The 55,716-nt window shown below is 60.9% G+C and carries 59 protein-coding genes (2 of these 59 running past the window's edge); 25 read left to right on the top strand and 34 right to left on the bottom strand.

What is annotated here, in order from left to right; genetic code table 11:
• The 6 genes from FH08_RS0105005 to FH08_RS0104980 form a co-directional block, all read left to right on the top strand.
• Window positions 1-380, top strand: the final stretch of a protein-coding gene (locus FH08_RS0105005) for a MetQ/NlpA family ABC transporter substrate-binding protein (protein ID WP_081889362.1). It extends 469 nt beyond the left edge of the window; 380 of the gene's 849 nt are visible here — the last part of the coding sequence; its start codon lies beyond the left edge, outside the window; its stop codon occupies window positions 378-380.
• Between the two features lie 105 nt (window positions 381-485).
• The gene (locus tag FH08_RS0105000; protein WP_031357272.1) at window positions 486-1,340 is read left to right on the top strand and encodes a CmcJ/NvfI family oxidoreductase; all 855 of its coding nucleotides are present in this window, start codon (window positions 486-488) and stop codon (window positions 1,338-1,340) included.
• 153 nt (window positions 1,341-1,493) lie between these two features.
• Window positions 1,494-2,297, top strand: a complete 804-nt coding sequence (locus tag FH08_RS0104995) for a MetQ/NlpA family ABC transporter substrate-binding protein (RefSeq protein WP_031357271.1) — start codon at window positions 1,494-1,496, stop codon at window positions 2,295-2,297.
• Between the two features lie 194 nt (window positions 2,298-2,491).
• Complete coding sequence (locus tag FH08_RS0104990; protein WP_235210291.1) at window positions 2,492-3,448, top strand: aliphatic sulfonate ABC transporter substrate-binding protein; 957 nt, start codon at window positions 2,492-2,494, stop codon at window positions 3,446-3,448.
• 26 nt (window positions 3,449-3,474) lie between these two features.
• Window positions 3,475-4,308, top strand: coding sequence for an ABC transporter permease (locus tag FH08_RS0104985; protein WP_031357269.1), 834 nt, complete (start codon window positions 3,475-3,477; stop codon window positions 4,306-4,308).
• Window positions 4,305-5,051, top strand: coding sequence for an ABC transporter ATP-binding protein (locus FH08_RS0104980; protein WP_031357268.1), 747 nt, complete (start codon window positions 4,305-4,307; stop codon window positions 5,049-5,051). The genes FH08_RS0104985 and FH08_RS0104980 overlap by 4 nt, the downstream gene beginning before the upstream one ends.
• Window positions 5,052-5,071: 20 nt before the next feature.
• On the opposite strand, the gene FH08_RS0104975 is transcribed toward FH08_RS0104980, so the two are convergent.
• The 8 genes from FH08_RS0104975 to FH08_RS0104940 form a co-directional block, all read right to left on the bottom strand.
• Entirely contained in the window at window positions 5,072-5,287 is a 216-nt protein-coding gene (locus FH08_RS0104975) for a TOBE domain-containing protein (RefSeq protein ID WP_031357267.1), read from the bottom strand.
• A 77-nt stretch (window positions 5,288-5,364) separates the two neighbouring features.
• Window positions 5,365-6,204, bottom strand: coding sequence for an ATP-binding cassette domain-containing protein (locus FH08_RS0104970; RefSeq protein WP_235210286.1), 840 nt, complete (start codon window positions 6,202-6,204; stop codon window positions 5,365-5,367).
• The gene (ssuC, locus tag FH08_RS0104965) at window positions 6,201-6,995 is read right to left on the bottom strand and encodes an aliphatic sulfonate ABC transporter permease SsuC (protein ID WP_031357265.1); all 795 of its coding nucleotides are present in this window, start codon (window positions 6,993-6,995) and stop codon (window positions 6,201-6,203) included. The genes FH08_RS0104970 and ssuC overlap by 4 nt, the downstream gene beginning before the upstream one ends.
• 13 nt (window positions 6,996-7,008) lie before the next feature.
• Window positions 7,009-8,157: an FMNH2-dependent alkanesulfonate monooxygenase gene (gene ssuD / locus FH08_RS0104960; RefSeq protein WP_031357264.1), complete on the bottom strand. Its 1,149-nt coding sequence runs from the start codon at window positions 8,155-8,157 to the stop codon at window positions 7,009-7,011.
• Between the two features lie 224 nt (window positions 8,158-8,381).
• Window positions 8,382-9,419, bottom strand: coding sequence for a sulfonate ABC transporter substrate-binding protein (locus FH08_RS0104955; RefSeq protein ID WP_081889359.1), 1,038 nt, complete (start codon window positions 9,417-9,419; stop codon window positions 8,382-8,384).
• A 19-nt stretch (window positions 9,420-9,438) separates the two neighbouring features.
• Window positions 9,439-9,954, bottom strand: a complete 516-nt coding sequence (locus FH08_RS0104950) for a c-type cytochrome (protein WP_031357262.1) — start codon at window positions 9,952-9,954, stop codon at window positions 9,439-9,441.
• Entirely contained in the window at window positions 9,947-11,194 is a 1,248-nt protein-coding gene (gene soxC, locus FH08_RS0104945; protein ID WP_031357261.1) for a sulfite dehydrogenase, read from the bottom strand. Before soxC ends, FH08_RS0104950 begins: the two co-directional genes overlap by 8 nt.
• A 13-nt stretch (window positions 11,195-11,207) precedes the next feature.
• Window positions 11,208-12,221 carry an aliphatic sulfonate ABC transporter substrate-binding protein gene (locus FH08_RS0104940; protein WP_031357260.1) on the bottom strand — a complete coding sequence of 338 codons (1,014 nt, stop codon included), beginning with the start codon at window positions 12,219-12,221 and terminating at the stop codon, window positions 11,208-11,210.
• Between the two features lie 213 nt (window positions 12,222-12,434).
• On the opposite strand from FH08_RS0104940, the gene FH08_RS0104930 reads away from it, so the two are divergent.
• Window positions 12,435-13,463: a S1C family serine protease gene (locus FH08_RS0104930; RefSeq protein WP_031357259.1), complete on the top strand. Its 1,029-nt coding sequence runs from the start codon at window positions 12,435-12,437 to the stop codon at window positions 13,461-13,463.
• Window positions 13,464-13,494: 31 nt separating this feature from the next.
• Here FH08_RS0104930 and FH08_RS0104925 read toward each other — a convergent pair whose 3' ends face one another.
• From FH08_RS0104925 to FH08_RS0104905, 5 genes are all read right to left on the bottom strand, one after another.
• Window positions 13,495-14,034, bottom strand: coding sequence for a cytochrome b (locus tag FH08_RS0104925; protein WP_031357258.1), 540 nt, complete (start codon window positions 14,032-14,034; stop codon window positions 13,495-13,497).
• Complete coding sequence (locus FH08_RS0104920; protein WP_051887775.1) at window positions 14,031-15,125, bottom strand: catalase family peroxidase; 1,095 nt, start codon at window positions 15,123-15,125, stop codon at window positions 14,031-14,033. The genes FH08_RS0104925 and FH08_RS0104920 overlap by 4 nt, the downstream gene beginning before the upstream one ends.
• Window positions 15,126-15,361: 236 nt before the next feature.
• The gene (locus FH08_RS0104915) at window positions 15,362-16,225 is read right to left on the bottom strand and encodes an anti-sigma factor family protein (RefSeq protein WP_031357256.1); all 864 of its coding nucleotides are present in this window, start codon (window positions 16,223-16,225) and stop codon (window positions 15,362-15,364) included.
• Window positions 16,222-16,740 carry an RNA polymerase sigma factor gene (locus FH08_RS0104910; RefSeq protein ID WP_031357255.1) on the bottom strand — a complete coding sequence of 173 codons (519 nt, stop codon included), beginning with the start codon at window positions 16,738-16,740 and terminating at the stop codon, window positions 16,222-16,224. Before FH08_RS0104910 ends, FH08_RS0104915 begins: the two co-directional genes overlap by 4 nt.
• 167 nt (window positions 16,741-16,907) lie before the next feature.
• On the bottom strand, window positions 16,908-17,588 hold the full coding sequence (locus FH08_RS0104905; RefSeq protein WP_051887773.1) for an anti-sigma factor family protein: 681 nt from the start codon (window positions 17,586-17,588) through the stop codon (window positions 16,908-16,910).
• A 302-nt stretch (window positions 17,589-17,890) separates the two neighbouring features.
• Between FH08_RS0104905 and FH08_RS0104900 the strand changes: the two genes are divergently transcribed.
• From FH08_RS0104900 to FH08_RS48155, 5 genes are all read left to right on the top strand, one after another.
• Complete coding sequence (locus tag FH08_RS0104900) at window positions 17,891-18,181, top strand: DUF4148 domain-containing protein (protein WP_031357253.1); 291 nt, start codon at window positions 17,891-17,893, stop codon at window positions 18,179-18,181.
• 72 nt (window positions 18,182-18,253) lie between these two features.
• On the top strand, window positions 18,254-18,574 hold the full coding sequence (locus FH08_RS0104895; protein ID WP_031357252.1) for a DUF4148 domain-containing protein: 321 nt from the start codon (window positions 18,254-18,256) through the stop codon (window positions 18,572-18,574).
• 157 nt (window positions 18,575-18,731) lie between these two features.
• The gene (locus FH08_RS0104890) at window positions 18,732-19,151 is read left to right on the top strand and encodes a secondary thiamine-phosphate synthase enzyme YjbQ (protein ID WP_031357251.1); all 420 of its coding nucleotides are present in this window, start codon (window positions 18,732-18,734) and stop codon (window positions 19,149-19,151) included.
• 45 nt (window positions 19,152-19,196) lie between these two features.
• A complete protein-coding gene (locus FH08_RS0104885; protein ID WP_031357250.1) occupies window positions 19,197-20,477 on the top strand; it encodes an aspartate carbamoyltransferase in 1,281 nt (426 codons plus the stop codon).
• A 93-nt stretch (window positions 20,478-20,570) separates the two neighbouring features.
• A complete protein-coding gene (locus tag FH08_RS48155; RefSeq protein WP_035565341.1) occupies window positions 20,571-20,909 on the top strand; it encodes a hypothetical protein in 339 nt (112 codons plus the stop codon).
• A 29-nt stretch (window positions 20,910-20,938) separates the two neighbouring features.
• On the opposite strand, the gene FH08_RS0104875 is transcribed toward FH08_RS48155, so the two are convergent.
• The 4 genes from FH08_RS0104875 to FH08_RS51660 form a co-directional block, all read right to left on the bottom strand.
• A complete protein-coding gene (locus tag FH08_RS0104875; protein WP_326928922.1) occupies window positions 20,939-21,646 on the bottom strand; it encodes an aspartate/glutamate racemase family protein in 708 nt (235 codons plus the stop codon).
• Between the two features lie 96 nt (window positions 21,647-21,742).
• Entirely contained in the window at window positions 21,743-22,525 is a 783-nt protein-coding gene (locus FH08_RS0104870; RefSeq protein WP_235210285.1) for a CDP-diacylglycerol diphosphatase, read from the bottom strand.
• 52 nt (window positions 22,526-22,577) lie between these two features.
• Window positions 22,578-23,969 carry a PLP-dependent aminotransferase family protein gene (locus tag FH08_RS0104865; RefSeq protein WP_031357246.1) on the bottom strand — a complete coding sequence of 464 codons (1,392 nt, stop codon included), beginning with the start codon at window positions 23,967-23,969 and terminating at the stop codon, window positions 22,578-22,580.
• The gene (locus FH08_RS51660) at window positions 23,887-24,231 is read right to left on the bottom strand and encodes a hypothetical protein (RefSeq protein ID WP_152602732.1); all 345 of its coding nucleotides are present in this window, start codon (window positions 24,229-24,231) and stop codon (window positions 23,887-23,889) included. Before FH08_RS51660 ends, FH08_RS0104865 begins: the two co-directional genes overlap by 83 nt.
• 162 nt (window positions 24,232-24,393) lie before the next feature.
• Between FH08_RS51660 and FH08_RS0104860 the strand changes: the two genes are divergently transcribed.
• From FH08_RS0104860 to FH08_RS0104825, 8 genes are read left to right on the top strand one after another with little or no spacing between them, the layout of a single operon-like run.
• On the top strand, window positions 24,394-24,876 hold the full coding sequence (locus FH08_RS0104860; RefSeq protein WP_031357245.1) for an MSMEG_0572/Sll0783 family nitrogen starvation response protein: 483 nt from the start codon (window positions 24,394-24,396) through the stop codon (window positions 24,874-24,876).
• A gap of 37 nt (window positions 24,877-24,913) precedes the next feature.
• Window positions 24,914-25,927, top strand: a complete 1,014-nt coding sequence (locus tag FH08_RS0104855) for a Nit6803 family nitrilase (RefSeq protein WP_031357244.1) — start codon at window positions 24,914-24,916, stop codon at window positions 25,925-25,927.
• Window positions 25,920-27,002, top strand: coding sequence for an MSMEG_0568 family radical SAM protein (locus tag FH08_RS0104850; RefSeq protein WP_031357243.1), 1,083 nt, complete (start codon window positions 25,920-25,922; stop codon window positions 27,000-27,002). Before FH08_RS0104855 ends, FH08_RS0104850 begins: the two co-directional genes overlap by 8 nt.
• Before the next feature lie 2 nt (window positions 27,003-27,004).
• Entirely contained in the window at window positions 27,005-27,565 is a 561-nt protein-coding gene (locus tag FH08_RS0104845) for an MSMEG_0567/Sll0786 family nitrogen starvation N-acetyltransferase (protein ID WP_031357242.1), read from the top strand.
• Entirely contained in the window at window positions 27,562-28,533 is a 972-nt protein-coding gene (locus FH08_RS0104840; protein WP_031357241.1) for a sll0787 family AIR synthase-like protein, read from the top strand. Before FH08_RS0104845 ends, FH08_RS0104840 begins: the two co-directional genes overlap by 4 nt.
• A gap of 10 nt (window positions 28,534-28,543) precedes the next feature.
• A complete protein-coding gene (locus FH08_RS0104835) occupies window positions 28,544-29,707 on the top strand; it encodes an MSMEG_0565 family glycosyltransferase (protein ID WP_031357240.1) in 1,164 nt (387 codons plus the stop codon).
• A gap of 9 nt (window positions 29,708-29,716) precedes the next feature.
• On the top strand, window positions 29,717-30,001 hold the full coding sequence (locus tag FH08_RS0104830; RefSeq protein WP_031357239.1) for an MSMEG_0570 family nitrogen starvation response protein: 285 nt from the start codon (window positions 29,717-29,719) through the stop codon (window positions 29,999-30,001).
• 28 nt (window positions 30,002-30,029) lie between these two features.
• On the top strand, window positions 30,030-31,310 hold the full coding sequence (locus FH08_RS0104825) for an MSMEG_0569 family flavin-dependent oxidoreductase (RefSeq protein WP_031357238.1): 1,281 nt from the start codon (window positions 30,030-30,032) through the stop codon (window positions 31,308-31,310).
• 49 nt (window positions 31,311-31,359) lie between these two features.
• On the opposite strand, the gene hydA is transcribed toward FH08_RS0104825, so the two are convergent.
• The 5 genes from hydA to FH08_RS0104800 all read right to left on the bottom strand — a co-directional run bounded on the left by hydA (window position 31,360) and on the right by FH08_RS0104800 (window position 38,477).
• The gene (gene hydA / locus FH08_RS0104820; RefSeq protein ID WP_031357237.1) at window positions 31,360-32,838 is read right to left on the bottom strand and encodes a dihydropyrimidinase; all 1,479 of its coding nucleotides are present in this window, start codon (window positions 32,836-32,838) and stop codon (window positions 31,360-31,362) included.
• Window positions 32,839-32,857: 19 nt separating this feature from the next.
• Window positions 32,858-34,366, bottom strand: a complete 1,509-nt coding sequence (locus tag FH08_RS0104815) for an NCS1 family nucleobase:cation symporter-1 (RefSeq protein WP_031357236.1) — start codon at window positions 34,364-34,366, stop codon at window positions 32,858-32,860.
• 116 nt (window positions 34,367-34,482) lie between these two features.
• On the bottom strand, window positions 34,483-35,775 hold the full coding sequence (gene preA, locus FH08_RS0104810; protein WP_031357235.1) for an NAD-dependent dihydropyrimidine dehydrogenase subunit PreA: 1,293 nt from the start codon (window positions 35,773-35,775) through the stop codon (window positions 34,483-34,485).
• A 39-nt stretch (window positions 35,776-35,814) separates the two neighbouring features.
• Window positions 35,815-37,152, bottom strand: coding sequence for an NAD(P)-dependent oxidoreductase (locus tag FH08_RS0104805; protein WP_031357234.1), 1,338 nt, complete (start codon window positions 37,150-37,152; stop codon window positions 35,815-35,817).
• Between the two features lie 65 nt (window positions 37,153-37,217).
• Window positions 37,218-38,477 (bottom strand): Zn-dependent hydrolase, encoded by a 1,260-nt coding sequence (locus FH08_RS0104800; protein WP_031357233.1) that lies wholly within the window; start codon window positions 38,475-38,477, stop codon window positions 37,218-37,220.
• Window positions 38,478-38,859: 382 nt separating this feature from the next.
• Here FH08_RS0104800 and FH08_RS0104795 point away from each other — a divergent pair, with 382 nt between their 5' ends.
• Entirely contained in the window at window positions 38,860-39,543 is a 684-nt protein-coding gene (locus tag FH08_RS0104795) for a TetR/AcrR family transcriptional regulator (RefSeq protein ID WP_152602730.1), read from the top strand.
• Between the two features lie 109 nt (window positions 39,544-39,652).
• Here FH08_RS0104795 and FH08_RS0104790 read toward each other — a convergent pair whose 3' ends face one another.
• The 4 genes from FH08_RS0104790 to FH08_RS0104775 form a co-directional block, all read right to left on the bottom strand.
• Window positions 39,653-40,639, bottom strand: coding sequence for an ABC transporter permease (locus FH08_RS0104790; protein WP_031357231.1), 987 nt, complete (start codon window positions 40,637-40,639; stop codon window positions 39,653-39,655).
• Window positions 40,636-41,616 carry an ABC transporter permease gene (locus FH08_RS0104785; RefSeq protein WP_031357230.1) on the bottom strand — a complete coding sequence of 327 codons (981 nt, stop codon included), beginning with the start codon at window positions 41,614-41,616 and terminating at the stop codon, window positions 40,636-40,638. The genes FH08_RS0104790 and FH08_RS0104785 overlap by 4 nt, the downstream gene beginning before the upstream one ends.
• Window positions 41,613-43,175, bottom strand: coding sequence for a sugar ABC transporter ATP-binding protein (locus tag FH08_RS0104780; RefSeq protein ID WP_031357229.1), 1,563 nt, complete (start codon window positions 43,173-43,175; stop codon window positions 41,613-41,615). The genes FH08_RS0104785 and FH08_RS0104780 overlap by 4 nt, the downstream gene beginning before the upstream one ends.
• Before the next feature lie 120 nt (window positions 43,176-43,295).
• The gene (locus tag FH08_RS0104775; RefSeq protein WP_031357228.1) at window positions 43,296-44,423 is read right to left on the bottom strand and encodes a sugar ABC transporter substrate-binding protein; all 1,128 of its coding nucleotides are present in this window, start codon (window positions 44,421-44,423) and stop codon (window positions 43,296-43,298) included.
• A gap of 413 nt (window positions 44,424-44,836) precedes the next feature.
• On the opposite strand from FH08_RS0104775, the gene FH08_RS0104770 reads away from it, so the two are divergent.
• On the top strand, window positions 44,837-45,565 hold the full coding sequence (locus FH08_RS0104770) for a FadR/GntR family transcriptional regulator (protein ID WP_031357227.1): 729 nt from the start codon (window positions 44,837-44,839) through the stop codon (window positions 45,563-45,565).
• A 35-nt stretch (window positions 45,566-45,600) separates the two neighbouring features.
• Here the strand turns inward: FH08_RS0104770 and FH08_RS0104765 are convergent, their stop codons facing one another.
• The 7 genes from FH08_RS0104765 to FH08_RS0104730 form a co-directional block, all read right to left on the bottom strand.
• Complete coding sequence (locus FH08_RS0104765; RefSeq protein WP_035565336.1) at window positions 45,601-47,055, bottom strand: DUF2252 domain-containing protein; 1,455 nt, start codon at window positions 47,053-47,055, stop codon at window positions 45,601-45,603.
• Window positions 47,056-47,718: 663 nt separating this feature from the next.
• On the bottom strand, window positions 47,719-48,051 hold the full coding sequence (locus FH08_RS0104755; protein ID WP_031357224.1) for a DUF4148 domain-containing protein: 333 nt from the start codon (window positions 48,049-48,051) through the stop codon (window positions 47,719-47,721).
• Window positions 48,052-48,376: 325 nt separating this feature from the next.
• Window positions 48,377-49,072: a histidine utilization repressor gene (gene hutC / locus FH08_RS0104750; RefSeq protein ID WP_031357223.1), complete on the bottom strand. Its 696-nt coding sequence runs from the start codon at window positions 49,070-49,072 to the stop codon at window positions 48,377-48,379.
• A gap of 19 nt (window positions 49,073-49,091) precedes the next feature.
• On the bottom strand, window positions 49,092-50,627 hold the full coding sequence (hutH, locus tag FH08_RS0104745; RefSeq protein ID WP_031357222.1) for a histidine ammonia-lyase: 1,536 nt from the start codon (window positions 50,625-50,627) through the stop codon (window positions 49,092-49,094).
• Window positions 50,628-50,748: 121 nt separating this feature from the next.
• On the bottom strand, window positions 50,749-51,219 hold the full coding sequence (locus tag FH08_RS0104740) for a GNAT family N-acetyltransferase (protein ID WP_031357221.1): 471 nt from the start codon (window positions 51,217-51,219) through the stop codon (window positions 50,749-50,751).
• Entirely contained in the window at window positions 51,220-51,597 is a 378-nt protein-coding gene (gene crcB, locus FH08_RS0104735; RefSeq protein WP_031357220.1) for a fluoride efflux transporter CrcB, read from the bottom strand.
• Window positions 51,598-51,613: 16 nt separating this feature from the next.
• A complete protein-coding gene (locus FH08_RS0104730) occupies window positions 51,614-51,835 on the bottom strand; it encodes a hypothetical protein (RefSeq protein WP_051887764.1) in 222 nt (73 codons plus the stop codon).
• A 173-nt stretch (window positions 51,836-52,008) separates the two neighbouring features.
• On the opposite strand from FH08_RS0104730, the gene FH08_RS0104725 reads away from it, so the two are divergent.
• Both FH08_RS0104725 and FH08_RS0104720 read left to right on the top strand, forming a co-directional pair.
• Entirely contained in the window at window positions 52,009-53,349 is a 1,341-nt protein-coding gene (locus tag FH08_RS0104725; protein WP_031357218.1) for a mechanosensitive ion channel family protein, read from the top strand.
• Between the two features lie 147 nt (window positions 53,350-53,496).
• Window positions 53,497-54,555, top strand: a complete 1,059-nt coding sequence (locus FH08_RS0104720) for a LysR family transcriptional regulator (RefSeq protein ID WP_075583287.1) — start codon at window positions 53,497-53,499, stop codon at window positions 54,553-54,555.
• 42 nt (window positions 54,556-54,597) lie between these two features.
• On the opposite strand, the gene FH08_RS0104715 is transcribed toward FH08_RS0104720, so the two are convergent.
• Window positions 54,598-54,900, bottom strand: a complete 303-nt coding sequence (locus FH08_RS0104715; RefSeq protein ID WP_031357216.1) for a YciI-like protein — start codon at window positions 54,898-54,900, stop codon at window positions 54,598-54,600.
• A gap of 392 nt (window positions 54,901-55,292) precedes the next feature.
• Between FH08_RS0104715 and FH08_RS0104710 the strand changes: the two genes are divergently transcribed.
• A protein-coding gene (locus FH08_RS0104710; protein ID WP_031357215.1) for a lipid A biosynthesis lauroyl acyltransferase crosses the window boundary here: on the top strand, window positions 55,293-55,716 show its start. 452 nt of this gene lie beyond the right edge of the window; the window shows 424 of its 876 coding nt (coding positions 1-424); its start codon is at window positions 55,293-55,295; the stop codon falls past the right edge of the window.

The raw sequence follows: 55,716 nt of genomic DNA, 5'->3' as shown, positions 1-55,716 counted from the left end.
AGCGGATCGGCTGGATCAAGCTTCGTCCGAACAGCAATCCGGTCGATGTAACCGAGCGTGACGTGATCGCGAATCCGGCCGGCATCAAGATCGTTCCGCTTGAAAATGCGCAGGCGCCGCGTGCGCTCGATGACGTTGATTTCGCCGCTATCCAGGGCAACTTCGCCATCTTCAGCGGCTACAAACTCACCGACGCACTCGCCTTGGAACAGATGACACCGCCCTACATCAACCAGGTCGTGGTCAGGGCTGCGAACAAGACATCGCGCAGCACGCAGGACATTGTCGATGCCTATCAATCCCCCGCTTTTCAGCAGGCCATCCTGAACAATCACTTCTATGACGGCTTCCGTCTGCCCGAATACTCCGCCAGCAAGTAGGGTTATCGCTAGGCGATCCGAATAACCTTATGGAATTTTATTCGTTCAGCTTCGGGTGATGCGGGTATAGCTTTGAAGTCTTGATTCCCAGGCCGAGGAACGACCATGAGCACCGTATTCGAAGAACGTCCGCGTGCAGAAACGTTGCAGGCGGTAGAAGCTGAACTCAACTATCTGCGTGCTGGCGAGGGCCGGCCGGTAAGCTACACGTTTGAGCCGCCTCCCGGCGTGCCCTGGACTTCCGGCGTACTCGAAACCCGCAGCGTGACGATCCGCGACGCGCGTCCGCTCGCGGCAGCGGGAGAGTTATCGCTGGATAAAAGCGGCTTCGAGCGCGTCGCGCACGCGAGCGAGCTGACCGACTTTAGCGACGATGCCGCCATCCGCTCGATCTACTACAGCGAATCCGCACAGGTCCTGCTCAAGGCGACGGGCGCCGAGAAGGTCGTGGTATTCGACCACACCCTGCGCGACAGCTTGAACGGCTCGCGCGCAACCTCGTCGTTACGCGAACCCGTGAGGCGCGTGCACAACGACCAGACGTTCGTTTCCGGGCCGCGCCGCGTGCGCGACCATCTGAGCGCCGATGAAGCCGCGCAACGCCTCAAGCATCGCTTTGCGATCATCAACCTATGGCGCCCTCTCGACGTTGTGGAGCAACTACCCCTGGCACTCTGCGATGCACGCTCGATTGCAGCCGGCGACCTAGTGCCCAGCGACCTTGTGTATCAAGACAAGGTCGGTGAGACCTTCTCTTTCACCTATAACCCGACGCATCGCTGGTATTACTTCCCGAAGCTACGGCCCGATGAGCCGCTGCTGCTCAAGATCTACGACTCCCGCAACGACGGCACGGCTCGTCTGACCGCGCACACGGCGTTTGAAGATCCGACTACGCCGCAAGGTGCGGCCCCGCGAAGAAGCATCGAATTGCGGGCGCTCGTCTTCTGGAAGGAATGAAGCGCACGAAGCGGTCGCTGACCGGTGCATCACGCGCATGCACCGGATCTTAGCTAAGCTTTCATATTGGCATAAACACATGAAAACAGAATGGTTAGATTAGCGCGCAAGTCATGAGAGGATTCGCGCCTGCCAACCAGAAAGAGTTTCAACATGCATCGTAGAACCGCTCTAGCAAGTCTCGCCTTCGCCGCACTCGGCGCTGTCTTCAGCGTCGCCCATGCGGAAGACGCCCCGCTGAAAATCGGCACCATGAGTGGTCCGGATGCGCAGATCTGGACCGAAGTGGCCAAGGTCGCAGCAACCGAAGGTCTCAAGATCAAGGTGATCGAATTCAACGATTACATCCAGCCCAACGCAGCGCTCGACGCTGGTGACCTCGACGCAAACGGCTTCCAGCACCAGCCATTCCTCGATAGCCAGATCAAGCAGCGCGGCTACAAGATCGTCAACGTGGGCCTGACCTACGTTGCACCAATGGGCTTCTATTCGAAGAAGATCAAGTCGCTGAAAGACCTGCCGCAAGGGGCGAAGGTCGGTATCCAGAACGACCCGTCCAACGGCAATCGTGCGCTGTTGTTGCTGCAAAAAAACGGCATCATCAAGTTGAAGGATGGCGTGGGTAAGGACGGCGTGAACGCAACGCCGCTCGACATCGTAGAAAACCCGAAGGGCATCAAGCTGATCGAACTCGACTCGGCACAGTTGCCGCGTTCGCTGGACGACCTCGCTGCCGCATCGATCAATACGGACTACGCCGTGAAAGCGGGCCTGTCGCCTACGAAAGACGCGATTGCTATCGAAGACCTGAAGGGGCCTTATGCCAACCTGATCGCAGTACGTACTCAGGATCGCAATGCACCCTGGGTCAAGAAACTGGTCGCCGCCTATGAGTCGCCGGACGTGAAGAATTTCATCAACACGCAGTTCAAGGGTTCGATCATCCCGGCGTTCTAATCGGGACACGCACGCCGCGCGGCGAACCGGTCATAGCTTCTAACGTTCTTACGTTGTGAGCTTTTATTGGTTCGCCTCGGCGGCGGCTTTCATTACATTGACCGGTCACTAAAAATTGCATTAACGACCATCCGGATCAATCGATGAAACCCGCCCGACGCACCCTGCTTTCCCGTTTCATTGTCTCGCTCGCCATGTTGACAGCAGCATGGGTGCCGGCCGCAGCGCACGCCTCGCCGCCCGCGGAACTGAAGCTGGACTACGCGTACTACTCGCCTGAAAGCCTGGTCATCAAACGGCAGGGCTGGCTTGAAAAACAGTTGGCGCCGGATCATACACAGGTCAAATGGGTATTGAGCCTCGGCAGCAACCGTGCGCTCGAATACCTGAACAGCGGCGCGATCGATATTGGCTCCACAGCGGGCCTTGCCGCCCTGCTCGGGCGCGCTAACGGCAATCCTATCCGGGCAGTCTATATTTACTCGCAGCCCGAATGGACCGCGCTGGTCGTACGAAAGGATTCGCCACTCAAGACCCTGGCTGATCTGAAGGGCAAGAAAATTGCCGCGACCAAGGGCACGGATCCTTACCTCTTTACGTTGCGCGCGCTGCATACCGTCGGCCTGACGCGCGACGATGTAGAACTTGTCAACCTGCAACATCCCGATGGGCGCACTGCGCTCGCCAACGGCCAGGTCGATGCATGGGCCGGTCTTGATCCGCATATGGCCGCGGCGCAAATCGATGACGGCGCTCGGCTGCTTTATCGTAATGTTGCGTTCAACACGTATGGGTTCCTGAATGCGCGTGAAGACTTCATCAAGGAACATCCTGAGACCCTTGCGCACGTGCTGAAAGTGTATGAGCAGGCACGCGTGTGGATCGCAGCGCATCCCGACGAAACCGCGAAGATTATTTCGGAGGAGTCGAAGTTGTCGCTGCCGGTAGCAAAGCTGCAATTGAGCCGCAATGACTTCAGCCATCCGCAGCCGGGTGCCGAACAGATCGATGCGTTGAGGGCGGCCGCACCTATTCTCACGCAGGAGCAACTCGTCAAGCCGGGCACCGATTTGAATCAGGTGATCGACGCGCTGATCGATGTCAAGTTCGCGCAGCCGGTCATAGCATCTGCCACGGCCAATGCCAAATGAACCGGCCCGCGCTAAGAGCGAGTGCGATGTCCTCCGATGAATCCCTCGCACTGCCTGGACAATTGAAGTCCGGGGAGAAAACCGGGCGCTCCCCGCTGCAACCATGGCGCATTGCAGGGCTCTTGCTGCCCTTCGCATTTCTCGTACTCATGGAGGTCCTGGTACGAAGCCATGTTGTGCCCGAGCATCTCGTTCCCGCACCAAGCACGATTGCTGAAACGCTCTGGCAACTCGGTGGTGAGCGTCTTGCGCGGCATATTGGCGTGAGTAGCCTGCGCGTGTTTGCGGGCTTCGCCATTGGCGCGCTGATAGCAATCCTTTTCGGTGCGGCGATGGGCTTGAGCCGCAGGATTGACTCATTGCTCGATCCAAGTTTCCAGGCGCTTAGAGCGATTCCATCGCTGGCATGGGTCCCTGTTCTTCTGCTCTGGATGGGTATCGACGAAGCGCCCAAGATTACGTTGATTGCCATAGGCGCTTTCTTTCCGGTGCACATTAGCGTGGTCGCCGGCATTCGCGACGTGGACCGCAAACTGATCGAACTGGGCGAGGTGAATCGGCTGAGTCAGCGGGCGCTTTTTACGCGCATTCTGCTCCCGGCATCGCTGCCGCACATCTTCACCGGCCTTCGGACGGGCCTCAGCCTCGCATGGATGTTCATGGTCGCCGCCGAGCTGATCGCGGCCACGCGCGGTCTGGGCTATCTGCTAAGCGACGGCCGCGAAACGGGGCGGCCGGACGTTGTGTTCGGGGCCATCCTGTTACTCGCGTTGCTCGGAAAACTCAGCGACAGCGTGCTCAAGGCAATCGAAACCCGCGTGCTTTCCTGGCGCGACACCAGCACCGGAAACAAACGATGAGCGCCCCTCTTCTCGACCTGCGCGTCTCTGACAAACACTACGACACGCGCACCATAATCGAACGCCTGACGCTTTCGATTCGGCGCGGGGAGATAGTGAGTCTGGTCGGTCCGAGCGGTTGCGGCAAGAGCACGTTGTTGCGCATTCTCGCGGGCCTCGACCGGGACTTCAATGGCGAGATCCTGCTGGATGGAAGACCGCAACAAGGTCCGTCAAACAGGATCGGGGTGATCTTTCAGGAGCCGCGCTTATTGCCCTGGTTGAACGTTGCGGACAACGTTGCGTTCCCGGCAGGCCCGCGTCGCGGCAATGATCCGCGTGTAGGTAGTTTGCTGGCTGAAGTGGGTCTTGCCGAGGCGCGCGCTTATCTTCCCAAGCAGTTGTCCGGCGGCATGGCGCAGCGGGTAGCAATCGCAAGGGGTCTGTTTTCCGAGCCTGACTTGCTGCTGCTTGACGAGCCCTTCAGCGCAGTCGATGCAATGACGCGGATGCGCTTGCAGGACCTTTTGTTATCGCTCGTGCGCTCGCATGGGACGGCAGCCCTTCTGGTCACGCACGATCTGGACGAAGCGCTTTATCTTTCGGACCGTGTGCTGCTAATGACACCGTCGGGTAAAACCGGTGCAGGGCGAATCGTTCGTGAGATCGCAGTGGGAGTCGAGCGGCCGCGCGATCGTCGCGACCTCTTGCTCGCGAGCCTGCGCGGTGAATTGCTGGAAGGTCTGGGGGCGGTCACCGTCTGACTCCGCCCTTCAACGCAGGCTCAAAGCCGTGCAATAGAGACTTCTGTCGACTTAACGAACGCAATGACTTCGCTGCCGACCTTCAATTCCAGCTCATCAATCGAACGCGTGGTGATCACCGACGTGACAATGCCGTAAGGCGTTTCCACATCGACTTCCGAGACCACCGAACCGCGAATGATCTCCTTGATGTGCCCTTTGAACTGGTTGCGTACATTGATTGCCGTGATGCCCATTGTGATGCTCCGTATTGATTGAATAGTGCCGGGGCCGGTAGACAGCGGCAATGAGTGAATCGAATCGATAACCCGATCTAGGCCAACTGCGCACCGTTCCTGAGAACGCGCGACAACACCTGTTCTTCCAGATCGGCGAAACCCTCCGCCGTGCGCAAACGCGGGCGCTGCAGCGTGATAGCGGCATCGAAGGAAATCTTCCCTTCTTCGATCAACACAATCCGCTCGCCCAGCGCCACCGCTTCCTGTACATCGTGCGTGACAAGCAATGCGGTGAAGCGATGCTCACGCCACAAACGTTCGATCAACGCGTGCATTTCAATGCGCGTCAACGCATCGAGCGCGCCCAGCGGCTCATCCAGCAACAGCAGGTCCGGCCGATGCACCAGCGCGCGTGCAAGCGCCACCCGTTGCCGCTGACCACCTGATAATTGCGCGGGCCAATCGCCCTCCCGCGCGCTCAGGCCCACTTCAGCCAGCGTCGCGCGAGCGTCTTCACGCGACGAACGCGGCAAGCCGAGCATGACGTTTTGAAGCACGCTTTTCCATGGCAGCAGGCGTGCATCCTGGAACATGATGCGCGTCTCCAGCACGCTGGCTCCCGCGGCCGCGTTGCGCTGCACTACGCCGCCGGTCGCTTTTTCAAGGCCCGCGATCAGGCGCAGCAACGTGGACTTGCCGCAGCCGCTGCGCCCGACTATCGATACAAAGCTGCCGCGTTCAATGGCGAAATCGAAGTTCGACAACACCTTGCGTTCGCCGAAATGTTTATCGACGCCTTGCAGTGCGACGGCCATGTCTACTGACTGTGGCCGGGGCGCAATTGCAGCCGGTGCGCGCTCTCGTGCGGCAACTCCCGACGTGTTCCCTTCGAGCACGGCGTTGCCGGATGCGTACGGTGCGTAGCTTGATGTCACGTTTTTGCTCCCTTCTGATACGCAGGATGCCAGCGTAGCGTTGCCCGCTCGATCGACTTGGCCAGCATGTCGGCGAGCTTGCCGAGCAGCGCATAAAGCAGGATGCCGACCACCACTACATCGGTCTGCAGGAACTCACGCGCGTTCATGGTCATATAGCCGATCCCCGATTGCGCCGAGATGGTTTCCGCGACGATCAGCATGACCCACATCAACCCGAATGCGAACCGCACGCCCACCAGAATGGAAGGCAATGCCCCCGGCAGGATCACGTCGCGATACAACTCGAAGCCTGAGAGTCCGTAGCTGCGAGCCATCTCGATCAGGTCGGCATCGACGGAACGAATGCCGTGATACGTGTTCGTATAGACGGGAAAAAACACGCCGAGCGCGACCAGGAACAGCTTCGCTTCCTCGCCGATGCCGAACCACAGGATTACCAACGGGATCATCGCGAGCGCGGGGATATTGCGGATCATCTGCACGGTCGAGTCGAGGGCGATCTCAGCCGGCTTGAAGAGCCCTGTGCCCAACCCAAGCACGAATCCGATGCTGCCGCCGATCGCAAAGCCCGTGAGAGCACGCCATGCGCTGACCTTCACGTTCGCCCACATGTCGCCCGACTGGATCAGCTCCCACGCGGCCTTGACGACGGCAAGGGGTTCGGGCAATACGCGTGACGACAAACCGCCCGTGCGAGCGGCCAGTTCCCACGCGATCAGGATCACGATAGGCACGAGCCACGGCGCAGCCTGTACACCGGCGCGGCGAAAAAACGGAACCACGTTCATCGGACCCCCGGGTTCAACTTTGCGACGCACGCGGCAGATACGACGTGCCGACGATTTCACCGAACGGCCCCGACAACGGACCCGACGCGCGCTCTTTCTGTTCGCGCGGCAGCAGCGGGAACACAAGCTCGGCGAACCGGTACGACTCTTCAAGATGCGGATAGCCCGACAGGATGAAGGTGTCGATACCCAGCGCCGCGTACTCTTTCATCAAGCCCGCGACCTGCTCCGGATTACCCACCAGCGCCGTGCCCGCACCGCCGCGCACGAGTCCAACACCAGCCCACAAATGCGGGTACACCTCGAGCTTGTCGCGCTGGCCGCCGTGCAATGCCGCCATGCGCCGCTGGCCTTCCGAATCCATCTTTGCAAACGATGCCTGCGCGCGCTGGATGGTTTCATCGTCGAGCTTGCTGATGAGCCTGTCTGCGTCGGCCCACGCTTCCTGTTCGGTCTCGCGCACGATCACATGCAGGCGAATGCCGAACTTGATCTTGCGGCCTTTTTCGGCCGCGCGGCGACGGATATCGGCGAGCTTCTTTTCAACTTCCGCAGGCGGTTCACCCCAGGTCAGATAGGTATCGATATGATCAGCCGCGATCTCGTGCGCCGCCGGCGACGAGCCGCCGAACCACAGCGGTGGATGCGCATTCTGCACGGGCGGATAAAGTACCTTGCCGCCCTTTGAACTCAGATGCTTGCCTTCGAAATCGATGGTGCCGCCTTCATGCGACGCCTCAAGCAGGCCACGCCAGATGTGCAGGAATTCGTCCGTGACTTCATAGCGGGTGTTGTGGTCATTGAAAACGCCGTCTCCGGCCAGCTCGATCGGGTCGCCGCCCGTGACCACATTGATCAGCAAACGGCCGCCTGAGAGGCGGTCGAAGGTCGACGCCATGCGTGCGGACAATGCCGGTGAAGTCAGACCCGGGCGGATTGCGACGAGGAACTTGAGGCGTTTCGTGGCCGGAATCAGGCTGGATGCCACCACCCATGCGTCTTCGCAGGAACGGCCCGTCGGCAGCAGCACGCCTTCATAGCCGAGCGTATCGGCGGCCACCGCGATCTGGCGGAAGTAGTCGTAATCCGCGGCGCGCGCGCCTTGCGTCGTGCCGAGATAACGGCTGTCACCGTGGGTCGGAATGAACCAGAAAACATTCATCGGGGGCTCCTGCCTTGCGGGTCTAAGTTCAAGTGTCGGGTGAGGGATTGGCGTAGGACGAACGAACCAAAGTGACGCGCATGTTCGTACGAAACGAGTCGCCCGTCCCCGTTCAGATGATTCATCTTAGCGATGCCCACTTTGGGCATGAACGATTTATTTAAGCTAAGGTTCTCGCCAATTCTGCTTATGCGTCTCAAGCGATGCAGTAGCGCAGCATCGGACTAAACGACGCTCCAGCGCGCATCGACCACAGCAAGCTTTTTCGGAATCAGCTTGAGGTCGGTGAAGGTATCGGCAATCTGCTGCTGATAGGCGAGCGTCTCCGGCGTGATTGATTGCACCCCATAGCCCGTCCGCTTCAATGCGCGTTCGAGCGTCGGCTGGTCCAGCCCGACCAGCGGCGACAGGAGCTTCGCGGCATCCGCTACGTTGTCGCGGCCCCATTGATCGACGTGGTCCAGCTCCTCCAGCAACGCATGCACGAGCTGCGGCTGAGCGGTCGCGAACTTACGCGTTGCAAGGTAGTACTGCGTGTTGCGCACCAGTCCGGTGCCGTCCACGATCACACGTGCATTCGCCTGACGTTCGACGGCCGCGAGATACGGGTCCCAGATCACCCATGCGTCGACGCTGCCCTGCACGAACGCCGCGCGCGCATCAGCGGGAGCCAGATAGACCGGCTGGATATCTGTATACGAAAGGCCGGCTTTCTTCAGCGCCTCTACCAGCAGGTAGTGGACATTCGAGCCCTTGTTCAACGCCACTTTCTTGCCGCGCAGATCTTCTACCTTGCGGATGGGCGAATCGTGCGGCACGACGATCGCTTCGCCTTGCGGTGCAGGCGGTTCGTTGCCGACATAGACGAAGTCCACGCCCGCGGCCTGAGCAAATATCGGTGGCGTTTCACCGACCGTACCGGCATCGACTGCCCCTGCGTTGAGCCCTTCCAGGAGTTGCGGCCCGGCTGGGAATTCGAGCCATTGCACGGTGACGCCTTGCGCGGCGAGCCGTTTGTCGAGCGTGCCGCGCGCCTTCAGAACGACGAAGTTGCCGTATTTCTGATAACCAATGCGGAACATTTTTTCCGACTCGGCGGCGCGCGCGGTCTGGCTCGCAAGTAGCGCCCCGGCGCCGGTCAGGATGCTGGTGGCTCCGGCGCTTAACGCCGCCATTTTTAGCAGTGCACGACGGCGTGATGGAACGGCCAGTTGCGGTAACGTTTCGTCTTTTGTTGGGTAAGTTGGGTAATGGTCAGACATGCTTTGCTCCTTCAAATATTCAGAGTCGGCCAGGACGCGGATCGGGTACGAAACCGTCACGATTCGGCATCCTTACCTTTTGTAGAGACTGCGCGTCGAGCCGCGTATCGGGCGGTACGACGCCGTTCCGGTTCAACAGGAAAGCGCTGAGTGCATAGACCTCGTCGGCCGACAGGGACTCAGGCGCGTTATAAGGCATTGCGCGGCGGATGTAGTCGAACAACGTGGTGGCGTATGGCCAGTAACTGCCTACCGTGCGCTTGGGTTTTGCACTCGCCAGCGTGCCGCGACCACCCACCAACGCATCGCCGATCAAACCCTGACCGAGCGCACCGTGACACGCAGCACACTTCTCTGCGAATACATGCGCGCCCGTCGTTACGTCGCCGCTACCCGCGGGAAGACCGTGCCCATCCGGCGCAACGTCGATATTCCATGCAGCAATCTCTTCCTCCGTGAGCGGCGTGCCGATGTCGCGCGCCGCGAAGCACGCAGGCGCCACCACAATGAGCGCGAGCAATAATGCCTTACGCATTGCGCACCTCGCCTGCTGCATCAATACGCCATTGCTGGATCGCGTTGTAGTGATACTGCGAGTTGAGACCACGGGCCGCGACCAGTGCTTCGCGGGTGGGTTGAACGTAGCCGGTTGAATCGGTGGCGCGCGACAGTATGCTCGCGGGCTCGCCGGTCCAGTGCCAATCAGCCTGAAAACGCGTCAGCGCGCGGTCCCGCACGGGCGTTTCCAGTCGCGCCGTTCGCCAGCTTGCGCCACCATCCGTCGATACTTCCACCTGGCGAATCGTGCCGCGTCCCGACCATGCCAGTCCGGAGATTGGATAAAACCCGCGCGTGGTCAGCCGATGTCCCGGCGACGGCCGCGTGATCACCGACTTCGCGTCCATCTCGAACACGAACTGGCGGGCGGTGCCGTCGGCGAGGAGATTCGTGTACTTCGAGGTCTCCTCGCGCGTCTCCAAAGGAGCGTCGACCACCTTCAGGCGACGCAGCCACTTCACGTTCGTGTTGCCCTCGAAACCGGGCACGATCAACCGCAACGGATAACCGTTCTCGGGACGCAATCGTTCACCGTTTTGCGCGTAGACCACGAGCGCCCGATCCGCGATGCGCGACAACGGCAGGCTGCGAGTCATCGCGGCGGCATCGGCGCCTTCGGCCAGCACCCAGCCCGACCCGCCGGTAGTACCGCCGACCTCCTCCAGCAACGTGGACAATCGCACACCGGTCCATTCGCAACACGACAACAGACCGTGAGTGAGCTGCACCGGCATGCCGCTCGGACCGTTCCATTCGTTACCGGTATTTCCCGAACATTCGATGAAGTGAATCCGCGACTCCGACGGCAATCGCAGGATATCGTCCATCGTGAAAAGCTTTGGATTCCGTACCAACCCATGGATTGCCAGACGATGCAGCGATGGATCGATATCCGGAACGCCTGCATGATGACGCTCGTAGACGAGGCCGTTCGGGGTGATTGAACCGTGGAGATCGGCGAGCGGCGTCAAGGAGGATGCCGCTCCGGGCAAAGGCCATGCCTTGGCAGCGCGGCGCACTACGTCCGCTTCATATCGTGACGGCACGCCGTAAGGGTGTTCGAGGATCGGTGCGCCGGGCGTCTTCGACCAGGCGGCGACCTCAAGTGGTTTCAGCAACTCGGCAGCGCCGGCTTGCGACGCGGCAAAGCCGCCGGCGGCCAAACTACCGAGCAGACGCCTGCGACTGAGTGAAGGTGAGGACTTACGGGACGTCATCGGCTTACGGCCACTACGGCTGTGTTGCGGTCAGCGATGCCGTCGCCGTATTCGCCGCGACGGCCTTGCGCCCCGCGAAATCCCAAACGAGCGCGCTGGCGGTATCGACGGGTTTCGGCAGCAGCTTCGCCTGATAGAAAGTGTCGGCAATGGCTTGTTGCTCGCTGAAGTTCTTCGCCACAACCGCACGCACGGCATACGTGCGCCGCGTATTGGCACGCTCGACCGTCGCCTGATCGAGACCCCACACCGGTGCCAGGATCTTCGCCGCTTCCTGCGGATGCGCCTTGGTCCAGACACCCGCTTCAACCAGTTGCTTAAACACGATATCGACGATCTGCGGGTGCGTCTGCGCGAACGGCGTGGACGCGAGGTAATAGCGCTGATACGACGCAAGCCCATCTCCACGGGTCAGAATCCGAGCACCCGGGTCTTGTTCGACGGAAGCCACGTACGGGTCCCATGCAAACCACGCGTCGACGTCGTTGCGCTCGAACGCCGCGCGTGCGTCGGCGGGGGCGAGGTAGCTGATCTTGACATCGGCCGGCGAGAGTTTGGCGCGGGCGAGCGCGGCGAGCAGCAGGTAGTGGCTGCCGGCGGCCTTCGTCACCGCAATGCGCTTGCCCTTCAGGTCGGCAAGCGAGTGGATGGGTGCATCGCGATGCACGATCACGGCTTGCGCCGAGGGCGACGGCGTTTCCTGTGCGACGTAGACGAAGTTGGCGTTAGCCGCTTGCGCGAAGACGGGCACGGTATCCGCCACGTCGGCGCTAAAGTCCACCGCGCCCGCGTTCAGCGCTTCGGTAAGCGGCAGCCCGCTCGCGAACTCGCCCCATTCAATGCGGACATTAAGCGGCGCCACGGCGCGTTCCAGCGTGCCGCGCGCCTTCAGGATCGCGATCAGCGTGGAGGATTTCTGAAAACCGATACGCAGCTTGACGGGGTCGGCTGAGGGCGTTTGCGCAGTGGCGCTCACCGCAGTCACGGCCAGCACCAGACATGCGGCCAGACGGCTGAAGATTTTCATGGGGCTATCACAAGCATATTAGGCAGGCATATTAGGCAGGCGACCATGCTAACAACGCGCGCGTCCAGCACTAAACGATCAATCGTGATATCGATTGCAGCCAAAATGCTGAGCCGGCCGAAGGCCAAGGCAAGCGTTCCGGAAAGCGCGCCCCGGACTTGAAATCCCTTCAAGAATCCCGCATCTCATGATCCATTTATCCGGAGCACGATCATGGGAAGCCGTCCCCAATTCATCGATGATCTTTCACGCAGCCCCGGGGGCGCCGCCCTCGCCAGCCCGCTCGGCGACGAGGCCCTGCTGGACGCTTACTCCCAGACCGTGATCAGCGCGCTCGAACGCGTGCAGCAGGCGGTCGCCTTTATTTCAGTCGAACGACGTTTGCCCGGTGACAAGAGCGGCCGCGGTGCGCATGGCGGCTCGGGCTCGGGATTCATCTTCACGCCCGACGGTTATCTCCTGACGAATAGCCACGTCGTACACGGCGCAACGCAGATCCGCGTGACGCTCGCCGACGGCGCGAAGTTCGACGCCGATCTCGTCGGCGACGATCCTGACAGTGACCTCGCGGTGCTGCGCATTGGTTCAGCCGATGTGTTACCGCACGTGGAGTTGGGTGAGTCCGGCAAGCTGCGAGTCGGGCAAATCGCGATCGCGGTGGGGAACCCTCTCGGCCTCGTGCAGACGGTAACGACCGGGGTGGTCTCCGCGCTCGGACGGTCCCTCCGGTCGAATTCCGGACGCATGATCTACGACGTGATCCAGACCGACGCCGCGCTCAATCCCGGCAACTCGGGCGGCCCGCTGATCAACTCGGCAGGTCAGGTGATCGGTGTGAATACGGCGATCATTGCCGGTGCGCAGGCGATCTCGTTCGCGACTGCAATCGATACCGCCAAGTGGGTCATCATGCAGCTCTTCGCGCACGGGCGCGTGCGGCGTGCTTACATCGGCGTGGCTGGGACAACGATGCCCATCTCGCGCCGGGTGCAGCGTTATTTCGAACTGCCGGCCGCGAGCGGTGTTCATGTGATGGAAGTCGTGAAAGGTAGCCCGGCCGCGCTCGGCGGATTGCGTACCGACGACCGGATCGTCGCCATTGATACATTGGCGGTTGATAGCGTGGATAGCTTGCAGCGCTCGCTGGATGCATCGCGTATCGACCGGGCGGTGAAGGTGACCGTGTTGCGCGGCACGCAAAAGCTGGAGCTGGATGTGACGCCGGTCGAACAGGCTGGTTGAGACGACCGGCGTGGTGTGAAAGGCAGGCCGCCTAGTCGCGGCCCTTTGCCATGCTCGAAAACACGCCGTCGCGTCGAATCAGGCCATGAAACAATGCCGCGCTGAGATGCGCGAGGAAGGTCGCGAACAGCAGCATAGCAAGCACCGTATGCGTTGATCGAAGCAATGCATACAAGCGCACATCCTGCGGGACAATGGGCGGCAGGTTCACCGGCCCGAACAGATGGATCGGAAAACCGCCGGCCGAGAGCATCGACCAGCCCACCAGCGGCATGGCGAACAACAGCGCGTAGAAAACCCAGTGCGACAGATGTGCGATGTGCTGCTGCCAGCGCGGCATGTCATCAGGTAGCGACGGCACGCGTCGTGTCAGCCGCACGATGAAACGCACGCTCACCAGCACAAGAATTGCAATGCCTAGCGGCTTGTGAATCGCGAGCAGCGTCTGATGCCATGAAGATAAAGTGGCCACCATCCCCACGCCGATGAACAACATCGCTATGACAAGGGGCGCCATGAGCCAGTGCAAAAATCGCGCTGACGGACTGAAGTGCTTTCGATCGGCGCTCATTCGTGACCCCGTGCCGGTTGTTGGTTGGTGACCAGACGCTGCGCCTGCTCATGCGTGCGGCGGTTGTAGGACACCGCATAGGCGGAAGACCGCGCTGCCAGAAGCGGATCGGCGGATGGCTTGAGGCCATCGGGAAGAATGGTCGGATCGTAGTTGATGTCGCGGCAATCACCTTCGCTCTGCGCACTCTCGCGCTCTATCACCAGCGTGCCCGCATCAATATGAGGCCGGTCTTCGGGCCAGGCCTGGGTCGCATCGGCAGTCGGGTCGCCGGGCTTGGCCACCGTCAGGATCAGGTGCCAGCGCAGAGGACCGCTTGCCAGCCGGCCACGCAATTCGGTATCGAGAAAATCGTGCTGACTCTTCTGTTCCGCGGTGACGGGAGCGTACGGCGTCTCAGGCATCATCGACCAGCGGATGAAGTGAGTCTTGCCGTTCGCATCGATTGCACGAAATGCGTTGATGCCGTAGTACGCCGAATTGCCGAAACTGGAAGATGGTGGATTGTTCTTGACCCAACTCAGGAACGGCGCAGTCTCCGGGTGCGCTGCAAAGAACGCCTTGAGCTTCGCCGGATCGGGTTTGCCGGTTGCAGGATCCGGCTTCGACGCCACCAGTTGAGCGTAAAAACCCTCCGGCGTATTGACGATAAACACCGGCGTATTGTTCATGCCCGTGCGCCATTGCTGACCATCGGGCAACTTGAAATCCAGCGCCATGCTGCGCACCGGAACGCTGGCATCCGGGGCGGATGGATCACCGCCCGGAATGGCGAAGCGCCCGATGATCGGCGTCCGCACGGCCTTGAACACGTCAGCGCGAGAGATATCCGACGCCTGGCCGTTGCCTTCAAAATACCCTGACACGCATACACCCTTCGCATGGTTTCGACGAAAACCAGGATGAACGCCCGCATTCGCCTCGAAGGTATTGACGATACGTTGCGGCGTCAGGCGATGCGGCGCCACGAAGCCCGCGACATACACAAAAGCACCGCCAGTAGCCGCAACAACTGCGCCGATAGCGGCAAGCCTGAATAGCGGAATGGTTTTCCGCCCGCGAGGACGAGATGAGAATGGGTCAGTCTTCATGTGGGAGTGATCCGGTTTTGTCGGACGCATTATTAATTCGATATCCTTATCAATTCGAATTCTCAAAGGGCGCGCACGATTTACTTCTATATAAGGGCGTTCTACAAAGGGGAGAACTACTTTAACTGGCCGATTATTCCGGGGCCGGCGCAATTAAACGGCCAGCGCTGCATTTCAGAACAGGATCACAATCAGACACAGCCACGATGTTGTTGAACATCGTGGCTGCCACCGGCCTATTGCGTAGACACCGAAGCCCCCGAGGGCGCCTTGGCGCCGCCCATCGCGGTCAACTGCGAGTAGACGTCGTGTGAAAGATCAAGCAGCACCTTGCGGTCGATCGCACCGGACACGGCGTAACCGAAATCGCCGTCGATCCAATAGAACACATTCACCGACCCGTCCTGATACAGCTTGAACGCGGTCGTGTCCGAACTGATCTTTCGATGCGAAATGCACAGCGTAATCCGCTCTCCCTTCGCGTCGTGGTACATGAACTGCGCAACGGGGCCATCGTCGCCGGGCAGCAGGCGGCCGCCCATCAACTCGAAGCCCGAGCGGGTCAATACAGGCGGACGCACGTCCGTACCCAGCCGGTTCGAGATCCACTGCACCAATTCCTGCTCACGATCCGCGCCCACTTCCACGGGCCGCATCACCTCCGGCGCGTACATCACATGGGCGATAGCCGATTGCCGCGCAAACGACTCGCCGACGGCATAACTTGCACGCTGCACCGATGCCCCACTGCTTCCGGGCATCGAGGAGTCACGACCCATGGTCCCTGTCATGCCTGCCACGCCAATGCCGACGCCCAGCACAAGCGCCGCCGCCATGCCCGCGAACTGCGGCCAGTTGGCCGCGGCACGCCAACGCTTGGGCTCCGGCGGCAGCAGACGCTGCGGCACGGGTTCGCTTAGCACGCGGTCATAGCGGTCATGGAACATGCTGTTCAACGAGAAATAATCGCTGATCTTTGTCGCCAGTGCTTCGTCGCGCTCCAGCAGGCGATCGATCTCCTCGCGGCGATGCTCCGCCAGCGATCCGTCGACATACGCGTGAATTTCGTCTTCAGTGATGGGTGTTTGTTGGTCGCTCATCGCACCACCTGTAATTTAGCGCCCGGTTGCGCGCCGGCCATCAGCGCGCGCAGTCTTTCACGTCCGCGCGACAGGCGCGACATGACGGTCCCAATGGGAATTTCAAGCGCCTGCGCCACATCCGCATAGCTCATTTCTTCCAGCCCCACCAGCAGCACGACCTGGCGCTGATCGAGCGGCAAACGCTGCAACGCGAAGTCCAAATCGCGCATTTCGAGCGACTGTGTTTGCGTGCCCGGCACGGCGAATTCTCGCTCGGAGATATTCTCGTCATCGACGGAAACATGCGCCGCCTTCACGCCCGCCCGGCGCGCCTGATTGGCGAATACGTTGTGCATGATCGTGAACAGCCACGCGCGCAGATCGGTACCGGTCTGGAACTTCTCGGTGTGCCGGAGCGCGCGTTCGAGCGTGTCCTGAACCAGATCGTCGGCGAGATCGCGATTATTGATCAGCGCTCGCGCGTAGCGGCGCAATCGCGGCACATGTTCCATTAACTCGTCACGGACGCCCATCGGCCTTCCTTCATTTTGTAAGCTTGCGCAAACGTTCGACAAACCGTTGCTCTGATGATGGGCTAACACCGGGTCGTGGCGATTATTCCCGCCTCTTCCCACTATCACGTGTTTTTTGCCGAGTGCGTGATTATGCCGTCGGTAGCTTGCTGGTCATTGCCCGATTTCTAACTACCCGTCATCAAGTCGGCGGCCAGCATCAAGCCGCGGGTCTTCGCGCGGCCCGCCAGCACGTAACGCTTGCCGCCCGCGGTCCATGCAAGCAAGCGGCTTTCGCCCACGCGATGAGCCTTCCATTGAGGTTGCGGCTGCGCAAGAAGACCCGGCGCCACGAGCAGCACGGCGGCCTCACCGCCGCGATTGCGATAGACGAATTCTGTGGCCGAAGCAAACGGCCCCACGGACATTTCCCGGCGCGCAACGGGATGGAAACCAACCTGGGACAAATCCGGGGCACCCGCCAACACCTTCATCGAACTTTCATACCCCACCGCACCCGATGCCATCTCCTGGGCGGCGACGGCTTGTTCAAGCGCCATCATCGAGGCATTGTCGAGCGCTGAATCTGAAATGTCGAACGCGAAGATTGCTGCGGCGGCCACTGCCAGCGCCGCGACCGTTGCGATGAACAATGCGCGCAGGCCGCGCCTCGACATGCGCCGCACTCGCACTGACGCTGGCGCGGGGGGCGCTTCTTCGTTGTCGGCTTCGTGAAAGGCGTTCTGCATCTGCCAGTTCAGGCGGCCGTAAAACGCGACTCGATCGGCCTCGTCAGGGCGACTCCTTAAATACATTTCTACGCTCGCCGCGCGCTTGGGATCCAGCATGCCGTCGGCGAATGCCTGCACGTCCGACTCGGAGAGCCGGGGTTCCGTTGGGGGTCTTGTTATGGACATGATCTGGCAATGTTTGGCTGTTCGTACTGGGGCGAACACGTTGCGCCGGGGTTTATTCCACACTAAACGTAAAAATCCCCTACGCGCGTGAACACCGCCTGCAGCGTGTTATTCCGCCTCTTCCAGAATAAATTTCGATTCTTCCGAACATAAAAATAATCGAATTCATCGGGAATATCCCGAGCTCATTCCGGGTTCTCTACATTGCAAGCCGCACACATTCGCGCACACATTCAACCCAGCAGGAGCGAACCATGAAAACCCTCAGCGTCGCAGTATTGTTTCTCGCCACCATCGCCTCGGCACACGCGTTCGCTCAAACGAAAACCCGTGCCCAGGTCTATCAGGAACTGATCCAGGCACAGCAGGACGGCCGCGATTTCGTCACCGACACGTCCTATCCCGACGTCAACCCGATCTTCGCGCACCAACTCGAACAACAACAAAAAGCACGCCTGGCTCACAACCAGACGGCCAACGCCAACGCGGTAGCTAGCGCAGTACCCAGCGCAGCGGCTTCCAACTCGTCCAGCGCAACGAATTGATCCATCGCGCTAATTTAATCTTCGCAAGTCGGTCCAATAAATCGGAATCCTAATTTTACCTCTGAGGTCATCATGAAAAAAATTCTCATCTCCGCGCTCGTTCTCTCGTCGGCACTGGCCGCCCCTGCCTTCGCTTTCGCGCAGGACAACGGCCCCGTTACCCGCGCCCAAGTCAGAGCCGAACTCGTTCAACTGGAAAAAGCCGGCTATAGCCCTGGTGGTGAAGACGTCAACTATCCGCAGGACATCCAGGCCGCCGAGCAACGCGTAGCAGAACAGCAAGGCATCGCGTCTTCGTCGTATGGACCGGCGGCCAACGGCACGTCCGCGTCCGGTATGCACATGCATACCGCGCCGGATGACGCGACTCAATCGACCTACTTCGGCCATTGAGGCGCATGCACGGCAAGGTGCCGACGCGCGACGACCAGAGGCGGCATTACCTTCGTCCGGTCCGCGCTCGCTGTCTGCCGAAACCCGCTCCAGCCGATAAACTTCACAGGCACGCGCGACCGTTCCCCGTCGCGCTTTCCCTTCCGGAGACACCGACATGAAGCAGGCGCTCCATCATCTGAGCGTGCCAACACGCACGCGCGGACTGCACGAAATTACCCCTGACATCCATCGCTGGATCGATCTCCAGGACATCCGGACCGGCCTGTTGACCGTGTTCCTGCGGCACACGTCGGCTTCCCTGTTGATCCAGGAAAACGCCGACCCCGACGTTCGCACCGACCTTGAACAGTTCTTCGAGACCATCGCCCCGGAAGCGCCCGGGCGCTACGTCCACGACGCGGAAGGCCCGGACGACATGCCCGCGCATTTGCGAACCGCGCTGACGCAAGTCCAGTTATCCATTCCTGTTGATGCCGGCCGGATGGTCCTCGGCACGTGGCAAGGCATTTATGTGTTCGAACACCGGCGCGCCCCGAGTAGGCGTGAAGTCGTATTGCACCTTTTCGGCGAGTGATTTAATATACGCATCGCGTACATAATCACCTACGGAGCGCCCATCGTGCAAGCTCAACAGCAAACCCTCCTGCGCGATGCCATGCGCCGCCTCAATATGACCCGTGATGCTTTCGCGAACCGGATTGGCGTGTCGCGCCGGGCGTTGGACACCTGGCTACTCCCGGACGAATCGGCGGAATCGCGGGCCATGCCCGAGATCGCGAGCCGTTACGTCATGGAGTTGGTGGAAAGAATTCCGTCCGACGATGAATATACACAACGCGTATATTCGCCATCCATTCTTCACGAAGGCCGGCCGCATCTGTTGTCCGTCGATCAGTTTTCCCGTGACTCCGTAGAGGCGCTGTTCCGGGTCGCCGACACAATGCAGCCCATCGCGCGGCGCCAGAAAATCACGCGCGTGCTCGAAGGCGCAGTGCTTGCCAATCTGTTTTTTGAAGCCAGCACTCGCACGCGCGTCAGCTTCGGTGCGGCGTTTTGCCGGCTGGGCGGCTCGGTGTGCGACACGACCGGCTTCACGTTTTCATCGATGGCAAAAGGCGAGTCGATCTACGACACCAGCCGCGTGATCAGCGGTTATGCCGACGCACTCGTCGTGCGTCATCCGGAGAAAGGTTCGGTAGCAGAGTTCGTGCGCGCGACCAACGTGCCGGTCATCAACGCCGGCGACGGTCCCGGCGAACATCCTAGTCAGGCATTGCTCGACCTCTACACCATTCAGCGTGAGTTCTCGCGCGTGGGGAAGATCGTCGACGGTTCGCATATAGCAATGGTGGGTGACCTGAAATACGGCCGCACGGTCCATTCGCTGGCGAAGCTGCTCGCGTTGTATCGGGGACTGAAGTTCACACTGATCTCGCCCACCTCGCTTGAGATGCCCGCGTCCATCCTTGATCAGATCACGCGCGGCGACCATGTGATCGAGCAGACCAACGACTTACATACGGGGTTGAAGGGAGCAGACGTGGTGTATGCAACGCGGATTCAGAAAGAGCGTTTTGCCGATGAATCCATTGAAGGTTACACGCCTGATTTTCAGATCAATCAAGCGCTGGTGGAGAGCGTCTGTGGACCCGATACGCTGATCATGCACCCGCTGCCGCGTGATGGACGGCCCGGGGCAAACGACCTGAGCACTGACCTCAATCACGATCCAAGACTGGCAATCTTCCGGCAAACCGACAATGGCATTCCGGTGCGTATGGCGATCTTTGCTGTGCTTCTGGGCGTGGAGCGCCAAGTCCAGCATTCCATGCGCGACGCCGCATGGAGGTCACCGGCTTACATCGGACCTGACGATGCGGTATTCCACGGCATCGATTAAGCGATCTATACAGCGCCGTCAGCAATATTAACGCGGCGTTTACACACAAAAAGATACGCTGCAAGTAATCCGAATACAGGAGCTTGCAGCGTAATGAACCTTGTACTTGAAAGAACTGCCGGGTCGGCCACATCGAAAAAAACCGCCGCGCAGGAAACGCTTTCAGCGCCCTGCGTGTCCCGCGTCCATCTCTCCGCCGTCCTGCACAGCAGACAGGACGAGGCCGCACGCGAACGCATCAGGCGGCTGTTTCACTCGCCGCTGGGCGTGTATGTCAGCCAGGCATCGCGCGACCACGACGACCTCCGGCTGGTCTTCGACGTGGCAATGGAAGACCTCGACTTCACGGTACGCACACTGCATCAGGTCCTGCCCGAAGCAGTGATCGAAGCTGTGCGTCCGCGGGTGTTTACGCATCGCCGCGAGCATTGATCTACGCCCTCAACGCTTTGCCTGGTTGCTCAAGCCTGCGCCAGCGAGAAATCGACGGCGGCGCGGGCGTGAAGCGTAGTGGTATCGAGTAACGGCACGGGGCTGTCGGCTTCGTTCACCAGCAGCATGATCTCGGTGCATCCCAGCACGATAGCTTCCGCGCCACGCGCCGCCAGTCCGTGAAGGACATCGCGATAGTGCTTGCGTGAATCGTCGTTGACGATCCCCAGACACAACTCGCGATAAATGATGTCGTGAATCACTGCTTGCTCGGCCGGCTCGGGCAAGAGTGTGGAGATGCCATGCCGTTCCTGGAGACGGTCGCGGAAAAAACTTTCGCGCATCGAAAATGCCGTGCCGATAAAACCGACCTTGCGAATGCCGCGCTTTTGCGCCTCGATGCCGGTCGGATCGACGATATGCAGGAACGGCACGGATACCGCTGCCGCGATTTGCGGTGCAACGAGATGCATGGTGTTCGTGCAAAGCACGATGCAATGCGCGCCGCCCGCTTCAAGATGACGGGCGGCGTCGGCTAGGCGGATGCCTGCGATGTTCCATTGTCCGTCGCGTTGAAGCTGTTCGATAGGCGCGAAGTTCACGCTATGCAGCAGGACTTGCGCGGAGTTCAGGCCGCCAAGGCGCGTGCGCACGTCCCGGTTGATCAACCGATAGTATTCAGTAGTCGATTCCCAGCTCATCCCGCCGATCATGCCAATGGTTCGCATGCTGTTCATGATGCCCGTCCTGCAATTCAGATTGGTCGAAGCGACATAGTGCAGCGAAGCGTGAGGGAGGGCTAGGGCAAAATTTCGAGATATGCGTCACCCGATCTACTTCGTATGTGCAACCGCGCACGTATGGTCCTGCAACTCCTCCGATGACGCGAAGTCGCCCCTATCGCGTTGTACGTGATCGTTGAGAAGAAAGAATGCCGGCTTGCCGTCGGGCGCCGTGGTCCCGGCGAGCAGCAAGGTCTGGTCAGCCATGAGTTGGCCTTCTCTTGCCACATCAGGGGCGAGGAGTTTGAACGGATCAATGGAAGCAAGGTCGGCATCATCTATACGTCGAATGCGGTAGGCATGCCCCCGCAACAGCGTGGGGAATGCAGTCCACTCAGTGCCGATCTTAGGGCCTTGCTCACGTAGTGCGCGAACGACATCCGGGGCAAGACAATCAATGTGGATGTGCAACTGGTTTTGCGTGCGCCCGCTCGTCGAGTTGATGGCGAGCGAGACCTCGTCGCGGGGAAGCTCCTGCCCTAACTTCGCTTCGACAAAACGCCGTGCTTCCCACGCTGCGCGCCAATAATTCGGCGAGCCCGGTACGAGCAGATCAGGGCTTTCAATGCCGCCAACGCGAGCGGTCGGAATCAACAAATATTGGGCAATGCCATTGATATCCTTGAGCACCGCGAAGCCACCAGACGGATCGACATCCACACACTTCTGTGGGACATCCGCACCGCGCGCCGCGGGCTCGCACGAGTTGTGAACGATCTGCCATAGCGCATCGGGGTTGCCCGCGTGAGCGGCGGAGAAGAAAAGCGCAGCAACGATGAATGAGGCTAGGCGAGCAAGGAGCCGGACATTGCGCATGGAGTGAGCGGTCGACACGAAAGCCTGCATCGTAACAAGACTTCATGACGACCGCGCACAGCTCAAGCCCCTACATCACCGGCAAATGCAGATGATGAGGATGTTCAACGGTGTCCGCAATCAGCCTGAGCGCGTCTTCACACTCATCAAGACTCTTGGGACCACCAAGGCATACGCGAATGGCTTCAGGCGGATTGCCATCGGTCGCGAAAGCCGCCGCCGACACCGCGCCAATCCCTTGCGAGCGCAACTGCAATGCAAGCTCGGACGCGTTCCATCCACATTCCACCGGGATGGGCATCCAGAGATGAAACCCCGCCGGGTCGGCGTCGAACTTCCAGTTGGACAACACCCGTGCTGCAAGCTCCTGACGCGCCGCGGACTCCGCACGAATCGCATCGAGCATAAGGTCTGCCGTACCATCGCCGACCCATTGCGTCGCCAGCAACACGGTAAACGGACTCGCCATGACCGTCGTCGCACGCAGCGCTCCAGCGAGATGCTGGGAGCGCCGGGCAGACGGCGCACGAATGTAAGCAACGCGCAGACCGGCGCCAAAACTCTTGGAGAACCCGGTAACGTAGTAAGTCAGATCGGGGGCCAACGTAGCCAGCGCATCGGGTGCTTTGGCCGGCAACATGCCGTATGCATCGTCTTCGATAATCGGCACGCTGTACCTTAGCGCGACATCGGCAAGCGCCTCGCGCCGCTTCGACGACAACGTCACCGTGCTCGGATTCTGGATCGTAGGATTGCAATAAAACGCGCTGGGCTTGTCGCTCTTGCATAACGCTTCGAACGCATGGGCCAGCGGGCCGTCGTCATCGCGTGCCAGCGCCTGCAAACGCACCCCCAGTTGCGCGGCAATCGCCTTGATGCCTGGGTAAGCCAGCGTATCGAGGCAAATGGTCCCTCCCGGCCGCGCAAGCTGCGACACCAACGCCACCAGCGCGCTATGAATGCCGGGACAGACCAGGACCTTGTCTTCATCGCAATCGTCGAAACGACGCTTCAGCCACTGCGTTCCGGCGGCACGATCGTCAGCAGTGCCACCGAAATCCTGATACCGCAACAGGCGATACGGGTCCGTAGCCGAAAACAGCCGCGCAGCTGAATCGCGCAAGCGTGCGGCCAGTTCCGCCGGCTCGGGCGGCATGTTCATGGTCATCTCGACACTGCTGCCGCCGGACAGCGGCAGCGTTGCGGTCCGGCCGCGTACGAACGTGCCGCTGCCGGCACGCGAGTCGAGCAGCCCGCGTTTGCGCGCCTCGGCGTAGGCCCGCGCCACGGTCGTGTAATTGAGCTGCAGTTCGTCCGCCAGGTCCCGCAGGCCCGGCAGCCGATCGCGCGGACGCAAACGTCCGCTCGCCAGATCTTCTTCAATTAATTCGGGAATCAGCAAATAAGCCGGCTTGCGGCTTTCTGTCAGTTTTCTGATCCAGTGATGAGTAAGACTGGCCATGAAACGCTCTCGAATAAATACGGTTAAAAAACGATAGCACGCCGGAGATCAAAAAAAATAAATTGATCGCATCAGGTGACATCAAGTGATCGTATGGAGAATCCGATAAATGAGGGGCCAATGCACATATCCGGTGTTTATTGCACCAGCCCGGCGCGACAGCACCAATGTGATCACGCCACAGTGGTGCAGACTCCCCTTCCCGCCAGGCCTGAAGCCCGGCTGTAAAAGGCTTTTCAGGATCAAATTCAAAATATTTCACTGCTCCGCGCGCACTGATCGTTTGAATGATCGCGTATTGATCGCATTATCGCATTCAATGAATGGCACGCCGGTTGCGTTATCAGTCTCGTAACCCACAGCTCGACGCCGAGTTAAAAACATCGGCGCCACTGATTAAATCGTTTATTTCCTGGAGATTAGAATGCCTGCCGTCAATATCCCGTTGCACAAGAAAGGCGATTACCTTGTCGATTATGAAGAGAAGGTGTTTGAAGACGTCAAGGCCGCGCCGGGCGAGAAGGCGCTGGTGACGTTCCACACGGTTGCGTTCGAAGGTTCCATCGGCTTCGTCAACTTGCTGCAAGCTACTCGGCTGTTGCGCAAGGGCTTCGAAACCTCCGTGTTGCTCTACGGCCCCGGCGTGACGCTCGGGCTGCAACGCGGCTTCCCTACGCTCGGCGACGAAGCGTTTCCCGGCCATCTGAACTTCAACAAGCAGATCCAGAAGTTCATGGAGGAAGGCGGCAAGGTCTACGCATGCCGCTTCGCTCTGCAAGCGCTGTATGGGCAGGGAGAAGCGTCACTGATCGAAGGCATCAAGCCGATCAGCCCGCTCGACGTGCTCGACATTCAGCTGCTGCATCGCAAGGACGGCGCGCTGATTATCAACACCTGGACCGTCTGACGCGGCGTCCGAAGCCTCTTATCAACACGGAACGACCATGCCTGAGAAGAGAATCGTCCGCGCCGCCGCGGTCCAGATAGCACCGGACCTCGAACGGCCTGGTGGCACGCTCGAGAAGGTCCTCGAATCGATTGATGACGCTGCACGCCAGGGCGTACAGCTTATCGTCTTCCCCGAGACCTTCCTGCCCTACTACCCGTACTTCTCGTTCGTGCGGGCGCCGGTGGCGTCGGGTGCGGAACACATGCGGCTCTACGACGAAGCGGTGGTCGTGCCGGGGCCGGTGACGCACGCGGTGGCGGAGCGGGCGCGCAGGCATGGCATGGTCGTTGTCCTCGGCGTGAACGAGCGCGATCACGGCAGCTTATACAACGCACAACTGATCTTCGATACCGACGGCGAGCTCCTGCTCAAGCGCCGCAAGATCACGCCGACGTTTCACGAACGCATGATCTGGGGCATGGGCGACGCAGCCGGCCTGAAGGTAGCGGAGACGAGCATCGGCCGCGTGGGAGCGCTCGCGTGCTGGGAGCACTACAACCCGCTGGCGCGTTATGCACTGATGACCCAGCACGAAGAGATCCATTGCAGCCAGTTTCCGGGCTCGCTGGTAGGTCCCATTTTCGGTGAACAGATCGAAGTGACGATCCGGCATCACGCGCTGGAATCCGGCTGCTTCGTGATCAATTCCACGGGTTGGCTGACCGAGCCGCAAATCGAATCGATCACGAAAGACCCGGGACTGCAGAAGGCGCTTCGCGGCGGCTGCAACACGGCGATCATCTCGCCCGAAGGCCAGCACCTCGCCCCGCCGCTGCGCGAGGGAGAAGGCATGGTGATCGCGGATCTGGACATGTCGCTGATCACCAAACGCAAACGCATGATGGATTCAGTCGGGCATTACGCGCGGCCCGAATTGCTGAGCCTTGCCATCAACGACCGGCCCGCTGTCACGTCGGCGCCCATGAACAGCTTCTCACCATCAACCGGGGGATTGCACCTTGAACGCGAACGAGACCTTGTCGGCCGTGAGCCGGCAATTGATGACTGAACTGCAATCGGCGGGCTTGCGTCTCGCCGATCCGGACGCGGGGCCAGGGCTTGGCGTGGCGAGCCGTCGCGGCGGCGCGGGTCCGTCCGATCACAAGGCGGTCACCATCGACGGCGTGACCATCATGGTCCCTGTGCATACGAACACCGCGTGGCACTCGCCGTTCGTGGCCTCCGCCCCCGACGCACGCGGCAGCAGCGCGCTGCTGCGGGGGTCGATCCCTATCGCGAGCATCAGCTTCCCGAAGTCGCCGCGTTTCTACGCAATGCAGACCTTCGACGGCGTGCCCTACTCGCACATCGCGACCCTGCATGGGTCGGACGTGCTGGCCACGACCGTGCTGCAAACCTGCATCCGGTATGAAAGCCGCAAGAAGACCTGCAAGTTCTGCGCAATCGGGCAATCGCTTGCAGCGGGCAGGACAATCGCTCGCAAGACACCCGAGCAACTGGCGGAAGTCGCCCGTGCCGCCGTGTTGCTCGATGGCGTCAAGCATATGGTGCTGACCACCGGCACGCCGCCGACCAAGGATCGCGGCGCGCAGATCCTGTGCGAAAGCGCGTTCGCGATCAAGGCAGCGGTCGACCTGCCGATCCAGGCGCAGTGCGAACCACCCGACGACGACAAATGGTTCGAGCGCATGCGTGCAAGCGGCATCGATACGCTCGGCATGCATCTCGAAGTGGTCACGCCTGCGTTGCGCGAACAGATCATGCCGGGCAAGGCGAGCGTGCCCATCTCGCGCTACATGGAAGCGTTCAAGGCGGCCGTGGCGGTGTTCGGCCGGGGTCAGGTGAGCACCTACATACTCGCGGGTCTCGGTGACACAGCAGAAGCCATTCTCTCGATCTCGCGCGAGCTGGTGGATCTCGGTGTGTATCCGTTCGTGGTCCCGTTCGTGCCGATCAGCGGCACGCCGCTCGAGGATCATCCCGCGCCCTCGCCCGAGTTCATGAAGTCGGTCTTGCAACCGCTCGGCGCGATGGTGTCGGCAGGCGGCATGCGCTCCGCCGATATCAAGGCCGGATGCGGAAAATGCGGCGCGTGTTCGTCGTTGTCATCCTACGAGGTCTGATCATGCTCGCCGATACCGAAGATCTTGCCATCCTCTACACGCCCGCCAGCTACACGATCAAGTGGACGACGCTGCCCTGGGAAGCGAGCGAAGCGTACAAGCTGCGGCGCGCGGTGTTCTGCATCGAGCAAGGGATTTTTATCGGCGATGACCGCGATGAAATCGATGAGCGCGCGCAGCTGCTCGTGGCGGTGAGTTGTATCGGCGGGATGCCTGAGCAGGTGGTCGGCACGGTGCGCATTCACGAAGATGAACCCGGTGTGTGGGCCGGTTCGCGGCTCGCCGTGCATGCCGCGTTCCGGCGGCACGGCAAGATTGGCGCGACATTGATCAAGCTGGCGGTCAGCAGCGCGCATGCGCTCGGTTGCACGACCTTCCTCGCCCATGTGCAAAGCCAGAACGCAGCTTTGTTTCATGCGCTGCACTGGACCACGCTCTCCGAAGAACTCATGCATGGCCGGCCGCATCATCTGATGCAGGCCGACCTTGCGTTCTACCCGCCTTGCGTAACACCACAAAGCGGTTATATGACCCAGTATTCGCCGGTGCGGATCACGTCATGATGCTGACTGACCTCGTTGCCGCGTTAAGGGAAACGCGCGGCTTTCGCCACAAGACCGATATCGCGGGCGTGATGTCGTCGCTTGCCCGGCACATGCCGCGTGGCGCATGCATCGACTCACATTCGATCGCCATAGGCGACGACTGCGCGGCCATTGCCGACGGGGACTCTCACCTGCTGTTCGCTATAGAAGGTCTGGTCAGCGACTTCGTGCGTGACATGCCCTGGTTTGCCGGCTACAGCAGCGTGATGGTCAACGTCAGCGATATCTATGCGATGGGCGGCCGCCCGATCGCTGTCGTCGATGCACTCTGGAGCGACGGCATGGGCGCCGCTGAAGACGTGCTCGCGGGCATGGCGGCGGCATCGTCAGCATACGGCGTGCCTATCGTCGGCGGCCATAGCAATACGCGCAGCGATCAGGCCCAACTTGCCGTGGCAATTCTTGGGCGCGCGAACAAACTGCTGTCCAGTTTCAATGCGCGTCCCGGTGACCGCCTGATGATGGCGGTCGATCTACGCGGTGCGTTTGAAGACCCGTATCCGTTCTGGAATGCTTCTGTCGGTGCACCTGCCGCACGCCTGCGCGCCGACCTCGAATTGCTGCCCATGCTTGCCGAAAACGGTCTCTGCGCCGCTGCCAAGGACATCAGCATGGCCGGCGCGCTCGGCACGGCGCTAATGCTGCTGGAATGCTCAGGCGTGGGCGCAAGCATCGATCTATCGAGCCTGCCGTCACCGCCTGGACATGGTCGCTTGCGCTGGTTAAGCGCGTTCCCCAGTTTCGGCTTTGTGATGTCCGTGCGCGAAGAACACACGGCACAGATAGAGCAGTTGTTCGTTGAACGTGAGTTGGCATGCGCGGTGATCGGTACGGTAAATGCCTCGCGCAAAGTGGTGCTGCACGACGGCAGCGATTCGGCCGAGCTATGGAACTTCAACGATGACGCGTTCATCGTCGGAAGATGAGGAGCGTGACATGACTGCGATGCGGATTGCCCTCACCACGCACTCGGTCAACCCGCGCGGCGGTGTGGTGCATGCACTTGAACTTGCGAGCGCGCTGGTTGACGAAGGCCACGACGTAACGCTCTTCGCGCCGGCCGCGGCCGGAGAAACGCTCTTCCGGGAGCCGCCATGCCGCGTGATTCTCGCCACTATCGAAGGATCGCAACACAACACGGTCGCGCTCGTCGATGCAAGGCTTCGCGCGCTCAAGGCCAGCGTGAAAGCCTGCGATCCGCGCAGCTTCGACGTGCTGCACGCGCAGGACAGCATCAGCGGAAACGCGCTTGCCGAGTTAGCGGCGGAAGGTGAAATAACGGGTTTTGTCCGGACTGTTCATCACCTGGATCACTTCGACAACCCGCGCCTCGCCGCCTGGCAAACGCGCGCATGGCGCGACGCGGATCGTGTGCTGTGCGTCAGTGAAGTATGGACGCGCGAGATGCGCGTTACATACGGCGTGGAAGCAGCGACAGTGCCTAACGGCGTCGATCTGAAACGCTATTCGACGCAGCGCACGCCTCACGATCAAAAATTGCGGCAGCGTCTTGGCATCGATGGTAGCGGACCGGTCGTGCTTGCAGTCGGCGGTATTGAAGCGCGCAAGAACACGCACACCGTGCTCGATGCATTCGCGGAACTGGTTAAACATCATCCGCATGCGCGTCTGGTGATTGCAGGCGGCGCAAGCCTGCTCGATCACGACGCTTACGCGCATGCCTTCATGGATCGCGTGGATGAGTACGGGCTGTCACAAGCGGTGAGCGTCACCGGCCCGCTCGATGACGCCGATATGCCCGCGCTTTTCCGTTGCGCCGATGTCCTCGCCATGGTGTCGCTGCGTGAAGGTTTCGGCCTCGTCGTGCTCGAAGCGCTTGCGTGCGGCACACCGGTCGTTGCGTCGAAGATTGCACCCTTCACCGAGTATCTCGACAACGCTCTCTGCTGCTGGGCCGCACCTACCGATCCCTCGTCCATAACCGACGCACTCGAACGCGTGATCGATGGGCGCCATCAAACCGACTTCGACCATGCCGTACCGGCTCTGCTCGATCGAATGAGCTGGCAGGCATCGGCACGAAAACATCTCGACATTTACAGCGCCTTGCTTGCAAGCCGCTCTCTTCCAATACTTTAGGAACCCGTCATGCCGGTCATGCATTTTCTAATCCAGTGGCCCGATAACAGCGAAGCAAACTGTTATTCGCCCTCGCAAGTAGTCAGCGATTTCTTTACGGCGGGAAAAGATTATCCCGTCGACGATTTCGTTTCGCGGGCACGTGAAGCGTTGAACATTGCCTCGGAACGCGTGCGAGAAAAGTACGGCTTTGCCTGCTCGGCGGCAATGGATCAGCTCGCTCAGATCGAAGGCAAGGCTGAACGGTTTATCGGCGAACCGGACGCGAAGGTCAAGGTCATCGCGCTCGTCTGAGCGCCACTCTTTTTCGAAAGGACGCATCATGTCGAAGACATCGGGCAATGCGACGCACACCGGCGTCATAGTGGTGGGCGGCGGTCAGGCGGGATTGTCAGTCAGCTACTACCTGAAGCAGGCCGGGATCGATCATCTCGTGCTGGAGAAAAATACCGTCACGCACACCTGGCGCACGCAACGCTGGGATGCGTTCTGCCTCGTCACGCCGAACTGGCAATGTGCGCTGCCGGGCTATCCCTACTCCGGTGATGATCCGCACGGCTTCATGAAGAAGGACGAGATCATCGAGTACCTCGATGGCTTCATCAAGACCGTCGATGCCCCCGTGCTCGAGCACGCCGAAGTGCAGCGGGTCGCGCGTAACAGCGAAGGCGGTTTTAGCGTGTCCACCAGTCAAGGGCAATTTACAGCGGACCAGGTCGTGGTCGCGTCGGGGGGCTATCACACCCCAATCGTGCCGCGCATGGCCGAGCGCTTGCCGCGTTCGATCAAACAGATTCAGTCGTCGGAATATCGCAACCCGCAGGCTTTGCCCGAAGGCGCGGTGCTCGTGGTCGGAACAGGGCAATCCGGTGCGCAGATCGCGGAAGACCTGCATCTGGCCGGGCGCAAAGTGATTCTCGCCGTCGGTGAAGCGCCGCGTTGTGCACGCTTCTACAGAGGCCGCGATGTGGTCGACTGGCTGGCAGACATGGCCTATTACGACATGCCCGTTGATCAGCATCCGCTGCGTGAAGGCGTCCGTGACAATACCAATCACTATGTGACCGGCCGTGATGGTGGCCGCGATATCGATCTGCGCAAGTTCGCGGCCGAGGGCATGGAACTGTATGGCCGGCTTCAGGATCTGGAGGACGGTGTGCTCCATTTCGCACCGAACTTAAAAGAGAATCTCGACAGCGCCGACAAGACTTTCAACGGCATCAATGCAGGTATCGATGCATACATAGAAAAGAACGGCATTGATGCGCCGCCCGGATCGCGTTATGAACCGCTATGGTCGCCGGCGGAAGAACGCGCCACGCTCGATCTGCAGGCGAGCGGAGTAGGTTCGATCGTGTGGTGTATCGGCTTCACGCCTGACTTCAGTTGGCTTGATGCGCCGATCTTCAACGGCCGCGGTTATCCTGCTCACACGCGTGGCCTGACACCGCTCGACGACCTCTATTTCGTCGGCTTGCCGTGGCTTCATACGTGGGGATCGGGCCGCTTTTCGGGCGTCGCGCGCGATGCCGCCCATGTTGTGGAGAAGATCAGCGCTTGCCTGGAAGCGAAAGCGCTGGCGCGCGACGAAACGACTGTCTGAAAAAAACCGGCGCATCAAGCGCCGGTTCGTTGTGACATTCCCGATAACTTCACGCCGCCTTCACGACCTTGTCACCGGCACGATGAATCGGATGTGGTTCCTTCAAGTGGTTCGCGATCCGGGTGGCATCGAAGTAAGCACCGTTCGGCGGGCGCTTCAGATACTGCCCCGCGCCTCGCACCGCGCGAAGATCACCATCCGCCCAAGCATGCGCGCCACGCGTGAGCGTGTGAGTCGCCACGCCCTGCACGGTCATGCCTTCGAACACGTTGAAATCCACCTTCTGGTGATGGGTCTTCACCGAGATCGTCCTGCTTGCGGCCGGGTCCCACACCACGATGTCGGCATCCGCCCCCACCTGGATCGCACCCTTGCGGGGGAACAGGTTAAAAATCTGCGCGGCGTTGGTGGAGGTCACACGCACGAACTCATTCGGGGTCAGCCGTCCTTTATTCACGCCGTGGTGCCAGAGGATCGACATGCGGTCCTCTACTCCACCGCAACCGTTGGGGATCCGCGTGAAGTCTTCGCGGCCCATCGCTTTCTGCGATGCGCAAAATACGCAGTGGTCCGTCGCCGTCGTGTGAAGTTGTCCCGATTGCAGGCCACGCCACAACGCCTCGCGATGCTCGCTGGTACGGAAAGGCGGACTCATCACGTGCGCAGCTGCCCGCGTCCAATCCGGGTCGCTATAGACCGATTCATCGATCACCAGATGCCCCGGCAGCACTTCAGCGAACACGCGCTGACCTTCGCTGCGTGCACGCGTGATGACATCGACGGCATCTTTGGACGACACATGCACGATATAGATGGGCACGCCCAGCACCTGCGCAATCCTGATCGCCCGATTCGCTGCCTCGCCTTCCACCTCCGGCGGCCGCGACAACGGATGCGCTTCAGGTCCGGTGAAGCCTTTCGCGAGCAACTGCTTCTGAAGCTGAAAGACCAGCTCGCCATTCTCGGCATGCACGGTGGGCAATGCGCCGAGTTCCAGCGAGCGCGCGAAGCTGTTCACCAGCACTTCATCGTCGGCCATGATGGCGTTTTTATACGCCATGAAGTGCTTGAAACTCGACACGCCATGATCATGCACCAGCGTGCCCATATCGCGATGCACCGACTCGTCCCACCACGTCACCGCCACGTGAAAACCATAGTCGGCCGACGCCTTCTCCGCCCAGCCGCGCCACTCGTTGAACGCCTGCATCAACGGTTGCTTAGGACTCGGAATCACGAAGTCGATGATGCTTGTCGTGCCGCCCGACAACCCCGCCGCCGTGCCGGTATAGAAGTCGTCGCTCGCCGTGGTGCCCATGAACGGCAACTCCATGTGCGTGTGCGGATCGATACCGCCAGGCATCACATATTGCCCCGACGCATCGATAGTTTCAGTCCCCGCCGGAACATCGAGATCGAGACCGATCTGCAGAATCGTGCCACCGTCCTTCGGGTCCGCGCACAACACGTCCGCTCGATAAGTACGGTCCGCGTCAATCACCGTGCCGCCGCGAATAAGGATCGTCATCTTGCTCTCCAAAGAGAAATTACGCGCTGGCAATCCGCGCCGTCGGGCGCTTGCCCATCTTCATCCATGCGCCATAAACAATCGATGCGAGCGCGAGGCCCACGAACCATGCATAGGTGTAAAGCGTATTGAAGAATGCAGGTACGTTAGGAAACGCTCCTGGAAACGCCGTGTGCAGGAAGCCGGGCAAATTCGGCAATACACCCACGAGCAACGCGACCACAGCCGCAATATTCCAGCCACCGGTATAGCTGTATTCGCCGTTCTCGTTGAAGAGTTCGCGCGTGTTCAGGCGCGTGCCGCGGATCAGGAAGTAGTCGACCATGAGAATGCCCGCCACCGGCCCAAGCAACGCGGAATACCCCACGAGCCACGTAAAAATGTAACCCTGCGTGGTCGCCAAAATCTTCCACGGCATCATCACAATAGCGATGAACGCCGTAATCATCCCGCCCACGCGATACGAAATGCCCTTTGGCCAGAGGCTCGAAAAGTCATAAGCCGGACCCACGAGGTTGGCGGCAAGATTGCAGCTCATGGTGTCGAGCGTCAGGATAATCAGCGCAACGCCCACGCCAATACCGGTCATGCGGCTGGTCAGGTCAATCGGGTCCCAGATCGCCTTGCCGTAGATCACCACCGTTGCCGACGTCACCACCACCGAGATCACCGACAGTAGCGCCATGGGAGCCGGTAGACCAATCGATTGCCCGATGATCTGATCCTTCTGCGAGCGAGCGAAACGCGTGAAGTCCGGAATGTTCAGCGCGAGCGTGGCCCAGAAGCCGACCATGGCCGTGAGACCCGGCCAGAAGGTCGCCCAGAACAACCCCTCCTTCTTGCCGCCCGCCACGAACTGCGAAGGCTGCGCGAGCATCGCACCCACACCGCCCGCCTTCGAGGTCGCCCACCACACGAGCGCGAGGCACATGATGATCTTGATCGGCGCGGACCAGCTTTCAAGGAAACGGATGGAGTCGGTACCGCGCAAGATGAAATAGACCTGGATCAGCCAGAAGAACAGGAAACACGCGAGCTGCCCGAGCGAGATATCGAGGAAGGGCAAGGGTGCACCGTGCGTGGTATTCCCGGCGAGAATATTGATCAACGTATAGATCGCACTGCCGCCAAGCCACGTCTGAATCCCATACCATCCGCACGCCACCACCGCGCGCAATAACGCCGGCAGCCTTGCACCTTTCGTACCGAACGACGAGCGCACCAGCACCGCATACGGAATGCCATGCTTCGCGCCGGCGTGACCGACCAGCAGCATGGGCACGAGCACGATCATGTTGCCGAGCAGCACGGTCAGCACCGCCTGCCACGGCGACATGCCCTCCTCCGTGAGCCCGGCCGCGAGCATGTACGACGCAATATTCATCACCATGCCGACCCAGAGCGCCGCAAAGTGATACCACTTCCACGTCCGTTGCGCGGCCGTGGTCGGCGCCAGATCGTCGTTATATAGACTGCTGCTGGCGCCGGCCGCGAACTGCGGGTCGACAGAATGCGCTGTCTGCTTCATCGGGGTGATCTCCTCAAGATCGTTGTGGTCCGCGCCGGCCGGATCGGTTCGTGATTCCAGGCGGGCGTCGGGGGACGTTAGTGACAGGCGCTACTTTTTTATACGGGTTCCCAACTCTAGGCGGCCTTCACGCTTTCTTCAACGTCGGCGTTCACGCGTGCGGGATTGTTCGGATGGGTCGTCCAGTTCGCATATTCGCCGGCATCCACGCGTTCCATCGTGATGCATTGCTCGACCGGGCACACATGCATGCATAAATTGCACCCGACGCATTCCGAATCGATAACTTCAAAATGCCGTTTGCCATCCTTCTCGCGCATGATCGCCTGATGCGCCGTATCTTCGCAAGCGATGTGGCACAGGCCGCACTCAATGCACTTGTCCTGGTCGATGCGCGCCTTGATGTCGTACTTCAGATTCAAATACTTCCAGTCAGTCACATTCTGCACGGCTCGTCCGCGAATGTCGTCGAGCGTGGCATAGCCTTTTTCGTCCATCCAGTTCGAGAGACCGTCCGCGAGATCCGAGACAATGCGAAAGCCATAGTGCATGGCAGCCGTGCACACCTGCACGTTGGCTGCGCCCAGCACCATGAACTCGGCCGCATCGCGCCATGACGAAATACCGCCAATGCCGGAGATCGGCAAACCGGGCGTTTCCACGTCACGGGCAATCTCCGCGACCATATTCAGCGCGATCGGTTTGACCGCCGGGCCGCAGTATCCACCATGTGTACCCTTGCCGTCGACTGTTGGCATCGGCGCCATGACGTCCAGGTCCACCGCGACAATCGAATTGATGGTGTTGATCAGGGACACAGCGTCCGCACCGCCCTTGTAAGCTGCGCGTGAACCGGTGCGGATATCGCTGATATTGGGTGTCAGCTTGACGATGCACGGCAGCTTCGTGCCTTCCTTGACCCAGCGTGTGACCATCTCAACATATTCGGGCACCTGGCCGACCGCCGCGCCCATGCCGCGCTCGCTCATGCCGTGCGGGCAACCGAAATTCAGTTCAACGCCATCGCAGCCCGTGTCCTCCACCAGCGGCAAGATCCATTTCCAGTCGCGTTCGTTGCACGGCACCATCAGGGAGACGATCAGCGCGCGATCCGGCCAGTCGCGCTTGACCTCGGTGATCTCCTTCAGGTTGATGTCCAGCGGCCGGTCGGTGATCAGTTCGATATTGTTCAGTCCTGCGATGCGCTGGCCGTTCCATTGCACCGCGCCATAACGCGAACTCACGTTGACCACGTGCGGATCGAGCCCGAGCGTTTTCCATACAACACCACCCCAGCCCGCTTCGAAGGCGCGATTGACGTTGTAGGCTTTGTCAGTGGGCGGCGCGGATGCGAGCCAGAAAGGATTCGGCGATGTAATGCCGGCAAACGTATTGCGAAGATCGGCCATGAGCTGGTTCCCTTATCGTGGAAAACGTGGGGGTGTTTTTTATGCGGCCTTGATAGCCGTTGCCGCGAAGAACGCATGGATGGACTCGGCGGCAATCTTGCCGTCCTGCACTGCCTGGACCGTCAGATCGAGTCCACCGGTTGCCGCGCAGTCGCCGCCGGCCCAGACGTTGTCGAGCGACGTACGGCCGCTCGAATCCACCGCGATACGGCTGCCATCGAGCGTGAGCATGTCAGGTTCCAGACCATCGGGCGCGAGCGTTTGCCCGATCGCCTTCAGCACCATGTCGGCTTCAACGATGAAGCGCTCGCCCTGCGGGTTTTCGAATTCGACACCCGTGACCTGGCCGTCTGTATCGGTTAAACGCACGGGCTTCGCATGCGTGACGATCGTCACGCCGTTGGTCTGCGCGAACTCCCGTTCGGCCCACGTTGCGCCCATGGTCTCCACGCCCCGCCGGTACGCCATCGTGACCGTTTCAGCCCCTAGCTTGCGGCTTTGCACCGCCGCATCAATTGCCGTGTTACCACCGCCGATCACGACCACGCGACGCCCGACCGGCACGCTCGCAAGCGCATCCGCCTGACGCACCTGCTCGATGAAATCGACCGCGTTATACACGCCTTGCAGCGTCTCGCCTTCCAGTTCAAGCGCGCGCACACCGCCCAGGCCGATGGCAAGAAACACGGCGTCATGCTGCTTTCGCAAATCGCCCAGCGTGACATCGCGACCGAGCATCACGTCGTTCTTGACTTCGATACCCCCCACCGAATACAACCACTCCACCTCGCGCTGAGCAAAATCCTCGACCACCTTGTACGCCGCGATGCCGTATTCGTTCAGGCCACCGGGCTTGGGCCGGGCATCGAAGAGCGTGACGCGGTGGCCATCGAGCGCAAGGCGGTGCGCACAGGCCAATCCTGCCGGCCCCGCACCAACTACGGCCACATGACGTCCGGTATCCGCCGCGCGTTTGAAGAGCGGTTCGCCGCGCGCCATCGCCCAGTCGGTGGCGTGGCGTTGCAATGCACCGATCTGAACTGGTTTGTCATCCTGATGATTTCTGACGCATGCCCCCTCGCAGAGGATTTCAGTCGGACACACGCGCGCGCATGCGCCGCCCAGGGGGTTAGCCGACAAGATATCCACGGCCGCGCCTTTCATGTTGCCGTTACCAATCTTGCGAATGAAGCTGGGAATATCTATTTTTGTGGGGCACGCGTTAATGCACGGCGCGTCGTAGCAGTAATGGCAACGGCTCGACGCTGCCGCTGCCGCGGTGGCATCGAGTAAGGGCGCCACATCCGAAAACTGACACGATAGTTGCTCTTGCGACAGCCGGTTCGATGCAATGTCGCCAATGTGCTTCATGGTCATACACGTTCCTTCTTCAAAGTGAGGAAGCGAATGGTCTTTCGACTAAAACCAACCCGGGCGTAACGTTAACGGCCCGCGCGTTCGAGCATGGCGTGGAGCAGCACGTTGGCGCCCGCCTCGATCCATTCCTCAGAGGCATCCTCGATCTCGTTGTGACTGATCCCGTCGACGCAAGGCACGAAGACCATCGACGTGGGTGCGACCTTCGAGAGATAACACGCGTCGTGTCCTGCGCCGGAGACAATGTTTCGATGCGCGTAGCCAAAGCGTTCGGCGGCTGCGCGCACGGACGTCACGCACGCGGCGTCGAAGGCGATAGGCGCGTAATAGAAGATCTGTTCAAGCTGTGTTTCGAGGCCCGAGGCGCTTGCGATTTTCTCCACGCCCGCACGCAATGCGGCGTCCATTTTTGCGAGCACGGCGTCGTCGGGATGACGGAAATCGACGGTGAAGAACACCCGGCCCGGAATCACGTTGCGCGAGTTCGGATGCACCTGCATCATGCCGACCGTCGCGCACGCGAGCGGCGCATGATCAAGCCCAATGCGGTTAACCAACTCAACCACCCGCGACGCCCCAAGCAACGCATCTCGACGGCGCGGCATGGGCGTGGGACCCGCATGCGCTTCCTGGCCGGTCAGCGTGATCTCGTACCAGCGCTGCCCTTGCGCGTCGGTGACTACGCCGATCGTCATGTTTTCCGCTTCCAGAATCGGTCCCTGTTCAATGTGCAGTTCGAACGCTGCGTGCAGCTTGCGGCCGCCGCACGGCTCATCGCCGGCATAACCAATACGCTTGAGTTCCTCGCCGATCGTCTTGCCATCCACGTCCTTACGGGACAACCCGTAGTCAAGCGTGAACTCGCCGGCAAACACGCCGGACGCCACCATGGCAGGCGCGAAACGTGAGCCTTCCTCGTTGGTCCAGATCACGACTTCCACCGGATGTTCGGTCTCGATGCCGCGATCATTCAGCGATCGAATCACTTCGATGCCGCCCAGGATGCCGTAGATACCGTCGAAGCGCCCGCCGGTGGGCTGCGAGTCCGCATGCGAGCCCGTCATGACCGGCGCGGCGTCCGCGTTGCGCCCGGCACGCCGCATGAACACGTTACCCATCTGGTCCACCTTGACCGTGCAACCCGCTTCCTTCGCCCAACTGACGATCAGGTCGCGCCCTTCGCGGTCGAGATCGGTGAGCGCCAGCCGGCATACGCCGCCCTTTGGCGTCGCGCCAATTTTTGCCATCGTCATGAGGCTGTCCCAGAGACGTTTGCCATTGACTCTGATCGACGTATCCAGCGCTGAATCGGTTACCGCATCCATTTCGCGTTCTCCTTGGGTATTGCTCGACTTAGGGTTTTGACTGATACGAACCTGGTGCATCGGCGTCAGCTTTTGGGGCGCTGGCGCACGGCAACGGTGCGGTTTTTATCGGCCGATCTCGTCCGCTGGAAGCGGCAAATCCGTCGCGATCCGCCGCCTTCCAAATCCTGTCCAACTGGACAGGTTGTAGCCGATTAATATTGGCAAATCAACGTCTTTCGAGGTTTCCGATTAGAGTAAAAGCATAGCGAGAAGCGTGCCATTGCAGTGCAGCAGAGCCTTCGCGAAGTGAAACGACAGGCTATGCAGCGTTGGCGTCAAAGCGCATAGAATGAGGCGCGATCAAGATGGAGAAGGCGCACAGCGCCATGCAAGGAAACCGATGAGAGATGACGAAGCGACAGCCGAGGCGGCGAAAAACGATGTTGCGCCCGTTCCATTGCGGCGGCGCAAGGCGCACATTCGTGAGACCAATGAAGCGCATCTTTTAGCGTGCGCCGAGGCCGTGTTCGCCGAGCGCGGACTTGAAGGCGCGAGTACCGCGATGATCGCGGAACGTGCAGGCTTGCCGAAAGCTAACCTGCATTATTACTTTCCGACCAAGCTGGCGCTTTATCGGCGTGTGCTCGAGGATTTGTTCGAAGACTGGCATCGTGCCGCCGATACCTTCGAGTCCAGCGATGACCCGGTTGAAGCAATCGGGGGCTACGTACGCACGAAAATGGAATTGTCGCAGCGTCGTCCGCTCGGCTCGAAGGTGTGGGCGAGCGAGATCATTCACGGTGCGGTGCACATGCAGGACATCCTCAACGAGCGCGTGAAGCCGTGGCTTGAAACGCGGGTGATCGTGATCGACGGCTGGGTTGCGCGCGGCTTGCTAGCGCCTGTGGACGCGCAGACGCTGATGTTCATGATCTGGGCGACGACGCAGCACTACGCGGATTTCGATGCGCAGATCCGGGCGTTGAGAGGCAAACGAGCGCTATCGCAGAAGGCGTTCGATGCCTCCACGGAGGAGGTGGTCAAGCTCGTGATTCGCGCGTGCGGGGCGAAGTCGCCGGGGTGAACTATCGCAGGCATGGGGAAAGTCCAGATCCACCTGCACAGGCGTATCGCCCGTGTTGTGCTCACCGTCGTCGCCAGCAACGCGAACAGCAAACAATAACCGCTCCTTCCTACGCTTCCCGCTTGCTGCGCCCATACAGCAGCAGCATCGCTGCGATCACCACGCCGTAGATGATCTGTCGCCCCGCCTCCGGCATCTGCGCGACCGAGAGGATCGACTGCAGGAGCGTGATGAGGATCGCGCCGGCCACTGTGCCGAGGTACGAGCCCCGGCCACCTAAAATCGACGTGCCCCCGAGCACGACCGCGGCGATCGCGGGCAACAGGTAAGCATCGCCCATCGATTGCGCCGCTTTCGACGCATATCCTGCGAGCAGCACGCCGCCGAACGCTGCAAACCCGCCGCACACGGCGAACGCGGCCACTGTCACGAGCCGCGTATTGATGCCGGAAAGATACGCCGCGCGTTCGGTGTTGCCGATCGCGTACAGCGTGCGGCCGAAGGTCGTGCGCGACAGCAGGAACATCGTGGCGCCGCCGATCAGCACCCAGAGCGCGACGGCATTCGGCACGCCCGGTACGAGCCAGCCCGCCGCGAGCCATCGCATTGCGTGTGGCGCGGAGTCCTGCGGCGACGATCCCCCCGTGTAGGCAATCATGATGCCCTGCGCGACCGCATTGGTCGCGAGCGTTGCGATCATCGAAGGAATGCGCAGGAGCGCCACGAGGATACCGTTGACGATGCCGATCAACACGCCGCAACCGATTCCGACTGGAATCGCGAGGATGTCCCCGAGTTCGCCGTGCCCCGCGACGGCGCACGCCATCATCGCGCCGACCGTGATCGTCCACGGCAGCGACAGGTCGATGTGGCCCAGCAATATCACCATCATCAGGCCGGTCGCGATGATGCCGAGGAACGCGCCAACCTTCAACTGCAGCAGGATGTATTCCGGCGACAAGAAGCTTCGCGAATACATTCCGCCAACGAGCAGCAGCGCGACGATGCACGCGAACGCTATAACGATCGGCCGGTCGATCTTGCGCGTGAGCCTCGACACGAACGTGGCCCGGCTGGTTGCGGAAACCTCGCTCATTGGAACCACTCCAGACGGTTGCGCACCCTGAACAGCCCGCACGCGCCGATCGAAACAGCGAGCAGAAGAATCACGCCCTGGAACAGCGGCTGCCATAGAGCATCGACGTTGAACACGAACAGCAGATCGCCGATGGAACGGAAGGCAAATGCGCCGAAGATCGCGCCGATCGCGCTACCCTTGCCGCCGAGCAATGACACGCCGCCGATCACCACGGCGGCGATCGAAAACAGCGTATAGGAGTTAGCGCTGCCGAGGCTCGCTTCTCCCGTGTCGGTGAAGAACGTCAGAAACAAGCCGCCGATGGCGGCGAGCAGGCCGGCCAGCGTATAGCTCGCGAACTTCGCGCGGCGGATCGGCATGCCGGACAGAAAGGCCGCGGATTCGGACGAGCCGGTCGCGTACGCCGCGCGCCCGATCACCGAACGTTTGAAAGGAATCCATACGATCGCCACAGCCGCGAGCAAAATCAGCAGGCTCGCCGGCACGCCGCCGGCGACCTTGCCGGTCAGTGCGTCGGCGAGGTCCTCGTTGATCGATCCGCCGGGAACCGGGCGCAGCAGCAGCGCCAGGCCATAGTAGACGGCGCCGGTTGCGATCGTCGTCACGATCGGCTGTAGACGGCCGTAAATGATGATGATGCCGTTGATTGCGCCGCACAGCGCGCCGGTCGCGAGCACGCCAATAATTCCGAGCGTGCTGTGCAGCGCGTCGCCCGTCACGATCCACGATCCAACGCAATTCGTCAGCACGAGCGTCATGCCGATCGACAAGTCGATACCGGCCGTCAGCACGACAAGGGCCTGGCCCATCGATATCAGCGCGAGCAGTACCGCCTTGTTCGCTGCGGTCTGAAATACGTTCGACGACAACGCCGACGGATAGTTGAAGAGGTAGATCGCGAACATCAGCACGAACAGGCCGAACGCGAACATCGTCCCGCGATTTTCCGCATACCAGTAACGCAGTCCGCTCATAACGCGACTCCCGTGGAAGGCAAAACCTGGCCGACGGGCAGGTCCAGTGCACTTGCAATCAGGTTCTGCTCGGTGATCTCTGACCCGGCAAGTTCCTTCTTGATCCGGCCTTCGTACAGCACGAGCACGCGGTCGCAGCAGCCGATCAACTCGTCATAGTCGGTGGAATAGAAAAGGATCGCGGCGCCTTCGTCGGCGAGGCGTCTCAGCAACTGATAGATCTCCTGCTTGGTGCCGACGTCAATGCCGCGCGTCGGGTCGCTGAGGAGCAGGATTCTCGGCTGCCGGATCAGCCACTTCGCGATGACCACCTTCTGCTGGTTGCCGCCCGACAGCGAGCCCACGGGCGCGTCGACGCTGAACGACTTGATCGCGAGGAGCTCCATCATCCGGTCGACGAGCGATTGCTGGCGGTCGCGATCGATCACGCCTGCGGTCGACATGCGATCGAGCGCGGCAAACGACAGGTTCTCGCGCACCGACATCGGCAGCATCAGGCCTTCGGTCTTGCGGTCCTCCGGAATCAGCGCCATACCGATCTTGTTGGCGCGCGCGGCCACGGGGCTCGAAATCAGCACGGCCTTGCCGTCAATCTCGATCTTGCCCGAGCAACCGCGCAGCACGCCGAACAACGCGAGCAGCAGTTCGCGCTGGCCTTGCCCGTCGAGGCCGCCCAGCCCGAGGATTTCGCCTGGCTGCAGCGAAAAGCTGATGCCCTGCAGCGTGTCGTTCCACGCGAGATCACGACAGGTGAGAACCGGTTCGGCGGCGAGGCCGAGTTCAGCTTTGTCTGCGGGCTTGTCTGGGAATGCATGCTGGTACGTCCGGCCGATCATCATTTCGATCACCTCATTATCGGAGCGCGTGCCCGCCTCGAAGCTCATCACATGACGACCGTTCCGGTAGACCGTGCATTCGTCCGCAAGCGCCTTCACCTCGTGCATCCGGTGCGAGATGAAGAGCAGCGCGAGCCCCTCATCGCGCAGGCGCTTGAGCACCTCGATGACGCGCGCCACGTCGGCCGCGGTCAGCGCCGATGTGGCCTCGTCGAGGATCAGGATGCGCGGCTCGCGCGCCAGCCCCTTTGCGAGCTCGACCATCTGCTGGCGCGACAGAGGCAGGTCGCGGACTTTTGCGAGCGGATTAATGTCGGCCGCGCCCGCGCGGGCGAGCGCGGCCTCGGCCTGGCGGCGCTGGGCCCGGCGGTCGATCATGCCGAAGCGTAGCGGCGGGTTCGAAGCGAAGATGTTGTCCGCCACGCTCAAGTCAGGGATCAGCGACAGCTCCTGATACACGCAGACGATGCCGGCCGCGTTCGCCTCGGCGGGCGACGCGAACGCGACTTGACGGCCATCGAGGTGCATGGTTCCTTCGTTCGGCTGCACGACGCCGGACATCACCTTCAGCAGCGTGGACTTCCCCGCGCCGTTCTCGCCGAGGATCGCGTGGATGCGACCCTTGCGCACCGCCAGATCCGCCAGATCCAGCGCGACGGCACCGCCGTAGCTTTTGGACACGCCGGACATCTGAAAGAACGGCTGCTCTTCGTCCCGCCCCATGCTTCGTCTCCTATGTCGATCGGTTTGGCGCTCCAGCGCCTACTCCGATCCCATGCAGATGCGCGTCGATCGGAGTTGGCGCTTCAGCGCTTACCCCGATCCCATGCAGATGCGCGTCGATCACTGATTGCCCTGATCCTGCTTCATGATTTCCTGCGCGGAGAAATTGATGCCGCAAGTCGGAAACGAGTTGCCGACGAAGAAGTTGTCGGACTCGTCCGGGAAATAGTTGACGCCCGCCTTAAGCTTCGAATCGTCGGTGACGTCGAGCGGCAGCTTGATCGCGACCGGGATCGTCTGGCCGTCCAGCGCAGCGAGCGCCGTCTTGATCGCCACGGCTACTTGCCCGGGACCGCTGCCCGCTGACGTGCACTTCAGTCCTTGGCTCCCATACTGCGCACAGAGCTTGCGAAAGCCATTCTCCGTTTCGCCGCCGAACGGCACGAAGGGATGTTTCGCGTCGAGCATCGCGCGCACGACACCCGTGTCGCCACCCTGCGCCGACATTCCATCGAAGTGGCCCTGCACGGCAATCGCATCGGCGACGGCCTTCTGCGCGACGCCGTCGTCCCACTTGCCATAGACCTCGACCACGTTCCATTTCTTGCCGGTCGCGGTCAACGTCTTCTGGAAACCATTGTGCCGGTCCGTGTCGACCGATGTGCCCGCCACGCCGCGGACCTCGAGCACCTTGCCTCCGTTGGGCACATGAGTCGCAAGCCAGTTGGCCCACAGCACGCCGAGCCCGTACTGGTCGACGTCGACGTTGATCGCGTCTTCGCTGTCGAGCGTGTTGTCGAACGCGATCAGCACAACACCGGCCTTCTTCGCGCGTCGGATCGCGGGTCCGAACGAGGCGGGATTCTGCGCGTCCACGATGATCGCGTCATAGCCGGCATCGATGAAGTTGTTGACGGCCGAGATCTGGGCCGGTACGTCCTCACCGGTCGAGACGACCTTGAATTCCTTGAGCTTCGCGGCAACCGCCGGTTGCGCCGTATAGGCCTTGGCCGTCTTGATCATCTGGATGCGCCAGGTGTTCGCGATATAGCCGTTCACGAGCGCGACCCGGTAGGGTCCGTTCTTCTTAGGATACTTGACGAACTTCGTGTCGCTCTTCCATGGGACCATGCACGTGGGATCGCTGGGCGGTCCGGAAACGATCGATGCCTGCGCGAAAGCCGCGCTTGCAAATAGCGTCAATGCCGCGGCCGCCGCCGCTCGAAGCACCTGGATTCCTGAAAGCATGTTGTCTCCTGTTTTTTGGATTGAACTTACCGGTTGCCGGCGCACCTCGCTCGTCATGAATTGCCGACACGGTGTGCGTAACGCAGGGAATCTTGCGGATGTGCTGCAGCGGGACTGAAGCGGACTGGCCGAACAAGCGGAATGGCCTCTTCAAAGGCGTCCGCTTGAAGCGAAGCGAAGGGCATACGCGGACGCGTCCCCGTCTGACAGTACTGGCATACCAATCTGCCCGCGATAGTGGTTTACCAGTGCGAAAGGTTCGCTCCGCGATCGGGCTGAATCCACGCCGTTGCCTTGCTGGATGGACGAAAACAGGCTCGCCGCGAGCAGGCGCGGCGTGACACAAAATTGGTGTACCATTCCGGCGAACTTCAGCCGCCGACGGGCGGCTTCAACGATTTCGAGAATCCTGGATGGCCGATCTTTCGCACACGCCAACCGGCCGGGCCGCCGATGCGGACGCGGCCGACCGTACCTATGTCGGGCTGGCGAAACAGATCTACGACCTGATCACGGCTGGCGGCGTCGCACCTCGTGCCCGCCTGCCTTCCGAGCGCACGCTAGCCGAGCGTTTCGGCGTAAGCCGGACACTGGTGAGGGAGGCGATCATCGCGCTGGAAATGCAGGGCGTGGTCGAGGTGCGTGTAGGGTCGGGCATCTATGTGGCCGAAGCACCCGAGGCGCGCTCCGTCACGTTCGAACTCCCGCGTGGCCCAGGCCCGATCGAGACGCTGCGTGCGCGGGGGGTGATCGAAAGCGGAATCGCGGCGCTCGCCGCGACCGAACGCAAGGATTCGGACCTCGACCTGCTCTTCGCGGCGTTGCGCTCAATGCGCGAAAACATGCACGACAAGGCCGCGAACGAGGCCGCTGACCGTGAGTTCCATCTGGCGATTGCGCGGGCGACGGGAAACGAGGTGCTCCGGCTCGTGGTGACCGCGATGTGGGACAACTCCCGCGCCGACCCTTTGTGGAAAAAGATTGAGGAGCACTTCCATACGCCCGCGTTGCGAGAGGCTTCACAGCAAGACCACCAGCGCATCTTTTCGGCCATCGCGGCGCGCGACGCGGCCGCTGCGCGCTCAGCGATGCACGCGCATCTCGCGCGCGTGATCGGTGAATTCACGAAGGCCTGGCGTTAGCTCAACATTCACTATTCGTTCGGGCTTGAATGACGCTAGGGTCGAAACGCGGTCTTGCCGACTCCTTGGTCGCCATACTCGACGGGCAGAACACCACGAGCGACGGCATTGACCAGCGCCTGATGATCGGCTTCGGTCTGGTCGGCGTAGGCTTGCGCGAAGCGGCACAGTGACTTGTCCAGCTTGTCCGAAGAACCGACATACCCGGCGATCATGGACGCGCCACTCGTACGGGCGTGTCCTTTCGCCAGCAGATGGCCCACCACCCCGGCATAGTCGGTCAATGCTGCAGGATCGAGCGCGTCAAGTGATATGGTTCCTTTCATGTTACGGAACTGCCGGACGTAGTACTGCAGACCATCAATGGTGGTCCAGCCCAGTAGCGGATCGCTGACCGTTTGCAACGCTTGCTGGTATTCCACGACGCGCTGCCCCTGATGGGCGTGCCATGCCGAATCGCCATGAACGAAAGGCGCCAGCACCGAGCGCCGTGCCTGCTTGAGTTGCAGGAAAATCACGTCATCGGCGCTACTACCCTCAAGCAGCGCAACATACGCGCGCAGGCCCACGCTGCCGACTCCCACGACCTTGTGGGCGATGTCGAGCAAGGTATAGCCGCCGAGAACCCGGTGCCAATGGGACGCGAGGGTGTTCAGGTACTCGTCCAGGGCAACCGCAATACGCTCCGCTTCCACGTCCGGGACGCGGGTAATCAACGGTGATTCGTCGACAATGCGTCGCTGCCCGTCAAGCTCTGTCGTGAAGCGTGGGAGCGCGCGATCACTCGTTCGGGTACGCGCACGTTTGGCCGCACGCGCAATCTCCCCTCTGAGCGCCGTATCGGTTGTCGTTTCGTGCAGTCGATCAACATCGATACGCTCGTAGGAGCGCGACAGCAGCGGCTGATTGGCCAGGTGCCGCACTTCCTGCCGGTAGGCCGCGACGCAAGACGCCACGGACGCGTGGCATTGGATTTCGCTTGCGCCAGTGTGCCGGCCGGCGACCCAAATGCTGGCGACCAGTCGGCGCAGATCCCATTCCCAGGCACCCGGATGCGCCTCGTCGAAGTCGTTCAGGTCGATCACCAGATCCCGTTCCGGGGACGCGTAGAAACCAAAATTGCCCAGGTGAGCGTCACCGCAGATCACCGGCGTGATACCGGAAGCCGGGAGATGAGCAACATCTTCTGCCATCACGACCGCCGTACCGCGCAGGAACCCATAGGGGGAAGCGACCATCCGGCCGACCCGGATCGGGATCAACCAGTCCAGCCGCCCCTCGTGCGAACGCATGATCTGCTCGACCGGATCGGGCCGATTCGCTGGCGCCTTCCAGTCGCCCAATGAGGCGCGGGGAACCTGATCACGAAGGCTCCTGCCCAACTCGAACCGCTCCGCGCGCGACATGGGCCGGCGGCGCAAAGAGTGGTAACTTTCGCTATCCGCGCTGGCCAGAACCACGTGCTTTATAGGTGGCTGCGTTGTCGTCATACTCTTTCCCTCATTGCACAGACCCCCGGTTGCCCAGCGGCCTGAGCTGGATGCAAGGATTGGGTGAAAACTCGCTCCCTTTCTGCGAGTCCGACTCCCGCTCACCCGAACCGGTGCCTGAAGCTTTGGCGCGCGTTCTGCGCTCGCTCCCTGCATCGGTGCTCGTTCGACATCCGCTATTCACTCATGAAGGCCTACGTCTAAAACCCGTTGGCGGACGCGGCCGAAACCGTGCAATCACGGCATTGGCATCCCCGGGAAACCCCTTCACAAAGAGAGCGGAACCTGCGTGAGCGCGCCCCGGGCAGCGGTGAGCATAACGGACAACTGTTGATCCGCAGCGGACTCGCCGAACAGCACCCGCTGCACCATTCTGCCTGTCCTGGTCCTGCTGCGGGCGACCGGGTAGTATCGATCGCCGCTGAGCGCACTTGAAAAGCCGCCGGTCCAGCTCGAAGCGCTGTTTGTGCACATCTGCTGCCCGGGAGACCGCCCAACTCCAGTCCCGTCCATCAGCGCGAGCGAAAAAAACTCGCCAGCCGCTTTAACGCGGGGGGCGAGTTTTTCTTTTGGCGCCGAGCCCGAAAGAACCACTATGGTTCCATCGTCTCCTGCGCCGGACCTGATCCAGCCAGATCCACTTCTCAGTTGCTCAGCGTCAGATTATTGACCGAAGAACACCGAACCGGGACCATTTTGCGTCGGTGCAGCCGAGCTACGAACGCCCCTTGCCGAGGTGCCGCTGGTCGAAGGACCATACGCCGTTGCTGCCTGCCCGTTTTGTGCATCTACGCGAGCCTGAGCGGCCTGGATGTTCGCCGGGTAATCGATCTCGTCTCCAGCCGGGTTATACCCTGCCTTCTCCAGCTGAACCAGTTGCGCCTTGACTTCAGCACGGGTCAGCGGGCCGTTGTTGTCAGTGCTTTGCGCAAATGCGAACGTCGGAGCTGCCAATGCCGACACGATAACAACTGCGGGAATAAGTGACTTGAACATGGTGAAACCTCCGGTATTTTGTTTGGTCTCGAAACAATCTCAGAGGGATATAAGCGCGTTCTGAATCTGTTTCGGATGTAAGAAGTCTATGCTTCGAAACCTTGAGGGAAAACCCTGATTTAGGCGAAACATCCTTGTGGAAATCGCAACAATCAGGTGGAAATAGCCGATAAAACGGAATGAGGCGAATAAGTTCGGAATTTTTTACTGAAAAAGCGCGCGGAACGCGTTGAAATTCGAACAGCAGCCGCAGTACAGCGGGCCGTATTGCGGTTTCCACAAATATTCAACCGAACCGGGAGAGGGTCCGGCAGGAGTGACGGGTCTAGAAATGACCCGTGAATTGATACCGATCGCCGGGATGCCAGAGGTTCGCCACCGACGCCACCGCGTCCCGCGACCAAGTCCGCCGATGCAGCATGAGGCACGGCTCGCCGGGTTTCATCGAAAGCGCGTGGCCCGTATTCTCATCGGGAAGCGCCGCTTCAATCCGATATTCCACCCGCTGCAAAGGCGCCGCGACCATCAGGTATTGATTCGGCGTGATCTTGGTGAAATCCTGACGCGCGTATTCCGGCGCAAGCGCGGGATTGACCCAGCGCTCTTCCAACTGGATCGGCAAGTCGTTTTCGAAGTGCAGCACCCGCGAATGAAATACGGGGCTGCCCTCGGTAAGCTGCATTTCCACTGCGAGACGTTCGTCCAGTACAGACGCGCCCAGGTGCATCACTTCAGCACGATGCACATGACCGCGCCCCGTGATTTCGTCGGAGATGCTGCGAATTTCCACGAGCGTCGACGCGTATTTCGGCTGCGCCACGAACGTACCCGCGCCCTGCACGCGCGTCAGGATCTGCTCGGCGGTCAGTTCGCGCAGCGCGCGATTGACCGTCATCCGAGCGACCTTGAACTCGCGCGCCAGTTCGTTTTCGGAAGGCACCTGGTCGCCTTCCTTCCACTCGCCCGCATGAATGCGCGTGAGAATGTGATCCTTGATTTCCTGATACGCGGGCGTGCTCATGCTGGGCGTTGGCGTCCGGTTAAACGTTGGGTTGAACTTCCGAAACAAACGAGAGCGGGGAATGTTTCGCGATATCGCCGCTGACCACCTGCTTTGCGATCGCCTCGATGTCCGGTGCGAAATAATGATCGAGATCGTAATGAGCGACTTCCGAGCGCAGCGTCTTCATCACTTCGGCGAGGCGCGGGCTGGTTTGATGTGGCGCGCGCAGGTCGACGCCTTGCGCCGCCGCCAGCAATTCGATAGCGAGAATATGCGCCACGTTCTCCGCAATATAGCCAAGCTTGCGGGCGGCGAACGTCGCCATGGAGACGTGATCTTCCTGATTCGCCGATGTTGGCAATGAGTCGACGGACGCCGGATGCGCGTAGGTCTTGTTCTCAGACGCCAGCGCCGCAGCAGTCACATGCGCAATCATGAAGCCCGAATTCACGCCGCCATCGCGAACGAGAAACGGTGGCAAACCGGAGAGCGTCGCATCGATCAGCAATGCAATCCGGCGCTCCGCCAACGCGCCAATTTCCGCGGCAGCGATGGCGAGGTTATCGGCGGCGAACGCAACGGGTTCCGCGTGGAAGTTGCCACCTGAGAGCACTTCACCGGTGTCCGGGAAGATCAACGGGTTGTCCGATACGGCATTCGCTTCGATCAGCAGGACATCGGCTGCGTGGCGCATCTGGTCGAGGCACGCGCCCATTACTTGCGGCTGGCAACGCAGGCTGTACGGGTCCTGAACCTTGTCGCAATCCTGATGCGAGAGATTGATCGCGGAGCCTTCCAGCAAGGTGCGATAGGCTGCAGCCGCATCGATCTGTCCGGCGTGCCCGCGCAGCGCGTGGATGCGGGCGTCGAAGGGAACCACGGAACCCATCGCAGCATCCACCGACAGCGCGCCCGACACCAGTCCAGTGCGATACAGGTCTTCGATCGCGAACATGTTGTACAACGCGAGCGCCGTGGAAGCCTGCGTGCCGTTGAGCAGCGCGAGACCTTCCTTGGCCTGCAGCGTCAGCGGTTCGAGGCCGGCCACGCGCAGCCCGTCCAGCGCACTCGCGCGCTCGCCACGGATGGTGACATCGCCGATACCAAGCAACGCCGTCGACATATGCGCCAGCGGCGCCAGATCACCCGATGCGCCCACCGATCCCTTTACAGGGATGACAGGCAAGACATCGGCGTTGAACAGCGTGATCAACGCGTCGATGACCTCGCGGCGGATGCCCGAATGTCCGCGTCCCAGGCTCGACACCTTCAACGCGATCAACAAACGCACGACCGGTCGCGACATGGGTTCACCCACGCCCACCGCATGCGACAACACCAGGTTGCGCTGCAGCAGTTCAAGCTGATCGGCGGGAATATGGGTGCTCGCCAGCCGGCCGAAACCCGTGTTGATGCCGTAGGCCGGCTCGCCCTTGGCGGCGATGTCGGCGACGGTTTGCGCGGAGGCGTCAATAGCGGCGAAGCTGGCCGGATCGAGCGTTAACGCGTCCGAGCCGCGAGCGATCTGGCGCAAGTGCGCGAGCGTGAGGTAACCGGGGGTCAATGTGATCATCGCAAGTCCTGTCTATACAAGTTGCGGCCCAGTCTAAACAAACAAATCCCCCAAAACAAGGCCTGAAAACACCTATTTGGCGTTTTCAGGGTTCGACCTGGCTAATTTTATGATCAGTTGTCTATACAGCGATCAAACGCTTCTCCATCCGGAAGTTCGTCAACCGCTGGCCACGCAGTGCCACATCTTGCGAGCGGACGACCTGAAAGCCGTGCTTCTCGAAGAACGGCCGCGCGGTAATGCTGGCGTCGGTATCGAGGACCGCGAGCCGTTGCCCGCGCGCCGCGTTTTCCACCGTATCGAGCAGCGCGCTCGCCACGCCCTTGCGCTGGTTCGGCGGATTGACGAACAGCATGTCGATGTGGCCGTTACCTTCAAGATCCATGAAACCTGCAATGACATCGTCGATTAACGCGATCCATGTGGACCGGTCAAGCCGGCGACGCGACCAGACATCGCGGTCCGCTTGCGCCCATGCCGCGATCTGGCCCGCATCGTAGTCGCGCGACGCCACTTCGCGCACCGAGCGCAGGAACACGCCGATCACTGCATCCAGGTCGGCGGCGTCATAACGCCGGATGACGGGTTGCATTCAGCGCGTCAGCGAGACTGTCGCGATGCCCAAAATGGTCATCACGACCGACGCCGTCACGTGAATCGCGATTTCGGCCGCTGCCCAGCCGTAGCGCCCTTGCTGCAATTGCGCGACGACTTCGGCTGAGAACGTCGAGAAGGTGGACAGGCCGCCCATCAAGCCGGTAATGACGAACAGACGCCATTCCATCGATACCCCGGGGAAACGCGCGAACCACGCCACCGCCACGCCGATCACATAACCCGCGATGACGTTTGACGCCAGCGTCCCGAGCGGGAGATTGGGGAACACCGCGTTCAGGCGCAGGCCGAGCACCCATCGAAACAGGGAACCGAGCGCGCCGCCAATACCTACAGCCAGAATCGACAGATACATGAGCGAAGGATGAAGGTCAGAGAGAAACGAGCGTCAAGCGCTCGATGAGCTGGTCACGGCTTGCCGCGACGATCGCCTCGCCGGACGTTGAAAGCCGCGCAATCCAGGTACCGTCGCGCCTTTGTTCCCACCCGCCGCATTCATGACCGTCCAGCAGCAGGGAGCCGCGTATTACCAGTTGGGGATCGGCGGGGTCGAGAACAGTGTCGTCGTTATGTTCCAGCTTGACGGTTCGCATGGGCGTTGCGCTCGCGCGCGGGAATGCATGAAGCCGTCATCATAATGGAGCACGCGAGGAACCCAATACAGAAAGCGCGAATGGCCGAAAGCACATCGCCGCCTTTCATGCACAATACGGGTCGCTTCGTTTGAAGTAATCAAGTTCGTCTCTTTATGTTCCACACTGCCCGCATGAATCTGAATCTGGACGACCTGATAGACACTGTTGCAGACACCGTGCAGCAGCATTACCCCACGCATCACTGGGCGCAATTCGCGCTCGGCATGCTCATGCTCGTTCTGGCCGCGCTGTTCGCGCAATGGGTGGTCGCGCGCATCGTGCTGTATTTCGCGCATCGGCTGCTCGTGCTGACCGAACGCCAGGCATGGGACAAGTCGCTCGCCCGGCATCGGGCGTATCACCAGCTTTGGTACGCCGTGCCGTTCGCGGCGGTCGCGATCGGTATTGGCGAGGTGCCGCACATTGGTCACATGGCGGATGTGATCGAGCGGCTCGCGCACGCGGGCGCATGGATCTGCGTCTTCTTCGCACTGGGTGGCGCGCTCAGCGCATGGCAAGACGTGTACGCGGCCAGCATGCAGGCGCAGACACGCTCGATCAAAGGCTACATCCAGATCGGCAAGCTCGCGCTCGCATTGATCTGCGGCGTGCTGGTGCTGTCTATTGTGATCGACCGCTCGCCGCTCTGGATGCTGTCCGGGCTCGGCGCATTGTCCGCCGTCCTGCTGCTCGTGTTCAAGGACACGTTGTTATCGCTGGTGGCGAGCACGCAGCTCACATCGAATGACATGCTGCGCATAGGCGACTGGATCGAGATGCCGCAATCGAACGCCGATGGTTTCGTGAAAGACATCGCGCTGCATACGGTCAAGGTGCAGAACTGGGACAACACGGTGACTACCGTGCCCACCTACAAGCTGTTCTCGGAGAGTTATAGAAACTATCGGCAGATGTTCGAATCGGGCGGCCGGCGCATCAAGCGGACGTTAAGAATAGATGCCACGTGTGTGCGTTTTCTCACCGATGAAGAAACCGCGCGCCTCAAGCAATTCCGCTTGCTGCACGATTATCTGGAAGAAAAGCAGATCGAGGTCGATCAGGCAAACAAGAATCTCGGCGAGCTCGCCAGTGAGCCGGCCAACCGGCGGCGGCTGACGAATATCGGCACCTTCCGCGCGTATGGAGTCGCGTATCTGCAACGGCATCCGGAGATCCGGCAGGACATGGCGATGATGGTGCGCATGATGGAACCGCAATCGGAAGGCATTCCTGTCGAGGTGTATTGTTTCACCGCCGTCACCGCATGGACACAATACGAACGCATCCAGGGCGATGTGTTCGACCATCTGTTGTCCATCCTGCCGGAGTTGGGCCTGCGGCTCTATCAAGCGCCGTCGGGCTCGGACATGAGCGGACTGGTGAGCGGGCGGATCGGCGGGGGCTCGGGTAGCGCAAGCACCATTGGCAGCGCGGAAAGCGGCCGTTTGCGCGGCGAACTGCCCACGCTGTAGCTGGAGAAGCAGGCAAGAATCTGCGACTTTTATGTATTCACGCGAACCGTCCTGACGCCTAAAGTGTGACCCTTGCCGGCATTCCTTCTGCATCACCCGAAGGCGCCCGCCGGTCATCGCACTCATCGCTTCTACAGGAAAACTCCCGTGACCGATCGCGTTCATGCCATGCGTGTGTTCATCCGTGTCGTCGATACCAACAGCTTCTCGCGCGCCGCCGAATCTCTCGGCATGCCGCGTGCAAGCGTCTCGACGACCATTCAACAACTCGAGGCGCTGCTCGGCGTGCAACTGCTCGCCCGCACCACGCGGCGTCTCAATCTCACGCCCGAAGGGGCCGAGTGTTACGAGCGCTGCGTGCGCATCCTCGCGGATATCGACGATCTGGAAGCGGGCTTTCACGGCCGCGACGAGCGTCTGCGCGGGCGTCTGCGCATCGAGCTGCCCGATACGGTCGCCACCGCGCTGGTCGTGCCCGCGCTGCCCGATTTCCATGCACGTTACCCGCATATCGAGTTGTCGATCGGCATCTGCAATCGCGCCGTCGATCTGGTTGGCGAAGGCGTGGATTGCAGCGTGCAGCTTGGCGAATTGCCCGATTCCGGGCTGATCGCACGGCGGCTTGGCAGCTTTGAGCACGTGACGTGCGCGACGCCCGCGTATCTGGAAGCGCACGGCACGCCGAAGACGCTGGACGAGCTCGCGCAGCACGTCGCGGTGAATTGCGTGTCGCCTCGTACCGGGCGGCCGTGCGATTTCGACTTCGAAGTGGATGGCGAAGCGATGACCGTGAAAATGGCGGGATTTGTTCAGGTCACCGACGAACACGCGTATCTCGCGTGCGGCCTGCAAGGGCTCGGGCTGATCCAGCCGCCGCGCATTGCCGCGTTGCCTTACCTGCGCTCCGGGCAATTGCGCGAAGTGCTGCCGCAATGGAAGTCGATGCCGATGAATGTGTCGGTGGCGTTCATCAAGAGCCGGCAGGCTGCGCCAAGGGTCAGCGCGTTCGTGGACTGGCTCGCGGAATTGTTCGAACGCTCGCAGGAGATGGACGATACGCTCACGCGCCTGTTCAGCACGGCTCGCCGTCCGGTTTCCGCCGCCGGGGGGGCCGCTTCCACGGGGGCCGCTTCCACGAGGGCCGCGGCGCCCAGACCTGCACCCCGCGACGAGGACGCGCACGAGGAAACCACCAGCGAGTCATGACTCCAGATTCACGACTCCAGCTTCATAATCCGGCATGGGCGCTCACGCCGGCCTGACCGGCTGAGCCGCCCCGTCACCCGCCACCGTATTCCACTTGCGCACTTCCCAGCGCGTGACCAACCCCTCGGTCACATACGGATCGGCCCGCGCGAACGCTTCCGGCACCGCGGGCGAGTCTGCTTCGAACAGCAGCATCGCCCGGTCGACGGGAGCCTCCATCGCCCCGCCCAGCAATAATTCCCCACGTTCTGCCGCTGCCCACGCCACCGTCAGGTGGCGGTCACGAAACGCCGACCGGCGTTCGAGATAGTCGGCGCTCAATTCGTATATCAATAGAAAGTGCATAAGCTTGCTCCCGTTGCAGAGGACGTGTCGCGTGTCGCATGATCATGCCGCATGTAAACGTTTACAGCCGCCTGTAATACTTGGTAGGCATGCCAAAACCGTAGACGAGAGTCCGTGTGTGCGATCATGGCGGCACTTTCGACTTTTACCTTGGCGCAGGTTCGCGAATTAGCCCCGACGCTCCACATCCCGGCAGCGTCAGACACTCTCGGAAGATGCCTGTTCCGCGGCTTTTTCGCCTCTTGGTTCTCCGGCTGAAGGGTTAATCACTCTCGCCGCGCCTGGGTTTCGCCGTCACTCCTCTTCGACATCCGGCCGCATGCCGATCGTCGAAGTTTAAATTCACCCGGCGCTCGTCATACGTATCTCGCCGCCCGTTTCAAGGGGCAAGTTTGAACAACATCGGTTTCGCGCTCGTCGTCGCGCTGCTCCGCGCGCTCGCTCGTCTGCCTTACGGCCTCGTGGCGCGATTTGGCAGCGGCCTCGGTGCGCTGCTTTATTGCTTTCCAAGCCGTCGAAAACATATTGTGCAGGTCAATCTGCAATTGTGCTTTCCCGGCAAGACCGCCGCTGAGTACGAATTGCTCGGGCGCTCGCATTTTCGTCACGTCGTGCGCAGTTATGTTGAGCGCGGCGTTCAGTGGTTCGGTTCAGCTCGCGCTATCGAAAAACTCGTGCAGCTCGAGAGCCGGATTGATCTCGACGACGAAAACTCGCCGCCCACCATTTTCATGGGCTTCCACTTTGTCGCCATTGAAGTGGGCTGCATGCTGTACTCCATGAAGCTGCCCATCACCGCGCTTTATACGCCAATGT

The sequence above is a fragment of the Caballeronia sordidicola genome, assembly GCF_000729995.1.
GTDB classification, from domain to species: Bacteria; Pseudomonadota; Gammaproteobacteria; order Burkholderiales; family Burkholderiaceae; genus Caballeronia; species Caballeronia sordidicola_A.
This window is presented reverse-complemented; position numbering and strand designations above follow the sequence as displayed.

Excerpts from the sequence above, each read along its gene's own strand:
- FH08_RS0105000 (WP_031357272.1), top strand. The coding sequence starts at position 486 with ATGAGCACCGTATTCGAAGAACGTCCGCGTGCAGAAACGTTGCAGGCG.
- FH08_RS0104995 (WP_031357271.1), top strand. The coding sequence starts at position 1,494 with ATGCATCGTAGAACCGCTCTAGCAAGTCTCGCCTTCGCCGCACTCGGC.
- FH08_RS0104990 (WP_235210291.1), top strand. The coding sequence starts at position 2,492 with ATGTTGACAGCAGCATGGGTGCCGGCCGCAGCGCACGCCTCGCCGCCC.
- FH08_RS0104985 (WP_031357269.1), top strand. The coding sequence starts at position 3,475 with ATGTCCTCCGATGAATCCCTCGCACTGCCTGGACAATTGAAGTCCGGG.
- FH08_RS0104980 (WP_031357268.1), top strand. The coding sequence starts at position 4,305 with ATGAGCGCCCCTCTTCTCGACCTGCGCGTCTCTGACAAACACTACGAC.
- FH08_RS0104975 (WP_031357267.1), bottom strand. The coding sequence starts at position 5,287 with ATGGGCATCACGGCAATCAATGTACGCAACCAGTTCAAAGGGCACATC.
- ssuC (WP_031357265.1), bottom strand. The coding sequence starts at position 6,995 with ATGAACGTGGTTCCGTTTTTTCGCCGCGCCGGTGTACAGGCTGCGCCG.
- ssuD (WP_031357264.1), bottom strand. The coding sequence starts at position 8,157 with ATGAATGTTTTCTGGTTCATTCCGACCCACGGTGACAGCCGTTATCTC.
- FH08_RS0104955 (WP_081889359.1), bottom strand. The coding sequence starts at position 9,419 with ATGTCTGACCATTACCCAACTTACCCAACAAAAGACGAAACGTTACCG.
- FH08_RS0104950 (WP_031357262.1), bottom strand. The coding sequence starts at position 9,954 with ATGCGTAAGGCATTATTGCTCGCGCTCATTGTGGTGGCGCCTGCGTGC.
- soxC (WP_031357261.1), bottom strand. The coding sequence starts at position 11,194 with ATGACGTCCCGTAAGTCCTCACCTTCACTCAGTCGCAGGCGTCTGCTC.
- FH08_RS0104940 (WP_031357260.1), bottom strand. The coding sequence starts at position 12,221 with ATGAAAATCTTCAGCCGTCTGGCCGCATGTCTGGTGCTGGCCGTGACT.
- FH08_RS0104930 (WP_031357259.1), top strand. The coding sequence starts at position 12,435 with ATGGGAAGCCGTCCCCAATTCATCGATGATCTTTCACGCAGCCCCGGG.
- FH08_RS0104925 (WP_031357258.1), bottom strand. The coding sequence starts at position 14,034 with ATGAGCGCCGATCGAAAGCACTTCAGTCCGTCAGCGCGATTTTTGCAC.
- FH08_RS0104920 (WP_051887775.1), bottom strand. The coding sequence starts at position 15,125 with ATGAAGACTGACCCATTCTCATCTCGTCCTCGCGGGCGGAAAACCATT.
- FH08_RS0104915 (WP_031357256.1), bottom strand. The coding sequence starts at position 16,225 with ATGAGCGACCAACAAACACCCATCACTGAAGACGAAATTCACGCGTAT.
- FH08_RS0104910 (WP_031357255.1), bottom strand. The coding sequence starts at position 16,740 with ATGGGCGTCCGTGACGAGTTAATGGAACATGTGCCGCGATTGCGCCGC.
- FH08_RS0104900 (WP_031357253.1), top strand. The coding sequence starts at position 17,891 with ATGAAAACCCTCAGCGTCGCAGTATTGTTTCTCGCCACCATCGCCTCG.
- FH08_RS0104895 (WP_031357252.1), top strand. The coding sequence starts at position 18,254 with ATGAAAAAAATTCTCATCTCCGCGCTCGTTCTCTCGTCGGCACTGGCC.
- FH08_RS0104890 (WP_031357251.1), top strand. The coding sequence starts at position 18,732 with ATGAAGCAGGCGCTCCATCATCTGAGCGTGCCAACACGCACGCGCGGA.
- FH08_RS48155 (WP_035565341.1), top strand. The coding sequence starts at position 20,571 with ATGAACCTTGTACTTGAAAGAACTGCCGGGTCGGCCACATCGAAAAAA.
- FH08_RS0104875 (WP_326928922.1), bottom strand. The coding sequence starts at position 21,646 with ATGAACAGCATGCGAACCATTGGCATGATCGGCGGGATGAGCTGGGAA.
- FH08_RS0104865 (WP_031357246.1), bottom strand. The coding sequence starts at position 23,969 with ATGGCCAGTCTTACTCATCACTGGATCAGAAAACTGACAGAAAGCCGC.
- FH08_RS0104860 (WP_031357245.1), top strand. The coding sequence starts at position 24,394 with ATGCCTGCCGTCAATATCCCGTTGCACAAGAAAGGCGATTACCTTGTC.
- FH08_RS0104855 (WP_031357244.1), top strand. The coding sequence starts at position 24,914 with ATGCCTGAGAAGAGAATCGTCCGCGCCGCCGCGGTCCAGATAGCACCG.
- FH08_RS0104850 (WP_031357243.1), top strand. The coding sequence starts at position 25,920 with ATGACTGAACTGCAATCGGCGGGCTTGCGTCTCGCCGATCCGGACGCG.
- FH08_RS0104845 (WP_031357242.1), top strand. The coding sequence starts at position 27,005 with ATGCTCGCCGATACCGAAGATCTTGCCATCCTCTACACGCCCGCCAGC.
- FH08_RS0104840 (WP_031357241.1), top strand. The coding sequence starts at position 27,562 with ATGATGCTGACTGACCTCGTTGCCGCGTTAAGGGAAACGCGCGGCTTT.
- FH08_RS0104835 (WP_031357240.1), top strand. The coding sequence starts at position 28,544 with ATGACTGCGATGCGGATTGCCCTCACCACGCACTCGGTCAACCCGCGC.
- FH08_RS0104830 (WP_031357239.1), top strand. The coding sequence starts at position 29,717 with ATGCCGGTCATGCATTTTCTAATCCAGTGGCCCGATAACAGCGAAGCA.
- FH08_RS0104825 (WP_031357238.1), top strand. The coding sequence starts at position 30,030 with ATGTCGAAGACATCGGGCAATGCGACGCACACCGGCGTCATAGTGGTG.
- hydA (WP_031357237.1), bottom strand. The coding sequence starts at position 32,838 with ATGACGATCCTTATTCGCGGCGGCACGGTGATTGACGCGGACCGTACT.
- FH08_RS0104815 (WP_031357236.1), bottom strand. The coding sequence starts at position 34,366 with ATGAAGCAGACAGCGCATTCTGTCGACCCGCAGTTCGCGGCCGGCGCC.
- preA (WP_031357235.1), bottom strand. The coding sequence starts at position 35,775 with ATGGCCGATCTTCGCAATACGTTTGCCGGCATTACATCGCCGAATCCT.
- FH08_RS0104805 (WP_031357234.1), bottom strand. The coding sequence starts at position 37,152 with ATGACCATGAAGCACATTGGCGACATTGCATCGAACCGGCTGTCGCAA.
- FH08_RS0104800 (WP_031357233.1), bottom strand. The coding sequence starts at position 38,477 with ATGGATGCGGTAACCGATTCAGCGCTGGATACGTCGATCAGAGTCAAT.
- FH08_RS0104795 (WP_152602730.1), top strand. The coding sequence starts at position 38,860 with ATGAGAGATGACGAAGCGACAGCCGAGGCGGCGAAAAACGATGTTGCG.
- FH08_RS0104790 (WP_031357231.1), bottom strand. The coding sequence starts at position 40,639 with ATGAGCGAGGTTTCCGCAACCAGCCGGGCCACGTTCGTGTCGAGGCTC.
- FH08_RS0104785 (WP_031357230.1), bottom strand. The coding sequence starts at position 41,616 with ATGAGCGGACTGCGTTACTGGTATGCGGAAAATCGCGGGACGATGTTC.
- FH08_RS0104780 (WP_031357229.1), bottom strand. The coding sequence starts at position 43,175 with ATGGGGCGGGACGAAGAGCAGCCGTTCTTTCAGATGTCCGGCGTGTCC.
- FH08_RS0104775 (WP_031357228.1), bottom strand. The coding sequence starts at position 44,423 with ATGCTTTCAGGAATCCAGGTGCTTCGAGCGGCGGCGGCCGCGGCATTG.
- FH08_RS0104770 (WP_031357227.1), top strand. The coding sequence starts at position 44,837 with ATGGCCGATCTTTCGCACACGCCAACCGGCCGGGCCGCCGATGCGGAC.
- FH08_RS0104765 (WP_035565336.1), bottom strand. The coding sequence starts at position 47,055 with ATGACGACAACGCAGCCACCTATAAAGCACGTGGTTCTGGCCAGCGCG.
- FH08_RS0104755 (WP_031357224.1), bottom strand. The coding sequence starts at position 48,051 with ATGTTCAAGTCACTTATTCCCGCAGTTGTTATCGTGTCGGCATTGGCA.
- hutC (WP_031357223.1), bottom strand. The coding sequence starts at position 49,072 with ATGAGCACGCCCGCGTATCAGGAAATCAAGGATCACATTCTCACGCGC.
- hutH (WP_031357222.1), bottom strand. The coding sequence starts at position 50,627 with ATGATCACATTGACCCCCGGTTACCTCACGCTCGCGCACTTGCGCCAG.
- FH08_RS0104740 (WP_031357221.1), bottom strand. The coding sequence starts at position 51,219 with ATGCAACCCGTCATCCGGCGTTATGACGCCGCCGACCTGGATGCAGTG.
- crcB (WP_031357220.1), bottom strand. The coding sequence starts at position 51,597 with ATGTATCTGTCGATTCTGGCTGTAGGTATTGGCGGCGCGCTCGGTTCC.
- FH08_RS0104730 (WP_051887764.1), bottom strand. The coding sequence starts at position 51,835 with ATGCGAACCGTCAAGCTGGAACATAACGACGACACTGTTCTCGACCCC.
- FH08_RS0104725 (WP_031357218.1), top strand. The coding sequence starts at position 52,009 with ATGAATCTGAATCTGGACGACCTGATAGACACTGTTGCAGACACCGTG.
- FH08_RS0104715 (WP_031357216.1), bottom strand. The coding sequence starts at position 54,900 with ATGCACTTTCTATTGATATACGAATTGAGCGCCGACTATCTCGAACGC.